This window comes from Serratia sp. H1w (genome assembly GCF_000633355.1).
In the GTDB taxonomy this organism is placed as follows: Bacteria; Pseudomonadota; Gammaproteobacteria; order Enterobacterales; family Enterobacteriaceae; genus Chania.
This window is the reverse complement of sequence record NZ_AYMQ01000063.1, coordinates 57,672-100,286: the sequence shown is the minus strand read 5'-3', so window position 1 is coordinate 100,286 and position 42,615 is coordinate 57,672. Positions and strand designations below refer to the sequence as shown.

The 42,615-nt window shown below is 52.2% G+C and carries 37 protein-coding genes (1 of these 37 cut by a window edge); 17 read left to right on the top strand and 20 right to left on the bottom strand.

The annotated features are described in order from the left end of the window. The 4 genes from U869_RS0116080 to U869_RS0116065 all read right to left on the bottom strand — a co-directional run. On the bottom strand, window positions 1–945 hold a 945-nt coding region (locus U869_RS0116080; protein WP_025119557.1), incomplete at its 3' end, for an AAA family ATPase. Further along, window positions 942–1,415, bottom strand: coding sequence for a three component ABC system middle component (locus U869_RS0116075; RefSeq protein ID WP_025119556.1), 474 nt, complete (start codon window positions 1,413–1,415; stop codon window positions 942–944). The genes U869_RS0116075 and U869_RS0116080, both read right to left, overlap by 4 nt. Further along, window positions 1,415–2,548 (bottom strand): hypothetical protein, encoded by a 1,134-nt coding sequence (locus U869_RS0116070; RefSeq protein WP_025119555.1) that lies wholly within the window; start codon window positions 2,546–2,548, stop codon window positions 1,415–1,417. Before U869_RS0116070 ends, U869_RS0116075 begins: the two co-directional genes overlap by 1 nt. Window positions 2,549–2,962: 414 nt before the next feature. Next, window positions 2,963–3,262, bottom strand: coding sequence for a helix-turn-helix transcriptional regulator (locus U869_RS0116065; protein ID WP_025119554.1), 300 nt, complete (start codon window positions 3,260–3,262; stop codon window positions 2,963–2,965). Window positions 3,263–4,081: 819 nt separating this feature from the next. Between U869_RS0116065 and U869_RS0116055 the strand changes: the two genes are divergently transcribed. After that, window positions 4,082–4,756, top strand: a complete 675-nt coding sequence (locus U869_RS0116055; protein ID WP_025119552.1) for a hypothetical protein — start codon at window positions 4,082–4,084, stop codon at window positions 4,754–4,756. Window positions 4,757–5,249: 493 nt separating this feature from the next. On the opposite strand, the gene U869_RS0116050 is transcribed toward U869_RS0116055, so the two are convergent. Both U869_RS0116050 and U869_RS0116045 read right to left on the bottom strand, forming a co-directional pair. After that, window positions 5,250–5,891, bottom strand: a complete 642-nt coding sequence (locus U869_RS0116050; protein WP_025119551.1) for a recombinase family protein — start codon at window positions 5,889–5,891, stop codon at window positions 5,250–5,252. 62 nt (window positions 5,892–5,953) lie between these two features. Next, on the bottom strand, window positions 5,954–7,468 hold the full coding sequence (locus U869_RS0116045) for a recombinase family protein (RefSeq protein ID WP_025119550.1): 1,515 nt from the start codon (window positions 7,466–7,468) through the stop codon (window positions 5,954–5,956). A gap of 38 nt (window positions 7,469–7,506) precedes the next feature. Here U869_RS0116045 and U869_RS0116040 point away from each other — a divergent pair, with 38 nt between their 5' ends. Further along, window positions 7,507–9,099, top strand: a complete 1,593-nt coding sequence (locus tag U869_RS0116040; RefSeq protein ID WP_071998246.1) for an ABC-F family ATPase — start codon at window positions 7,507–7,509, stop codon at window positions 9,097–9,099. Window positions 9,100–9,216: 117 nt separating this feature from the next. On the opposite strand, the gene moeB is transcribed toward U869_RS0116040, so the two are convergent. Both moeB and moeA read right to left on the bottom strand, forming a co-directional pair. Further along, entirely contained in the window at window positions 9,217–10,017 is an 801-nt protein-coding gene (gene moeB, locus U869_RS0116035) for a molybdopterin-synthase adenylyltransferase MoeB (protein WP_025119548.1), read from the bottom strand. 2 nt (window positions 10,018–10,019) lie between these two features. After that, the gene (gene moeA / locus U869_RS0116030; RefSeq protein WP_025119547.1) at window positions 10,020–11,258 is read right to left on the bottom strand and encodes a molybdopterin molybdotransferase MoeA; all 1,239 of its coding nucleotides are present in this window, start codon (window positions 11,256–11,258) and stop codon (window positions 10,020–10,022) included. 107 nt (window positions 11,259–11,365) lie between these two features. On the opposite strand from moeA, the gene U869_RS0116025 reads away from it, so the two are divergent. The 6 genes from U869_RS0116025 (at window position 11,366) to gsiD (ending at window position 18,666) form a co-directional block, all read left to right on the top strand. After that, window positions 11,366–11,902: a DUF924 family protein gene (locus tag U869_RS0116025; protein ID WP_025119546.1), complete on the top strand. Its 537-nt coding sequence runs from the start codon at window positions 11,366–11,368 to the stop codon at window positions 11,900–11,902. Window positions 11,903–12,230: 328 nt separating this feature from the next. Further along, window positions 12,231–13,190 (top strand): isoaspartyl peptidase/L-asparaginase family protein, encoded by a 960-nt coding sequence (locus U869_RS0116020; RefSeq protein ID WP_025119545.1) that lies wholly within the window; start codon window positions 12,231–12,233, stop codon window positions 13,188–13,190. 19 nt (window positions 13,191–13,209) lie between these two features. Beyond that, entirely contained in the window at window positions 13,210–15,087 is a 1,878-nt protein-coding gene (locus U869_RS0116015) for a dipeptide ABC transporter ATP-binding protein (RefSeq protein WP_025119544.1), read from the top strand. 25 nt (window positions 15,088–15,112) lie between these two features. After that, the gene (gsiB, locus tag U869_RS0116010) at window positions 15,113–16,648 is read left to right on the top strand and encodes a glutathione ABC transporter substrate-binding protein GsiB (RefSeq protein ID WP_025119543.1); all 1,536 of its coding nucleotides are present in this window, start codon (window positions 15,113–15,115) and stop codon (window positions 16,646–16,648) included. A gap of 179 nt (window positions 16,649–16,827) precedes the next feature. Further along, window positions 16,828–17,748 (top strand): glutathione ABC transporter permease GsiC, encoded by a 921-nt coding sequence (gsiC, locus tag U869_RS0116005; protein WP_025119542.1) that lies wholly within the window; start codon window positions 16,828–16,830, stop codon window positions 17,746–17,748. Between the two features lie 12 nt (window positions 17,749–17,760). Then, a complete protein-coding gene (gene gsiD / locus U869_RS0116000; protein WP_025119541.1) occupies window positions 17,761–18,666 on the top strand; it encodes a glutathione ABC transporter permease GsiD in 906 nt (301 codons plus the stop codon). A 109-nt stretch (window positions 18,667–18,775) separates the two neighbouring features. On the opposite strand, the gene fghA is transcribed toward gsiD, so the two are convergent. The 3 genes from fghA to U869_RS0115985 form a co-directional block, all read right to left on the bottom strand. Further along, entirely contained in the window at window positions 18,776–19,618 is an 843-nt protein-coding gene (gene fghA, locus U869_RS0115995; RefSeq protein WP_025119540.1) for an S-formylglutathione hydrolase, read from the bottom strand. A 15-nt stretch (window positions 19,619–19,633) separates the two neighbouring features. After that, on the bottom strand, window positions 19,634–20,758 hold the full coding sequence (locus tag U869_RS0115990; RefSeq protein WP_025119539.1) for an S-(hydroxymethyl)glutathione dehydrogenase/class III alcohol dehydrogenase: 1,125 nt from the start codon (window positions 20,756–20,758) through the stop codon (window positions 19,634–19,636). Between the two features lie 61 nt (window positions 20,759–20,819). After that, window positions 20,820–21,719 (bottom strand): LysR family transcriptional regulator, encoded by a 900-nt coding sequence (locus U869_RS0115985; protein WP_025119538.1) that lies wholly within the window; start codon window positions 21,717–21,719, stop codon window positions 20,820–20,822. A gap of 105 nt (window positions 21,720–21,824) precedes the next feature. On the opposite strand from U869_RS0115985, the gene U869_RS0115980 reads away from it, so the two are divergent. From U869_RS0115980 to mglC, 7 genes are all read left to right on the top strand, one after another. Continuing rightward, window positions 21,825–22,982, top strand: coding sequence for a YbfB/YjiJ family MFS transporter (locus U869_RS0115980; RefSeq protein WP_025119537.1), 1,158 nt, complete (start codon window positions 21,825–21,827; stop codon window positions 22,980–22,982). A gap of 289 nt (window positions 22,983–23,271) precedes the next feature. Next, entirely contained in the window at window positions 23,272–23,937 is a 666-nt protein-coding gene (folE, locus tag U869_RS0115975) for a GTP cyclohydrolase I FolE (RefSeq protein WP_021180574.1), read from the top strand. A gap of 202 nt (window positions 23,938–24,139) precedes the next feature. Continuing rightward, window positions 24,140–25,321 carry a DUF418 domain-containing protein YeiB gene (yeiB, locus tag U869_RS0115970; protein ID WP_025119536.1) on the top strand — a complete coding sequence of 394 codons (1,182 nt, stop codon included), beginning with the start codon at window positions 24,140–24,142 and terminating at the stop codon, window positions 25,319–25,321. Between the two features lie 129 nt (window positions 25,322–25,450). Then, window positions 25,451–26,488 carry an HTH-type transcriptional regulator GalS gene (gene galS, locus U869_RS0115965; RefSeq protein WP_025119535.1) on the top strand — a complete coding sequence of 346 codons (1,038 nt, stop codon included), beginning with the start codon at window positions 25,451–25,453 and terminating at the stop codon, window positions 26,486–26,488. A gap of 256 nt (window positions 26,489–26,744) precedes the next feature. Continuing rightward, window positions 26,745–27,737, top strand: a complete 993-nt coding sequence (gene mglB / locus U869_RS0115960) for a galactose/glucose ABC transporter substrate-binding protein MglB (RefSeq protein WP_025119534.1) — start codon at window positions 26,745–26,747, stop codon at window positions 27,735–27,737. 124 nt (window positions 27,738–27,861) lie between these two features. Next, entirely contained in the window at window positions 27,862–29,370 is a 1,509-nt protein-coding gene (gene mglA / locus U869_RS0115955; protein ID WP_025119533.1) for a galactose/methyl galactoside ABC transporter ATP-binding protein MglA, read from the top strand. Window positions 29,371–29,381: 11 nt separating this feature from the next. After that, window positions 29,382–30,392 carry a galactose/methyl galactoside ABC transporter permease MglC gene (mglC, locus tag U869_RS0115950; RefSeq protein ID WP_021180579.1) on the top strand — a complete coding sequence of 337 codons (1,011 nt, stop codon included), beginning with the start codon at window positions 29,382–29,384 and terminating at the stop codon, window positions 30,390–30,392. A gap of 243 nt (window positions 30,393–30,635) precedes the next feature. Here mglC and sanA read toward each other — a convergent pair whose 3' ends face one another. The 7 genes from sanA to U869_RS0115910 all read right to left on the bottom strand — a co-directional run bounded on the left by sanA (window position 30,636) and on the right by U869_RS0115910 (window position 38,203). Further along, the gene (gene sanA, locus U869_RS0115945) at window positions 30,636–31,385 is read right to left on the bottom strand and encodes an outer membrane permeability protein SanA (RefSeq protein ID WP_025119532.1); all 750 of its coding nucleotides are present in this window, start codon (window positions 31,383–31,385) and stop codon (window positions 30,636–30,638) included. A gap of 273 nt (window positions 31,386–31,658) precedes the next feature. After that, complete coding sequence (locus U869_RS0115935) at window positions 31,659–33,356, bottom strand: NAD-dependent malic enzyme (RefSeq protein ID WP_025119531.1); 1,698 nt, start codon at window positions 33,354–33,356, stop codon at window positions 31,659–31,661. 156 nt (window positions 33,357–33,512) lie between these two features. Further along, window positions 33,513–34,397 (bottom strand): cytidine deaminase, encoded by an 885-nt coding sequence (gene cdd, locus U869_RS0115930; protein ID WP_025119530.1) that lies wholly within the window; start codon window positions 34,395–34,397, stop codon window positions 33,513–33,515. A 136-nt stretch (window positions 34,398–34,533) separates the two neighbouring features. Beyond that, window positions 34,534–35,229 carry a CidB/LrgB family autolysis modulator gene (locus U869_RS0115925; RefSeq protein ID WP_025119529.1) on the bottom strand — a complete coding sequence of 232 codons (696 nt, stop codon included), beginning with the start codon at window positions 35,227–35,229 and terminating at the stop codon, window positions 34,534–34,536. Then, on the bottom strand, window positions 35,226–35,633 hold the full coding sequence (locus U869_RS0115920) for a CidA/LrgA family protein (protein ID WP_025119528.1): 408 nt from the start codon (window positions 35,631–35,633) through the stop codon (window positions 35,226–35,228). The genes U869_RS0115925 and U869_RS0115920 overlap by 4 nt, the downstream gene beginning before the upstream one ends. 139 nt (window positions 35,634–35,772) lie before the next feature. Continuing rightward, a complete protein-coding gene (locus tag U869_RS0115915; protein ID WP_025119527.1) occupies window positions 35,773–36,993 on the bottom strand; it encodes an MFS transporter in 1,221 nt (406 codons plus the stop codon). A 136-nt stretch (window positions 36,994–37,129) separates the two neighbouring features. Then, complete coding sequence (locus U869_RS0115910) at window positions 37,130–38,203, bottom strand: sugar ABC transporter substrate-binding protein (protein ID WP_025119526.1); 1,074 nt, start codon at window positions 38,201–38,203, stop codon at window positions 37,130–37,132. Window positions 38,204–38,442: 239 nt separating this feature from the next. On the opposite strand from U869_RS0115910, the gene U869_RS0115905 reads away from it, so the two are divergent. Next, window positions 38,443–38,808: an endonuclease domain-containing protein gene (locus U869_RS0115905; RefSeq protein ID WP_025119525.1), complete on the top strand. Its 366-nt coding sequence runs from the start codon at window positions 38,443–38,445 to the stop codon at window positions 38,806–38,808. A 188-nt stretch (window positions 38,809–38,996) separates the two neighbouring features. Here U869_RS0115905 and metG read toward each other — a convergent pair whose 3' ends face one another. Beyond that, complete coding sequence (metG, locus tag U869_RS0115900; protein ID WP_025119524.1) at window positions 38,997–41,027, bottom strand: methionine--tRNA ligase; 2,031 nt, start codon at window positions 41,025–41,027, stop codon at window positions 38,997–38,999. 160 nt (window positions 41,028–41,187) lie between these two features. On the opposite strand from metG, the gene apbC reads away from it, so the two are divergent. After that, window positions 41,188–42,300: an iron-sulfur cluster carrier protein ApbC gene (apbC, locus tag U869_RS0115895; protein ID WP_025119523.1), complete on the top strand. Its 1,113-nt coding sequence runs from the start codon at window positions 41,188–41,190 to the stop codon at window positions 42,298–42,300. 162 nt (window positions 42,301–42,462) lie between these two features. On the opposite strand, the gene U869_RS0115890 is transcribed toward apbC, so the two are convergent. Then, a protein-coding gene (locus tag U869_RS0115890; RefSeq protein WP_025119522.1) for a phosphatase PAP2 family protein crosses the window boundary here: on the bottom strand, window positions 42,463–42,615 show its 3' end. The gene runs 480 nt beyond the window's last position; 153 of the gene's 633 nt are visible here — the last part of the coding sequence; its start codon lies beyond the right edge, outside the window; it ends in the stop codon at window positions 42,463–42,465.

Sequence of the window (42,615 nt, the reverse complement as noted above, 5' to 3'; positions counted from 1 at the left end):
TACACATTGAATACATGACCGTCTTTCTAATTCCCTTTTGTTTAATAAAGCGCTAGATAACTCAGTTTCAAAATTTTTTAATTGAATGTAATGTTCGTTGGAAGCCGTGTTTGTTTCAACTTTCACTTCTCGGATCTTATCTAACCATAGCGCAGGTGCAGAAACAATTTGCTCTGCTGTAGCTTCACATAAATTATTACCTGAAGCATTGCGATATAGACCGAGTAAAATATTTATCTCGGCAATCTTCCTTTCTTTCTCTTGTTTTTTTCTGGGTATTGAGTAATTAAGTTTTTTTATTTTACTTGTTATGCTTTCTTTTTCTTGTAAAAGAACAAAATAGTTTTGATTAACAATACCAAGAAAAATAGGCAAGTGCTCTATTGCCTGTTCTCGCTTAGACTTCTCATCGAATCTATAGAATAGTGCATGTTTATTAGCAACTAAATTCTGATGTTGAAGCATGTAGGACATGAAACTACGTATTGACGGAGTTGGCTTTCTATATGAAAACGAGTTATCGATAGACTCATTTACGGATGTCATCGTTATACCAAAATATCGACCCAGTTCCTTGTTGAACACAGATAATTGTAGTAGGAATTTATGTTCAAAAAAGGAAATATCAATTTCTGGTATTCCATCGTTATCTGATATTGATTTAATTTCCCTAAGAAAAACGTAGTTAGAGTTGTTCTTTCTACCAATAACAACGTCACAAGCTCCAAAATCGAGTACGACAAAATAATAATCTGCAACGTTTGTAATTACACCTACAGGGATAGTATCCTCTGAGGAGCCAAAACAATAATCTACGATCTCTATCAGTGCACTCTTACCTGTAGATGACTTACCAGTGATGATGTTCAATCCACGATTTAATTTTATAGAGTGTAATCTGTTATCAACGTCAATAACGCCGATATATTTAATGAAGCAGCTCATATTTCTCTTATCCCTAGCATTCGGTATGTACTGACCACATCAAACTCGGTTAATATCTCAGCCATGTTCAAGATGGCCTTTTTTCTGTTACTGTCTAAATCGATATTGAAGTCTTTAACTCTTAAAGACATATTATCATAGATAATAGCACTATCAGAATCGACTATTATCTGTATGCAAGTATTTGTTAGGGCTTTAAACTCTATAATCTTCTCGGCTAGCCCGGACGTATTTTCTTTCTTAGCATTAAAAGTTATTAATGAGCTAGTCAACCCCCCCGTTGACTTACTTCTCCGTGCGTTCTTAAAGAATGAAAATGTCTTTTCATTACAATAGAAAGGGAGTATAAGATATGAAAGAAGAATATTGTTTTTTGTGCTCTCAATATCTTTATAGAATAAACCAATAACGTCTTTTAATATTATAGGGCTATAGTGGAGTGTTGATAGATTTTTAATAATTGAACTCATTAAAATTTCCAGCTTAAGTCTTTATCCTCGTCATCCAAATGCATATGGATAACGCCATTTTTAAAGTCTTTTGGAACTTCTGAAAACCCATCAATGCCTATAGATGGTTCATAATGTATTTCATCGTAAAAATCTTGACAGTGTCCAATTTCACAATTATTTGCTAACGTTCTTTTTTTTCGGCGATATGCATTTTGGAAATTCTCTAGAATAGATATATCATAATCTATAAATCGTTGATAATACACACCTTGACTTAACTCATCGGTAATTGTCTTTTTAGCTGATATATAGCATCTTTTAGCTGACTCTATAACCTCGGTGTAGGAAATATCCTCTATTTTTATTACGTAATTACTTTTATTATCAATGTTAGTATAATCCTCCTCTCTAGACTTTCTTAGATGAAATTTAGGGAATATTACCGAACCTTTACAATATTCAGATGTTAAAGCAACTCTTTGTTTTTCTAACTCTTCGTATGTAATGCACCATCCAGAGGTTCCGTTAGTAATGTTAGGAGAAATTATAAAACCGAGTAAATTTTGTATATACAGTTCTTTTTTTTCCTTGATAATCCCATGAGCACAAGTTTCCAATAGTTCACTATATTGTTTATCTAACATTGGCTCACTATCTAATATAGAGAATATTCCTAATATAGTATCTAGCTTACCCTTGTGTTTTTTTGCTAAAACCTTTTCCATTAATATTAAAGAGTGACTTTTATTTTCTTTACCTGAAGAAATAAAATTATGATTAGAGTGAGAGTGGATTGTTTCTAGTAATTTGTACTTTTCATCTTTACTTAAAATATTCCACCCTTTCAGAAGGCTATTTACACCATAACTCTGAGTTGTCAGCAATATAAGAACGTTATAATGATTTACATCAAATTTATCGTCTAACCAGTTGTTAAGAGTTTTCCAGAGATTTTCATGAGAGTCTGTAAGGGCATCGCTATATTTCTTTATTTCAATTTGGGCTGAATGCGATATGGTAATATCACCAAATTTCTCGATGTATATTCTTTGCCCCTCACGTAGTGATGAGCAAAATTTTACAACATGATAGAATTGATAAATAGATCCTTTTAGTGATTCACTAGAATCGTTTGTTTGTCTCTGTTCCATGACATACCCCTGTAGTCAGCCATTTTCTCCTTAACTTCACTATACCTAATTTTTTCTTAATAATGCAACAGACTAAAATCGATACAGTGACTAATAAAGCCTGTTCATTAATCCACTGTTTTTATTTCCAGGCCCACTGAATATCCATACCTGTTTATTTGAACAGGGATATAGTGCATTTTTGAAATTTTAAATCATAACTTATTGTATTTATTTTGAAAAATTTAAAAGCAAGACCTGTACAGACAAAGATGCCCTCTTACAGGTATTAGGTAGCTGTTTTCTCTGATGCTTGATTAATGGCTTTATGATGATGCATCTGTTGAGTATTGAGGTATTAATCTGTGAACCTTCTTCTACTGTTACCCATTTCTCTCATGGGTCTCACTGCCAGTTAGTTGAGCCCATCAGATTTTATTTGTTTACAGTATTATTGGCTATGTTAATTATTTCAGTTTTATGTTGTTGGTCTAGGTGATGAAAAATGAGTATCATTTGAGCCATCAAATCATCTTTTGTGTAAAAGTAACTCTCTGGAATTTCAAGCACTTTTGCCAGATTACACGCCATTTCAAAATCAGGGGTATGCTTCCCTTTCTCATACTGATTCATCCTGGCGCTGGCTGAGGCTTCGTCGATCCCAGCAAGTATACCAAGTTTCTCCTGCGAGAGTCCTGCTTTAAGGCGAGCCTCTTTTAATCGTTTTGTCAGCATACAAACCTCAACCAAAAGCTTTGGCTAAGATTTTCTTAGTTATTCAACTTTTTTTTACTAAGTACTACTTAGTAAGATAATGATTTTAACAATTAACGAAAAGAACACAAGCTGTTAACTCTCAGAAATTAGTTCTGACGCGCTGGCCTTCGATGTTCGATTTCATCGGCTATGTTGATCTGAACAACTCATTTTACTCTGAAAGGTTTGCGCAAGTATGCCCAGGATCGGGAGGAACAGAGAGTTGTTTACGTCACCTGTTTTTCTGAATGCCTGACTCTGGGCGCAAAATTCTGTTTAACAATCGGTTAACTACCATGTAAGTTTCTTTTTATTGTACATTTAGCTAAGTATTACTTAGTATTTGTGTGTGCGTTACCATAGAAACGAGAGTGGAAGTACAAGTACAAGAAAGGCTGTCTACCGAGCAGCACCAGTTACTCGGTAGACAAAATGTTAATTTTTAGTAAAAAAAGGATAAAAAATGAACAAGAGTGATAAAGATGAATCTCAGAAGCAATCTGAACTCTGGGAAGGTAACATCTGGAAAGGCAACAAAGAAACAATTCGGTCGTCGAAAACGCCGTTCAAGGATTTCTTTTCTATCGTTGGATTTCTCTTCGTATCAATTATTATTTTATATTTATTGTTAGGTAATGTTGAAATCGGCAAATTGAGTTTTGGCTACAACGATTTCTTTGGCTATTTTATTCGATATAACATATAGGTTGATGTTGAATAAATTATGGTCAGAACTATACCACAATTTCTTAAATGTATATGGTGAACGATATATTTTGCACCGAGGTAATATTAAAAATGGAAAAAATACCGATGATAAAGAAATTTTTTTACTTTTCTATTCTATCAGTATCACTAAACGTAAGTGCTGCCGGATTTGATTGCTTAAAAGCTTCTACCGCTGTAGAGCATATGATCTGTGATAACAAAGCGTTAAGTGCTCTTAACTCTGCAATGACTAATCTATATAAAAGTAAGAAAGATAACAACCTGAAAGAAATTCAGCGAGGATGGATTAAAACAAAAAGAGACAGTGCTAAATCTGTTGATGAACTGAATATGCTCTATGCAGAGCATATTCAATTTCTGTCTGAATATACAAAAGTAGCTAACCAGATTAATGAAAATAACAACTCTGTGAAACAACCGAAACCAACTGTTACTAAAGGTAAACTACAACTATCCGACTTTAGTAACGATTTTATTTCCGTTGATGGTAATGAGTATTCAACTCAGTATCAAGATATGAATAGATCAAACTATGTCTTACGATGTGCTGATGCGATGATGATTGATGTTATGAATATTTGGAGAAAAGATTCAGCTAAGAAGAATGAGACACGTGAGTTCAGTAGGTTAAGAAATAATGTCTATAATGGATTATGGAATATGACCGTGGATAATATCGATAGTAAGGTAAATACTCAAGAAATGAGAACGATTTGCGATCTATTGGTAGCTGGTAATAGATAATGGCACATGGCCTTTTATTAGGCCATGTAAATAATTAAAGATGATTTGTTTATGCGTCTACGACGCTGTGGCAAGCCACATTATTTTTAATCTTTTTACCTGGCAAGTAATATTAGTTGTAACGGTAAGAACCTAGATTCATTATAACATCAGGTATTGTAAAGCGAAAAGAAATACAAAATATATAGTTATGCGTCTACGACGCAGTGGCGAGCCACGTATTTTCTAATCTTTTTACTTGGCAGGTAGTATTAGTTGTAATGGTAAGAACCTAGATTCATTATAACATTAGATATTTTAAAGCGAATAAGCTCATGAAAAATATTTTATAAAGTGTTATATAATGTCGGCGGTTGTAATAGGTGGAAAGGCATTATAAAGATGATAGCACACTTTTTTGATTCTCTAAAAATTCTATACAATCTGCAAAAAAAACATAATCCATTGATAATATTGTATTTTATCTGTTTTTCTTTGTGTCGTCTAAACCGCCTTAGCGGTTTAAGGCTTTGCGTAATGTTGTACGAGAGACAGGATGCCCCACTTTTGTCAGATGAGCGAGCATTTGAGCCTCAGTGGCTCCCTGAGCGATTTTATTCTTAAGATGATTAACTATTGTAGTGTATCGTTCCAAGGTCGCCTGACGCCTTTCAGATGATTTTAGGGCTATTGCTTGCCGAACCGCCTCGATCTTATACCCATAGCTTTTACCATTGTTACGGCCATTACTGAATCCGTCTTTGATGCGCTCTGCGATGCGTTTACGCTCAAATGTAGCTACAGAGGCCATGATGGTTAGAATCATCTCACCAATCGGCGTTGATACATCAAGCGCGATATCTAAAATTTTCAGCGTCACTCTCTTCTGTTGGAGCCATTTAACGGTATTGAGGCAATCAGCAGTATCACGAAAGCCACGATCCAACTTGGCAATAACGATAGTATCGCCGGGTTTTAATTCATTGACTAACTTTTGTGCTTCTGGACGTTTCTGGAAAGGTATCGAACCTGAGATGTTAACATCAGAGTAAACGGTATCGATCTTTAACTGCGATTCAATAAGCGTGATTTGGTTATCGGTAGTGCCGGTTTCGTTATCGGCCTTGGATACTCTCGTATAAGCAAAAATTGTCATGTTTTCCTCCTTTCTGTAAATTATATCTTGCAGATAGAAGGAAATACATATTGTTAGTTAATTTACTTTGCTGTTTCTTCCTCTTCACGGAATCCAGCCAATAGCTTCTGTAGTGCAATGGTATCACTCATAAACTTGATTTCACCATCAACCATTAAGAAATTCTGCTTATGGCCTGAAAGGTGAAGAATCTTTACGACCCATCCGTTTCCTGAACGAGTGACAGTAATGTTTTTCAGTACCCTTTTTAGCAAAAGGTTTAGCTCTAAGCCATCAGTAATGCTAGAGAGTTTCTCATTTTGAACTGCGTCAATGCCACGCTGTTCTCGCGCATCTTTTGTAATCTGCTCGGTAATTTCCTTTACTCTATTTTCCATTGTACCGATGCTTTTGATTACAGATAGAGGAATGTTGTCCAGAGTTTGTAGTTTACTATTCAGATCGCTAATGCGCTTTTCAAGTAGTTGCCTTTCCTGATGGATTGACTGGTCGAGTGAAGGCTTTTTCTTGAACTCTAACCGACCAAGAATAGTCGTTAACGCACCATCTAACCCTTTGATTGAAATGTTTTGCGAGCACCGACCATCTTTAGCATTCAAGCATCCGTGATAAACGTACAGTTTCCCTTTTACGGTGTGTTTTCTTTTTATTAATGCGCCACCGCATTCACAGCGTAATAGTCCGCTATAAGGGTTATCAGCACTACGGCGTCCCCGTTTGGATTTGCTTTGGTCCGATTGCAGTAACAGCCAGTCCTCTTTACTGATTAGGGAAGGGTAGTATCCTTCAACTAAATCAAGTTTGACCAGTTCCCTTTCTTTAGTCGTTTCACCCGTTTGATATGCACCATATAAAGCAGGGTTTTTTAACATTTTGGTTATTGATGCATGATTCCACTGAGAAGCACGGATGCCAGCAGTGCCTTGCTTATTAAGCGTTTTGGCAATCATGTTACTACCTTTGCCTTCCTGCTTGAGACGGACGATTTGCCTGGCAATCTCGGCTTTGTCGCCAAGTTCATACCCATCGGTAGTGCGTTGCAACCAAAAGGGCAAAACTTTATTGATGGGTTTACCAGCCAGTGCGGCTTGCCGTTGTTGGCCTTTGGTTTCTCTTAGACGTACAGCTTTTCGTTCCGATTCTTTATGGGCGAGATCGGCAGCTACGGCGATACGGATAACGCTTTGTAGATCGTTAAGGCTGCTTTTGGTTAGTAGCAGACCATCAGACAGACTGACGACCTGAACTTCTTTGCGAAGAATTTCTTTGACCGTTTCTAGAGTGGCATCAATACCTCGTCGTGAAAGGCGGTCTAGTGCTTCTATAATGATTGTTGAACCTGCGCTGATCTGGCCTTCTTCAATGGCTGCAAGCATGTCTACAAGAGAGGCACGTTTACCTTCACGAAAGGCACTGATACCAAGATCCTGAAAGTTTTTGCTGGAGAGTTTCAGGCCATTTTTGGTGGCGTAATCTTCAGCCATTTCCGTCTGTCTGCGCAGGCTGTCACCCAATTCTTGCCGCTTGCTTGAAAAGCGAACATAACTGTAGGCGATCCCGTTGTTCTGTTGTGGCATAATGTGTCCAAAATCACGTTTCTATAAGAGTATATCCTTTGCTATTAAGTAACAATATCACTATGCAGTTCGGCAGTAAGCCGTTGTTTGAAAACATCTCTGTCAAGTTTGGCGGCGGTAACCGCTATGGTCTGATCGGGGCCAACGGCTGCGGCAAATCGACGTTCATGAAAATCCTCGGCGGCGATCTGGTGCCGAGCGGCGGTAACGTGTTCCTGGATCCGAATGAGCGTCTGGGTAAACTGCGCCAGGACCAGTTCGCTTTTGAAGAGTTCAGCGTGCTGGACACCGTGATCATGGGTCACACCGAACTGTGGGCAGTGAAGGAAGAGCGTGACCGCATCTACGCCATGGCGGAGATGAGCGAAGAAGACGGCTACAAAGTGGCCGATCTGGAAGTGGCCTATGGCGAGATGGACGGCTACACCGCAGAAGCACGTGCCGGTGAGTTGCTGCTCGGCGTGGGTATTCCGGTAGAACAGCATTATGGCCCGATGAGCGAGATCGCTCCCGGCTTTAAACTGCGTGTGCTGTTGGCTCAGGCGCTGTTCTCTGATCCAGAAATCCTGTTGCTCGACGAACCCACCAACAACCTGGACATCGATACCATTCGCTGGCTGGAGCAGGTGCTGAACGAACGTAACAGCACCATGATCATCATTTCGCACGACCGTCACTTCCTGAACATGGTATGTACTCACATGGCGGATCTGGACTACGGCGAACTGCGTGTCTATCCAGGCAACTACGACGAATACATGACGGCGGCTACCCAGGCCCGTGAGCGTCTGATGTCTGACAACGCCAAGAAGAAGGCGCAGATCAACGAATTGCAGTCCTTCGTTAGCCGCTTCAGCGCCAACGCCTCCAAATCCAAGCAGGCGACTTCCCGTGCCCGCCAGATCGACAAGATCCAGCTGGAAGAGGTGAAAGCCTCCAGCCGTCAGAACCCGTTCATCCGTTTTGAGCAGGACAAGAAGCTGTTCCGTAACGCGCTGGAAGTAGAAGCGTTGGCCAAAGGTTTCGACAACGGCCCGCTGTTCAGCAAACTCAACCTGATGGTTGAAGTGGGCGAGAAGGTGGCGATCCTGGGTGCTAACGGTATCGGTAAATCAACCTTGCTGAAAACGCTGGTAGGCGAGTTGCAGCCGGATAACGGCAGCGTGAAATGGTCGGAAAACGCCAAAATCGGTTATTACGCACAGGATCACGAATACGAGTTCGATGAAACCCTGAGCGTGTTCGACTGGATGAGCCAGTGGAAGCAGGAAAAAGACGATGAGCAGGCGGTACGTGGCATTCTCGGCCGCTTGCTGTTCAGCCAGGACGATATCAAGAAGCGCGTAAAAGTGCTGTCCGGTGGTGAGAAAGGCCGCATGCTGTTCGGTAAGCTGATGATGCAGCGCCCGAACATCCTGATCATGGATGAACCGACCAACCACATGGATATGGAATCCATCGAGTCACTGAACATGGCGTTGGAAATGTATGAAGGTACCCTGATCTTCGTTTCCCACGACCGTGAGTTCGTTAGCTCGCTGGCTACCCGCATTCTGGAAATGACGCCGAACAAGGTGGTCGACTTTACCGGCAACTACGAAGACTATCTGCGTAGCCAGGGTATTGCCTGATCCCTTTGAGTCTTACTGTACGCCCCTCACCCTAACCCTCTCCGCAAGGAGAGGGAACCTCTCGAGTTTGATGTTGCTGGTTGTAGCTACCGAAGCCGCAGTGGCTAATCAAGAGCGCTAATCAGCCCCCTCGCCCTTTGGGAGAGGGCTGGGGTGAGGGGGGGCATCTTGACTACACACCTCACACCGCGGATCCTTCGGCAGCTTCATCTCGCGAAACTGCATGCTCATCGCATCAAACATCAACAACTTACCTACCAAAGGCTGGCCATAGTTGGCCAACAGCTTAATGGCTTCCATCGCCTGTAACGTGCCGATCGTGCCCACTAACGGGGCCATCACGCCAGCTTCAACGCAGGTGAGCGCGTTTTCGCCAAACAGCCTGCTCAGGCAACGATAACAAGGTTGTTCCGGCTGATAGGTAAAGACGCTGAGCTGGCCTTCCATGCGGATGGCGGCCCCTGATACCAGCGGTTTGCGCTGCGCATGGCACAGGCGATTGAGCATATCGCGAGTAGCCACGTTATCGGTACAGTCCAGCACTACGTCGCTTGCGGCAATCTGCGCTGCCATTTGTTCGTCATCCAGCTGCATATCCAGTGTATCAATACGGATATGCGGATTGATGGCGTTCAGCTCGAGGCGTGCGGATACGACCTTCGCCATGCCAATACGTTCATCCCGGTGCAGGATTTGGCGCTGAAGATTGGAGAGGGAAACGGTGTCGAAATCAACCAACGTCAGATGGCCGACGCCAGCGGCCGCCAAATAGGGCGCTGCCGCGCAGCCTAGCCCGCCAAGCCCTATAATCAGCACGTGCGCGGCCTTTAGCTTTTCCTGACCGTCGAAGTCGAAACCTCGCAGTACGATCTGGCGGTTGTAGCGCAGCGTTTCCGCATCGGTTAATTCCGGCAGCATGTTCAGTTCCTCAGTAACGCATTGAAAGGTTCGATCTCTACCGTTTCTCCGGCGGCCACTGAGCCACGTTCACGTTCCAGCACGATAAAGCAGTTACCCTGGCTGAACGAACTGAACACGTGGGAACCCTGATGGCCGGTGGTGCTCACCTCCAGCTCGCCTTGGGCATTGCTGCTGAAAATACCGCGCTGGAAATCGAGGCGGCCCGGCGATTTTTTCAGTGGCGTCAGGGCGAGGGCCTTCAGGCGTGGTGGCAATTGCCATTCGGTGTGACCGGCCAGTTTGGCCAGCAGCGGTTGTACCAGCTGGTAGAAGGTCAACGCTGCGGAGACCGGGTTGCCGGGCAGGCCGCAGAACCAGGCATGTTGAAGCTTGCCAAAGGCAAAAGGCTTGCCCGGTTTAATTGCCAGCTTCCAGAAGCTGACCTTACCCAGTTCATCCAGCATCTGCTTGGTGTAATCCGCTTCGCCAACGGACACCCCGCCGCTGCTGATCACCACGTCCGCTTCGCTATCCGCCTGGATAAACGCTGCACGCAAGGCTTCCTGATTATCACGAATAATGCCCAAATCGATCACCGTGCAGCCGAGCTGTTCCAGCATCAGGCGTACGGCAAAACGGTTGGTGTCGTAGATCTGCCCGGCTTGTAGCGGCTGGCCGACCGGTTGCAATTCGTCACCGGTAGAGAACACCGCGACTTTTAACTTACGCATCACCTGGACATCGGCCACACCCAATGAGGCCAGCAGGGGCAGCTGTGCGGCCCCCAGCGTTACTCCGGCAGGCAGTACGCTCGCGCCGCGCAGGATATCTTCACCTGCCAAACGGATATTTTGCCCGGCGGTTACCGGTGCGTTGAAACGCACTCCAGCCTCCGTAACCTCGGCTTGTTCTTGCATGATCACCGCATCCGCACCGGCTGGAATTGGCGCACCGGTCATGATCCGTACGCAGGTATTGGCAGGCCAGGCATCGCTAAACGGAGCACCGGCAAAGGCTTTTCCCGCTACCGGCAATGGCGTGTTGCCGTTCAGGTCATTCAGGCGCACCGCGTAGCCGTCCATCGCCGAATTGGCGAAGGGCGGGACATCAATGGGGGAAACAACCGGGGTGGCAGTAATGCGCCCGGCAGCGCTGGTCAAGGCGATGGATTCGCTCTGTTGCAGGGGGGCGATCTGGGAGAGCATCTTCTCCAGTGCCTGCTCAAGAGAAATGAGGTCAGAAGTATGACAATGATCCATAAATAAAACTCCGTAATCAGCGTGCGCGAATTTTTCGCTATTATGGCAGATAACGCCGAAGGGAAGAAATGCTTGAGGCCTCAGGTAATCACTAACAGGAGACAACCATGCATAAGCAGGTATTGGATTTTTGGTTCGCAGAAATTGACCCGGTCATGTGGTTTAAAAAGGACGATGAGTTCGACCGTTTGCTACATACCCGCTTCGGCCAGCTGTGGCAGGCGGCGGCTCAGGGAGAGCTGGCGCATTGGCGGGCTACTATCACCGGCAGGCTGGCGGAAATCATCGTGCTCGATCAGTTCAGCCGTAACCTGTTCCGCAATACGCCACGCTCCTTTGCTTGCGACGGTATGGCTCTGGTATTAGCGCAAGAAGCGATTGCCACGGGGCTATGCGAAACCTTGTCGGTTGAGCAGCGCGGCTTCCTCTACCTGCCTTTTATGCATTCCGAATCCGCCTTGATCCACCAGCAGGCGGTGGTGCTGTTTAGCCAGTTGAATAATGGCAATCAGCTGGAATTTGAATTACGCCATAAAGCGATAATCGATCGTTTTGGCCGTTACCCTCATCGCAACGAGATATTAGGCCGGGAATCTACCTTTGAGGAGCAGGAATTTCTGCGTCAACCGGGGTCGGGTTTCTGAATATATTTCATTGAGCTGCAGGCGCTGAATTACGATGCGGTTGGTGGGGGAAAGCTTATAAAGCACGAGTAGGCCGGGTTGTTTCCTGGCGGGGTAAAAATCTCTCCGTTGTTAAATAAAAGCCAGATAACATCCTGTTTTTATACCGTTTAGCTCTTTCAATGCACAAAAGAGTCTAAGCAGGCTACGCTTAATGCTTGGCAGTCAGTTTGTGCTTTACATCGATTGCCGGGCTAAATATAGTCGAAAAAGACCAAATAATAACTCTCCCTCCCTTTTCATGCTGTAGCAGCTTGAAATGCCGCGGGTATACCAAGGTGTCAGGTCAATGAGCAAACCAGTGATTGCCATTCATGGCGGTGCGGGCGCAATTAGCCGTGCGGCATTGAGTGCTGAGAAGGAACAACACTATATTCAGGCGCTGTCCGATATTGTGGCTGCCGGACAGGCTATTTTAGCCGAGGGCGGCAGCGCGTTGGACGCGGTAACGCAAACGGTAAGACTGCTGGAAGAGTGTCCGCTGTTCAACGCGGGTAAAGGGGCCGTATTCACCCATCAGGGCACCCATGAACTGGATGCCTGCGTGATGGATGGCCGCACCTGTGACGCAGGGGCAGTCGCCGGCGTCAGCCGGATCCGCAACCCGATATTGGCCGCGCGTGCGGTGCTGGAAAACAGTTCCCATGTGCTATTTGGCGGCGAAGGGGCAGAAAGGTTTGCCGCCAATCACGGCCTGGAAATGGTCGAGCCGGATTTCTTCTTTACTCAGGAACGTTTTGACCAATTGCACCGCGCCCAGGCGGAGCAGGGCCGAGTATTGCTCGATCATGATGGTGCGGCGGCGCTGAGCGATGACCCGCTGGATCCCGATCGCAAATTTGGCACCGTGGGGGCGGTAGCGCTGGATGCCTTGGGTAATCTGGCCGCGGCCACCTCAACCGGTGGTATGACGAATAAGGCGGCAGGGCGCATTGGCGATACGCCGATTATTGGCGCGGGCTGCTATGCCAACAATGCCACGGTTGCGGTTTCCAGTACCGGTACCGGTGAAATCTTTATGCGCACCGTCGCGGCGTACGATGTTGCGGCACTGATTGAATATGCCGGTCTCACCCTGCAACAGGCCAGCGATAAGGTGGTGATGGAAAAACTGCTGGCAATGGGCGGCAGCGGCGGCCTGATCGCCATCGATCGTTTTGGCAACGTTGCACTGCCGTTTAACAGTGAAGGGATGTATCGCGGCTTCGGCTATGTCGGCGATGCGCCTTCAGTGGGGATCTACCGCTGAACGCTTGCCAGGAGGGCGCATGACCGATATTGCCATCCAGCCGCAGGCAGAGCGTGGGCTGATTTTACCGCCAGAGCGCGTACTGGCGGTGAGCGATCTGAGCGTGCAATTTCGCCAGGAGGGTGACGTCGTTGAGGCGGTTCGTCATCTGGCCTTTGAAGTGGACCGTGGCGAAACGCTGGCCATCGTTGGGGAGTCTGGCTCGGGTAAATCGGTCACCTCACTGGCGTTGATGCGTCTGGTCGAGCAGGGCGGTGGTGAACTGACCAGCGGGGCGATGCATTTTCGTCGGCGTAATGGTCAGGTACTCGACTTGGCCAAAGCGAAGCAGAGCACCTTGCGTACCTTACGCGGCGCCGATATGGCGATGATTTTTCAAGAACCGATGACCTCGCTCAATCCGGTATTTCCCGTGGGTGAGCAGATCGCCGAATCTTTACGTCTGCATCAGGGGATGGACCACCGCAGCGCCAAACGTGAAGCGCTGCGGATGCTGGATCTGGTGCGCATCCCCGAGGCCAAAAGCGTGCTTGGCCGCTATCCGCATCAACTGTCTGGCGGGATGCGTCAGCGGGTGATGATCGCCATGGCACTGTCGTGCAAACCGGCATTGCTGATTGCCGATGAACCCACCACCGCGCTGGACGTGACCATTCAGGCGCAAATTCTGCAACTGACCCGTGTATTGCAGCAGGAAATGCACATGGGGGTGATCTTCATTACCCATGATATGGGCGTAGTGGCGGAGATTGCCGATCGGGTACTGGTCATGCATCAAGGCGAGAAGGTGGAACAAGGGAACGTGCGCTCGTTGTTCGCTGCTCCACAGCAGCCTTACACTCAGGCCTTGTTGGCTGCCGTGCCACGGTTGGGCGCGATGGCGGAGAAGGAGCTGCCGGCAAAATTTCCGTTAGCTGGCGTAGAGGATAACGACCGGCCGCAAGACACCATACCCGCAGGGGCCACGCCGATCTTGCAGGTAGCAAATCTGGTCACGCGCTTCGATCTGCGCAGCGGCATTCTCAATCGTGTTACCAGCCGCGTGCATGCGGTGGAAAACATCAGTTTCGATCTCTATCCCGGCGAAACGTTGGGGTTGGTGGGAGAGTCCGGCTGTGGCAAATCCACCACCGGCCGTTCACTGCTGAAACTGGTGGATAGCCAACGCGGCACCATTACCTTCAACGGCAAACAGATCAACCGTTTGAAAGGTGCTGCACTGCAACATTTACGCCGTGATATTCAATTCATCTTTCAGGATCCGTACGCTTCCCTCGACCCACGCCTCACCGTTGGCTTCTCAATCATGGAGCCGCTGCTGGTGCACAATGTCGCCCGTGGGGCGGAAGCTGAAAAGCGGGTGGCCTGGTTATTGGAGCGGGTAGGGCTGAAGCCGGAGCATGCGCGGCGTTATCCGCATGAGTTCTCCGGTGGCCAACGTCAACGTATCTGCATTGCCCGCGCGCTGGCACTCAATCCGAAAGTGGTGATTGCCGATGAGGCGGTTTCCGCGCTGGACGTGTCGATTCAGGCGCAAATCGTCAACCTGCTGCTCGATTTACAGCGTGAATTGGGCATCGCGTTTCTGTTTATTTCCCACGATATGGCGGTGGTGGAACGTATCAGCCACCGTGTGGCGGTGATGTACCTTGGTCAGATCGTCGAGATTGGCCCACGCCGTGCGGTGTTTGAAAACCCGCAGCACGCCTATACCCGCAAGTTGATGGCCGCCGTGCCGGTGGCCGATCCCAACCATGCGCATAAACGCCGGCCGCTGCTGGTGGATGAAATACCCAGCCCGATCCTTGGGCTGGATGATGAACCCGTTACCGCACCTTTAGTGCAGGTAGGGCCAGGGCACTTTGTGGCCCGCCACCCTATTGCCGGTGCCTTTTAGCCTTGCCTCAGGAGAGTTAAGCACTATGACTAAGCACACATTCAAGCGTAATGTTTTGGCCGCCGTACTGCTGGCTGCCGCTGCTGGCCCGGCCTGGGCCGCCAAGGATGCGGTGATCGCCGTAGCGTCCAATTTCACCACGCTCGACCCCTATGACGCCAACGACACCTTGTCGCAGGCAGTCGCCAAATCCTTTTATCAGGGGCTGTTTGGCTTTGATAAGGACATGAAGCTGGTGAACGTGCTGGCGGACAGCTACGAGGTCAGCAGCGATGGCCTGACCTACACCATCAAACTTCATCCAGACGTGAAATTCCATGACGGCAGCGCGTTCGATGCCGAAGCGGTCAAGGTTAACCTGGATCGCGCCAGTAATCCGGATAACCGCCTGAAGCGCTACAACCTGTTCAAGATGATCGATAAGACCGAAGTGGTCGATCCCTCCACGGTCAAGGTGGTGCTGAAAGCGCCATTCTCCGCGTTTATCAACAACCTGGCACACCCGGCGGCGGCGATGATTTCCCCGGCGGCGCTCAAGCAGTATGGCAAGGAGATCGGTTTCCACCCGGTGGGCACCGGCCCGTACCAGTTCGAGACCTGGAACCAGACCGACTATGTGAAAGTGAAGAAATTCGACGGTTACTGGAAGGCGGGCCTGCCGAAGCTGGACAGCATCACCTGGCGGCCGGTAGTGGATAACAACACCCGTGCGGCGATGCTGCAAACCGGTGAAGCGACCTTTGCCTTCCCTATCCCTTATGAGCAAGCCAAGGTGTTGGAGAACAACAGCAAGCTGGATCTGGTCGCTGCGCCGTCGATCCTGCAACGTTACATCAGCATGAACGTAACGCAGAAACCCTTCGACAACCCGAAGGTTCGCCAGGCACTGAACTATGCGATCAACAAGGACGCGCTGATTAAGGTCGCGTTCTCCGGCTTTGCCGTTCCGGCGGAAGGCCCAGTGCCTCCGGCGATTGATTTTGCCACCCGCTATAACCCGTGGCCATACGATCCGGCCAAGGCGCGCGAGTTGCTGAAGGAAGCGGGCTATCCGAACGGCTTTACCACCACGCTGTGGTCTTCCCATAACCACAGCACCGCGCAGAAAGTACTGCAATTTGCTCAGCAGCAGCTGGCGCAGGTTGGGGTTAAAGTGACCGTAACGGCGATGGATGCAGGCCAGCGTGCGGCTCAGGTAGAAAGCGTGGGCGTGAAGGATACCGGCGTACGGATGTTCTACACCGGCTGGTCAGCTTCGACCGGGGAAGCCGACTGGGCGCTGACGCCGTTATTCGCGACGCAATCGGCTCCGCCTAAGCAGTTCAACACCGCGTTCTACAGCAATCCACAGGTTGACAAGGATCTGACGGACGCTTTGGCTACGACCGATCGCGCTCAGAAGCAGGCGTTGTACAAAGATGCCCAAGATCGCATCTGGGCGGATGCACCATGGATTTTCCTGGTCACCGAGCGTCTGCTCTCTGCCAACAACAAACAGCTGAGCGGTTTCTACGTGATGCCGGATACCTCGTTTAACTTTGATAACGCGGATCTGAAATAATCCCTCACCCCAACCCTCTCCTATGGGAGAGGGTTGGGGTGTTGTGAGCAGATACGGTGTCGTGGGAAGGTACGGCGTAGGGGCGCTGCATGCTGCGCCCGTGCAAAGGTTAGACGCAGAAGTTAATTTGTGGCACGTTTAGTCCCCTCTCCCTGTGGGAGAGGGTTAGGGTGAGGGGAATGCTTAATTATTTTCTAAAACGCCTGTTGGGTCTGATCCCTACGCTGCTGATCGTGGCCGTGTTGGTGTTTTTGTTCGTCCATATGTTGCCGGGCGATCCGGCGCGGTTGGTCGCGGGGCCGGAGGCAGACGACGCCGTTGTGCAACTGGTGCGTCAGGATCTGGGGCTGGATAAGCCATTGCCACAGCAGTTCGTGCATTTCTTTGTCAATATTTTGCAGGGCGACTTCGGCACTTCGATGGTCTCCAAACGCCCGGTCAGTGAAGAGATCGCCGCGCGCTTTATGCCGACTTTCTGGCTGACGCTCGCCAGTATGGTGTGGGCGGTGATTTTTGGTATGGCGATCGGCATGATTTCCGCAGTATGGCGCAACCGCTGGCCGGATCGGCTGGGGATGACGCTGGCCGTATCGGGCATCTCTTTCCCGGCCTTTGCGTTGGGGATGCTGCTGATGCAGGTATTTTCGGTCAATCTAGGCTGGTTGCCGACGGTCGGTGCGGATACCTGGCTGCATTACATCCTGCCCTCGATCACGCTGGGCGCAGCGGTTGCGGCGGTAATGGCCCGCTTTACCCGCGCCTCGTTCGTTGAGGTGATGCAGGAAGATTACATGCGTACCGCCCGTGCCAAGGGCGTACCGGAATCGCTGGTAGTGGTCAAGCACGGGCTGCGCAATGCGATGATCCCGGTGATCACCATGATGGGGCTACAGTTTGGTTTCCTGCTCGGCGGCTCGATTGTGGTCGAGAAGGTATTCAACTGGCCGGGGTTGGGGCGCTTGCTGGTGGACTCGGTAGAAATGCGCGATTACCCGGTGATCCAGGCCGAAGTGCTGCTGTTCTCGCTGGAATTTATTCTGATTAACCTGTTGGTGGATATGCTGTATGCGGCCATCAACCCTTCGATCCGTTACCAATAGGCAGGCCGTATGATGAAGTATTGGCGGCGTAATGCCGCGCTCAAGGCAATGCCGGTGATTAATCCCAACGCGGTACGGACGCCTTGGCATGAATTCTGGCGGCGCTTTCGTCGCCAACAGGTTGCCATGGTGGCTGGCGTGTTTGTGTTGCTGCTGGTGGCCGCTGCGCTGCTGGCTCCGCATCTGGTGCCCTATGATGCGGAAAATTTCTTTGATTACGATCGGCTCAATGAGGGGCCTTCGCTGGTGCACTGGCTTGGCGTGGATTCGCTGGGGCGGGATATTTTCAGCCGCATTCTGATGGGCGCGCGGATTTCTTTGGCCGCCGGGGTGTTCTCGGTACTGGTGGGTAGCGTGATCGGTACGGTGCTCGGCTTGTTGGCGGGCTATTACGAAGGCTGGTGGGATCGCATCGTGATGCGTATCAGCGACGTGCTGTTTGCTTTCCCCGGCATCCTGTTGGCGATTGGCGTAGTGGCGATCATGGGCAGCGGCATGGCCAACGTGATTGTTGCCGTCGCCATCTTCAGCATTCCGGCGTTTGCTCGTCTGGTGCGTGGTAACACCTTGGTGCTGAAACATCTGACCTATATCGAATCGGCGCGTAGCATTGGGGCATCGGACTGGACCATCATCCTGCGGCATATTTTGCCGGGGACCATCTCGTCGATCGTGGTCTATTTCACCATGCGCATTGGCACTTCGATTATCACCGCCGCCAGCCTGTCGTTTTTGGGGTTGGGCGCACAACCGCCAACGCCGGAATGGGGCGCAATGCTCAATGAAGCGCGGGCAGATATGGTGATAGCCCCCCATGTGGCGATCTTCCCCAGCCTGGCGATCTTCTTTACCGTGCTGGCGTTTAACCTGTTGGGAGACGGGCTGCGTGATGCGTTGGATCCAAAGCTGAAGGGGTAGGGGTCAGGTATCTGCGTAGGGGCGCCGCATGCTGCGTCCGTTAATCTGTGGCTGATATGGCTCAGACGATTCCCTCTCCTTTTGGGAGAGGGGTTGGGAGAGGGGGAAATCAGCGGAACAGGTGCTCGGCATGAAAACGCAGGTGATCGTCGATAAAGGTGGCGATGGTGAAGTAGCTGTGGTCGTAACCCGGCTGAACGCGCAGGGTTAGCGGCCAATCGCGTTGGCGTGCCAACTCCGCCAGCTTGGCCGGTTGCAGTTGATCGGCCAGAAACTGGTCGCCATCCCCTTGGTCGATCAGCATCGGCAGTTTCTCTGCTCCGCTGGCCAGCAAATGGCAACTGTCGTATTGCAGCCACTGCGTTTCATCATCCCCCAGATAGGCCGCAAAGGCTTTACGCCCCCAAGGCACCTGGCAAGGGTTGACGATCGGCGCAAAGGCCGAGGCAGAACGAAAACGCTGTGGATTACGCATTGCCATCATCAACGCACCATGGCCGCCCATCGAATGGCCCGCAATAGACTGCCGATCGCTGACGCTGAAATGCTGCTTAATCAGTGCAGGTAGCTCATCGCTGATGTAGTCATACATGCGAAAATGCCGGTCCCAAGGTGCCTGAGTGGCATTGAGATAGAATCCCGCCCCCTGGCCTAGATCGTAACCTTCATCATTCGGCACCTCATCGCCACGCGGGCTGGTATCCGCCATCACCAGCACCAGCCCCAGTTCGGCGGCAACGCGCTGGGCACCGGCCTTCAACGTGAAGTTCTCATCATTGCAGGTCAGCCCCGACAGCCAATACAACACCGGTGGCGGGTTATCATCACGCGGTGGTGGCAGATAGATACTGAACGTCATGTTGCAATTCAGGCTCTGCGCCGCGTGGCGGTAACGTTGTTGCCAACCACCGAACATGCGGTGCTCTTCGAGAAGTTCTAATGACATCGTCATCCTCTGCCTCCTGGCTTATTTATCGAAATGGATCACGGAACGGATCGATTTGCCTTCATGCATCAGATCGAACGCTTCGTTGATCTGCTCCAGCCCCATGGTATGGGTGATAAAGTCGTTCAGTGCGAATTCACCGTCCAGATAACGCTGGACGATCCCCGGCAGTTGGCTACGGCCTTTCACGCCCCCAAAGGCGGAACCGCGCCAGACGCGACCAGTCACCAGTTGGAACGGACGGGTCGAGATCTCTTCCCCGGCCCCGGCAACGCCGATAATGACCGACTCACCCCAACCCTTGTGGCAGCATTCCAGCGCCGAACGCATCACGTTGACGTTGCCGATACATTCAAAGGAGAAGTCCACGCCGCCGTCGGTCAGCTCGACGATCACGTCCTGGATAGGTTTATCGTAATCTTTCGGGTTGATCAGATCGGTTGCGCCCAGCTTGCGAGCCAGCTCGAACTTGCTGGTATTGAGATCGATGCCGATGATGCGGCTGGCTCCGGCCATCTGTGCGCCGATAATCGCCGACAGCCCGATGCCGCCCAGGCCGAAAATCGCTACGGTATCGCCAGCCTTGACCTTGGCAGTGTTGATCACCGCGCCCATACCAGTAGTGACACCACAGCCAAGTAGGCAGACTTCTTCCAACGGCGCTTCTTTACTGATTTTTGCCAGCGAGATCTCTGGTACCACGGTGCGTTCAGCGAAGGTGGAGGTGCCCATATAGTGGAAGATTGGCTTGCCGTCTTTAAAGAAGCGCGTGGTGCCGTCTGGCATCAGCCCTTTGCCCTGGGTGGCGCGGATGGCCTGGCACAGGTTGGTTTTACCGGATTTACAGAATTTGCATTCGCCACATTCAGGCGTGTACAGCGGGATCACGTGGTCGCCGACGGCAACGCTGGTCACGCCTTCGCCAATGGCTTCAACGATACCGCCGCCTTCGTGGCCGAGGATCGCCGGGAAGACGCCTTCCGGATCTTTACCTGACAGGGTATAGGCATCGGTATGGCAAACGCCGGTAGTGACGATCCGCACCAGCACTTCGCCTTTCTGCGGTGGCATCAGATCGACTTCTTCAATCTTCAGCGGTTGGTTTGGGCCCCAGGCCACGGCAGCACGGGTCTTGATAAATTCCATCATGTTCTCCTCATTATGGGTTGGGGTCGAACATGTTCGACCTGAATTAATTTATTGCTATCTAGGGGGCGGAGAGGGATTCAGCATCCGCCTCCAAGTTGTCAGCCTGTTCTATAATCAGTTGTTTTAATGCGCGAACACTTGGCCCGAAGGCATCACGCCGCCATAACAGCCAGGTGGCCGTCTCGGCAATGTCGCTAGGTAGCGTATGGACCTTGACCCGCTGGTAACCAGGAAGCAGGTTGAGTACCGAATAGGGGATCATCGCCAACCCGGCTCCGCTAGCCACGCAGGCCAGCATGGAGTGATAAGACTGGATCTCCATGATGGGGCCTGGCAACGAACCGTCACGCTTGAACCAGGACTCCAGGCGCAGGCGATAGGAACAACTGGCGCGGAAGGCAAACAGGGTTTCCCCTTTGACATCCAGGGCACTGTGGATGGGCAGATGATCGAGACAGGTGATCACCACCATGCGTTCGGGGAAAGCAACACAGCCGTTCAGTTCATCATATTGCGCCGGGCCATCGACCAGGGCAGCAGCCAAGGTTCCGGCACGCACCCGTTCGATGATTTCCCCAGAGGTTCCGGTGGCCAGCGACAGTGAAACCTGTGGGAAGCGCTGATGATAAGCGGCCAGCAGTGTCGGTAGCCGGGTTGCGGCGGTGCTTTCCATCGAACCAAGCGCGAAGTTACCGGCCGGTTCCCCGGCATGGGTGATGCTCATGGCTTCTTCACTCAGCGCCAGAATGCGGTGGGCGTAGCAGAGAAAGTTATGGCCCATCGGCGAGAGGCGCAGGCGCTGCTTCTCGCGGATAAACAGATCGGTGCCCAGTTCCTGCTCGAGCTGGCGCAGGCGCGTGGTCAGATTTGACGGTACGCGATGCAGTTGCTCGGCGGCACGGGCAACGGAGCCGGTTTCGGCAACGCAGCAGAACATGCGCAGTTGGGTGAGATCCATGACCTTCTCTTTTCGTGATGAACTTGATGAGTATTATTCAGTTTTTGTGAGTGTAATACTGCGGCATGCTAGCCGCAACTTTCTTTTAACAGGTTGGATACAGCGATGGCGCTAAAAATAGCCTTAAGTGGTTTTATTGCTTTGATCGTGGCGATGGGGATTGGGCGGTTTGCCTTTACCCCGCAGGTGCCGCTGATGATTGCTGAGCACCAGTTCACCCTGACCGGTGCCGGGCTGGTGGCGGCGGTGAACTATCTGGGCTACCTGTGTGGTGCCTTTGATGCGATGCGCGCCAGCCGCCATGTGGAGCGTCGTCTATGGCTCGGCGTGTGGGGGGCGGTAGCGCTGACGCTGCTGTCTGCTTTGCTGTCGGGGGAATGGTTGCATGGTGCGTTGCGCTTTGTGATCGGTTGGGCCAGCGGCTGGTCAATGGTGCTGGTGGCGGCCTGGGCTAACGAGCGCCTTGCACACTATGGCCGCCCCGCATTGAGTGCTGCGGTATTTGCCGGGCCAGGGGCGGGGATTTTTATCAGCGGCATGCTGGCGGTGGCGATCAACAGTTGGGGTTTGAGCGCCTCACAGGCCTGGCTGGTGTATGGCGTACTGGCGTTGGTGTTAATTGGCGCGATCAGCATTAACTTGCCACGGGCAGGGGAGTTGCATCGCCCTGATGTCAGGCCCGAGCCGCTGGTGCTCACACCGGCATTGAAGCGCCTGGTGTGGAGCTACAGTCTGGCGGGTTTTGGTTATATCCTGCCTGCGACTTTCTTGTCACAGATGGCGGCAGCCCGTTTCCCAGACAGCCTGTTCGGCCAGTTTGTCTGGCCTATTTTTGGCGGTGCAGCGGTGCTGGGGATTATTCTCGGTATCCTGACCAGGCATAAACTCACCACGCAGACGCGTTTGGCGCTTACCCTGTGGGTGCAGGCATTGGGTGTGCTGTGTGCCGAAGTGGTTCCGGGCGTTACCGGACTGGCGTTAGGAGCGATGCTGACCGGCGGGGGCTTCCTCAGCGTAGTACAACTGTCGATCCAGCATGGCAGGGAGCTGGCCCCTAATCACGCACGCTACATGGCCGGGCTGCTGACGACAGGTTATGCGATCGGCCAACTGGTTGGCCCGATGCTGTCGGCGATTTCAACGGCGCTGACGCATCGCCTGGAACCCGCCTTATATGTCGCGGTGGTGGGGTTGTTGATCGCCGGTATGTTGGTCATCAATACTCCGGCACGGGAGATGACGCGCAAGCTGACTTTATCCTGATTGAAATACGTACAAAAAATGTGGAATAGCCGCAGCCAGCCTGCCACGGGCTGGATGCGGAATTTTCATACCAGGATGAAACACAATCACTGGATAAACGTCTCACTCTCATCTAGAGTGGGAGAAAATATTGATCGGGTTCACGTTATAAGCCGTGAGCCTGGCCGCTATAACCTATCGATCTCAAGTCGCAGCTTGCAAGATTATGGGTCATAAGAATGAGAAACCGCCAATCTGCTAGCTACCGGCATAGCATGCATTGGGGCCGCCTGCTGGAGAACATACCGCCATGACATCGTTAAGTAATGAAGCTGCACTGGTGCACGCGGCGCTTGAAGCGCGCGGCCTGGAAACCCCATTATGTGGGGAAGTGTTGGATCGCGAGACACGCAAACGCCGTATCAAAGAGCACATGACGGAAATCATGCAACTGCTGAACCTCGATCTGTCCGACGACAGCCTGGCGGAAACGCCGCATCGGATTGCGAAAATGTACGTCGATGAGATCTTCTCCGGCCTGGATTACGCCAACTTCCCGAAGATCACCGTCATCGAAAACAAGATGAAGGTGGACGAAATGGTGACGGTGCGTGACATTACCCTGACCAGCACCTGCGAACATCACTTTGTCACCATCGATGGTAAGGCCACCGTGGCGTATATTCCTAAAGACTCGGTGATTGGCCTGTCGAAAATCAACCGTATCGTGCAGTTCTTTGCCCGACGCCCACAGGTGCAGGAGCGGCTGACTCAGCAGATCCTGGTCGCGCTACAAACCCTGTTAGGGACTAACAACGTGGCGGTATCGATCGATGCGGTGCATTATTGCGTCAAGGCGCGCGGTATCCGTGACGCCACCAGCGCGACCACCACCACCTCGCTGGGGGGGCTGTTCAAGTCTAGCCAGAATACTCGCCAGGAGTTCCTGCGTGCGGTGCGTCACCATCACGGCTGAGTGCCTGCCATGATGTAGCCCCCGCAACTCTTCGGCTATCGCTATTCCCCCTCACCCCAACCCTCTCCCCAAAAAGGAGAGGGAGTCAGCTCGGTGTTGTGGTCTGGCGCGCAATCTGATTTGTGGCACGCACGGTCCCCTCTCCCTGTGGGAGAGGGTTAGGGTGAGGGGCTATTTACTGATTGAAACACAGCGGTACAAAATGAACGTTAATCCAACTCTCCCGCCACCGCGCATTGCTACCCTAGACTGCGTACGCGGTATCGCCATCCTCGGCATTCTATTGCTGAATATCAGCGCGTTTGGCTTACCGAAAGCCGCCTACCTCAATCCTGCCTATCTGGGTATTCCCGCCAATCGCGATGTCTGGACCTGGGCGCTGCTGGATCTGTTTGCTCAGGTCAAGTTTCTGGCCATGTTCGCTCTGTTATTTGGCGCTGGGCTGCAACTACTGCTACGGCGGGGCAAAGTCTGGATCCGTGCCCGGTTATCCTGGCTGGTACTGTTTGGCCTGGGGCATGCCATTTTTTTGTGGGATGGGGACATTCTGCTGGCCTATGGGCTGATCGGCCTGGTGTGCTGGCGCATGGTCCGTGATGCGCAGAATACCTACACCCTGTTGAAAACCGGTGCGGTGCTGTATCTGATCGGCGTTGCGGTGTTGTTGCTGCTGGGGTTTATCTCTCACGGTGAGCCGGGCAGTTTCTGGCAGCCGGGTGTGGCCGAATTACAGTATGAGAAGTTCTGGAAGCTGCAAGGCGGGCCGGAAGCCTGGCGCAGTCGCCTGGATCTGCTTTCTTCCAGCCTGATCGCCATTGGCGCGCAGTATGGTTGGCAACTGGCCGGGCTGATGCTGTTCGGCGCAGGCATGATGCGCAGCGGTTGGCTGCGTAACGGCTATTCACCGGCTTACTACCGCCGGCAGGCCGCCTGGCTGATACCGCTTTCATTGCTGATCCAGTTGCCCGGTGTGTTGCTGCAATGGCAGTTGAATTGGGACTATCGCTGGAGCGGTTTTCTGCTCCAGGTACCGCGAGAGTTGGGCTCACCCTTGCAGGCCATTGGCTATCTGGCACTGGTCTACGGCTTTTGGCCAACGCTTTCGCGCCTGCGCATTAGCCATTGGCTCACCCAGGTCGGGCGGATGGCACTCAGCAATTACCTGCTGCAAACCCTGATCTGCACCACGCTGTTCTACCGTTTTGGCCTCTATCAACAGCTCGACCGCTTGCAGCTCTTGGCGGTCATTCCGTTGGTGTGGCTGGCCAACCTGCTGTTTTCCGTGCTGTGGCTGCGTTACTTCACGCAAGGCCCGATGGAATGGCTGTGGCGCAAACTGACCTCACTGGCTGCAGGGGAAAGCCACCGTCAGCCGACAAAATGAGATCTGGCGCAGGTAGGTTAAAAAAATGTATGTAAACGTTTTCTTTCCTGTGACGGATTTCACGCTGAGGAGGATGACAATCGGAGTAGGATAGCGCCACTGTCAACTCTGTCGACCTCAGGACGTTTCATGAATTCTGTTCATTCAACCACCATTCGTGACGTGGCGAAGCGCGCGGGGGTTTCCGTCGCTACCGTCTCGCGAGTGCTGAACAACAGTGCCCTGACCAGCAAAGAGACACGCGAACTGGTGCTGAAAGCGGTGGCGGAACTGGGCTATCGGCCAAACGCCAACGCTCAGGCGCTGGCCACGCAGAGTAGTGACACGCTTGGCGTAGTGGTGATGGATGTTTCCGATCCTTTCTTCGGCGCGTTAGTGAAAGCGGTAGACACGGTGGCGCAGCAAAACCACAAATACCTGCTGATCGGCAATAGTTACCATCAGGCGGATAAAGAACGTCATGCCATCGAAGTCCTGATCCGCCAACGCTGTAACGCCCTGATTGTACATGCAAAAGCTCTGGATGATGCGGAACTGATCGCCTTTATGGATCAGGTGCCGGGCATGGTGTTAATTAACAGAATTGTAACAGGCTATGAGCACCGCTGCGTTGGCCTGAATAACGTGTTTGGCGCCGAAGTCGCCATGCGTTTGCTGCTCTCGCAAGGCCATCAGCGGATCGGCTATCTTGGCTCCGATCATCCCATTGAGGACGGCCCGCTGCGCCAGCAAGGCTACAGCCAGGCAATGGCTGCGGCAGGCTTTTCTCCCCCAGATAGCTGGCGGGCCTACGGCTCACCGGACCTGCAAGGCGGCGAAGCAGCGATGGTTGAACTGCTGGGCCGCAACCTGCATCTGAGCGCGGTATTTGCCTATAACGACGCCATGGCGGCAGGGGCGATGGCGGTGCTGAAAGAAAACGGTATCACAGTGCCGCAGCACTTCTCGCTGGTGGGGTTCGATGATATCCCGATTGCCCGCTATACCAGTCCCAAGCTGACCACCATTCGTTATCCGATTGTCTCCATGGCTACCCTGGCTACAGAGTTGGCGCTGAAGGGGGCCGCCGGGCAATTGGAATCCCAGGCTTCGCACCTGTTCATGCCGACGCTGGTACGCCGCCATTCTGTGGCTCCGTGGCAAAGTGAGGCTTCGGTCACTCTCTGAACATTTATTATTGTGTAACCGTTTTCAATCTGTGAGAAAATTCACAGATTATTAACATAGTGCCGTCTATGCTCTAGTCGTTTTCCAGCGCAAAGGCTCTTGCCAGCCAAACTTTCAATCTGGCGCTGACACAGCATCACAGGAATAACAAGCAACACGGATGACAGGAATTCATTTGAAACTGCCAGGCCCAGCTGTGTGCATTGTGGCTAAAGGCTAAATACCGAGTACGACCTCTACAAACCGGAGACAGACAATGAATAAGAAGGTTTTCACCCTGGCCGCGCTGGCCGCAAGCATGATGTTTGGCGCTGCTGCGCATGCTGATACCCGCATTGGCGTCACGATTTACAAATATGACGACAACTTTATGTCGGTGGTGCGTAAGGCGATCGAGAAAGATGCCAAGGCTTCTCCGGATGTCACGCTGCTGATGAATGACTCACAGAATGACCAGTCCAAGCAAAACGACCAGATCGACGTGCTGATTGCCAAAGGTGTGAAAGCGCTGGCGATCAACCTGGTGGATCCGGCCGCCGCTCCGGTGGTGATTGACAAGGCACGTGCCAACGATATCCCTGTGGTGTTCTACAACAAAGAGCCTTCTCGTCAGGCTCTGGATAGCTATGACAAAGCCTATTACGTCGGTACCGACTCCAAAGAGTCTGGCGTGATCCAGGGCGAACTGATTGCCAAACACTGGAAAGCCAACCCAGCCTGGGATCTGAACAAAGACGGCCAGATCCAATATGTGTTGCTGAAAGGTGAACCGGGTCATCCGGATGCAGAAGCGCGTACCACCTACGTGATTAAAACGCTGAACGAGAAAGGCGACAAGACTCAGCAACTGCAGATGGATACCGCGATGTGGGACACCGCTCAGGCTAAAGACAAGATGGATGCCTGGCTGTCCGGCCCGAACGCCAACAAAATCGAAGTGGTGATTGCCAACAACGACGCGATGGCTATGGGTGCAGTTGAAGCGCTGAAAGCCCACAACAAGAGTAGCATTCCGGTATTTGGTGTCGATGCTCTGCCAGAAGCGCTGGCGTTGGTGAAATCTGGCGCGATGGCCGGTACTGTGCTGAACGATGCTGACAATCAGGCCAAAGCCACCTTCGACCTGGCGAAAAACCTGGCTGCTGGCAAACCTGCTGCTGACGGTACCCAATGGAAGATCGTTAATAAAATCGTGCGTATTCCGTACGTAGGCGTAGATAAAGATAACCTGTCTCAGTTCGTTAAATAAACCGAGATAGCAATGCCCCCGCCAATTTACCGGCGGGGGAACTTATTAGAAGAACCCGTTAATTTCCCAGCGCCATTTATCAGGCTCGGGGGAGTGCTGGTTCCAGAATTAGCCAGGACTATTTATGGCCGAAAACTCTCGTGAGTGGCTACTGGAAATGACGGACATCAGTAAGTCATTTCCCGGCGTAAAGGCATTAGACAAGGTGAATTTACGCGTACGCCCAAACTCCATTCATGCCTTAATGGGGGAGAACGGCGCCGGAAAATCCACCTTATTAAAATGTCTGTTTGGCATTTATAAAAAAGACTCCGGTAGTATTCTGTTTCAGGGTCAGGAAGTCGATTACAAGAGTTCCAAGGAAGCGCTGGAGCAGGGCGTGTCGATGGTCCACCAGGAGCTGAACCTGGTGTTGCAACGCACCGTGATGGACAACATGTGGCTGGGGCGCTACCCGACCAAAGGGCTGTTTGTCGATCAGGACAAGATGTACAAAGACACCAAGGAAATTTTCGACGAACTGGATATTGATATCGATCCTCGCGCCAAAGTTGGCACGCTGTCGGTATCGCAAATGCAGATGATCGAAATTGCCAAGGCGTTCTCCTACAACGCTAAAATTGTGATTATGGATGAACCCACGTCTTCTCTGACCGAGAAAGAGGTGAATCATCTGTTCACCATTATCCGTAAGCTGAAAGACCGTGGCTGCGGCATCGTGTATATCTCGCACAAGATGGAAGAGATCTTCCAGCTGTGTGATGAAATCACCATTTTGCGCGATGGCCAATGGATCGCCACCCAGCCGCTGGAAGGGCTGGATATGGACAAGATTATCTCGATGATGGTTGGGCGTTCGCTAAGCCAGCGTTTCCCCGATCGTCAGAATACGCCGGGTGAGGTGATCCTGGAGGTGCAAGGTCTGACCTCGTTACGCCAGCCTTCCATCCGTGATATCTCTTTCGATCTGCACCAAGGGGAGATCCTGGGCATTGCCGGGCTGGTGGGCGCCAAGCGTACCGACATTGTGGAAACCTTGTTCGGCATCCGCGAGAAGGTGGCCGGTACCATCAAGCTGCACGGAAAAAAAATCAACAATAACAGTGCTAACGAAGCGATTAACCACGGTTTTGCCCTAGTGACGGAAGAGCGTCGTTCCACCGGTATTTATGCTTACCTGAATATTGGCTTTAACTCGCTGATTGCCAATATTCGTCAATACAAAAACAAGATGGGCCTGCTGGATAATAACCGGATGAAAAGCGATACCCAATGGGTGATCGATGCCATGCGGGTAAAAACGCCGGGTCATCATACCAATATCGGTTCGCTTTCCGGCGGCAATCAGCAAAAGGTGATCATTGGCCGCTGGTTACTGACACAGCCGGAAATCTTGATGATGGATGAGCCAACACGGGGGATCGACGTGGGGGCCAAGTTTGAAATTTACCAGTTAATGACCGAGTTGGCGAAGAAGGGCAAGGGGATCATTATAATCTCTTCCGAAATGCCGGAGCTTTTGGGAATTACCGACAGAATATTGGTGATGAGTAATGGTCAGGTTGCGGGCATTGTCAATACCAAACAGACCTCGCAAAATGAAATATTGCGGCTAGCCTCCTTGCATCTTTAAGGAACGTAATTATGAGCGCACTAAATAAAAAAACCTTGTTCACCTATTTCAAAGAGGGTGGCATTTATCTGGTCCTGTTGGTGTTACTGGCGATTATTATTATCCAGGATCCGACGTTTTTAAGCCTGATGAACCTGAGTAATATCCTGACCCAATCCTCGGTGCGTATTATTATTGCACTGGGCGTGGCCGGGTTGATCGTCACGCAGGGGACGGACCTGTCCGCCGGGCGTCAGGTGGGGCTGGCCGCGGTGATTGCCGCTACCCTGCTGCAATCGATGGATAACGTCAACAAAGTGTTCCCGCATATGGAGACCTGGTCGATCCCGCTGGTGATCCTGCTGGTTTGCGCCGTGGGTGCGGTGATTGGTTTGGTCAACGGTTTGATTATCGCTTACCTCAACGTGACGCCGTTTATTACCACATTGGGTACCATGATCATCGTTTATGGCATTAACTCGCTGTATTACGATTACGTAGGGGCTTCACCGGTTGCCGGTTTCGATCCGAAATTCTCCAGCTTTGCCCAAGGGTTCTTGCGATTCGGTGACTTCAAGCTGTCGTATATCACCTTCTACGCCATTATCGCGATCGCCTTTGTCTGGGTGCTGTGGAATAAAACCCGCTTTGGCAAAAATATCTTCGCCATCGGCGGTAACCCGGAGGCGGCGAAAGTCTCTGGCGTCAACGTACCGTTGAACCTGATCATGATCTATGCGCTGTCCGGGGTGTTCTATGCCTTTGGCGGTTTGCTGGAAGCGGGCCGTATCGGCAGTGCCACCAACAACCTCGGCTTTATGTATGAGTTGGATGCCATCGCGGCCTGCGTGGTCGGCGGGGTGTCGTTCGCTGGTGGGGTAGGTACGGTGCTGGGTGTGGTGACCGGGGTGATCATCTTTACCGTCATCAACTACGGCCTGACCTACATCGGCGTTAACCCTTACTGGCAGTACATTATCAAGGGCAGCATCATTATCTTCGCGGTTGCGCTGGATTCCCTGAAGTACGCCAAGAAAAAATAAGTTCGCTATTCGCTTCACGTAACGGCCAGCATTTGCTGGCCGTTTGCTTTTGTTGTTATTCCGGTGCTCGCTGTTCCCCCTCACCCCAGCCCTCTCCCCAAAAAGGAGAGGGGGCCGTTCAGCGTCGTTGGTTGGTAATGTGGTACTGCGTAGGCGGCGCTAAGGCCAGATGCGGGAGTAAAATGGTAGCACGGACAGTCCCCTCTCCCTGTGGGAGAGGGTTAGGGTGAGGGGGTATTCACTTCAGCTTTTTTTCTGCTGCGCTTTAACTTTCTCAGCCGCCAGCTTGTGTTCCAATTCCACCACCTGCTCTGGTGACACGGCCGGATAACCCGGAGCGTCTTCAGGAACCTCGTGCATCGAGGATATCGGGATCATTGGGCCAAGGAAGCGGGGCTCACGCTTGAGGAGGTACAAATCGGTCAAGGCGCCAAGGCGGGCAAAAATCTCGCGTACGCGCACCGTCATCATGTTTTTTGGCGAAGGTACCGCATAGCATTGTGCCTGGATACCCATATGCAGGGCGATAAACAGGGCGCGCTCACAGTGGAACCGCTGGGTGATGATGATGAAGTCGTTGGTATCGAACACCTTACGCGTACGGACGATAGAATCGAGGGTACGGAAACCGGCGTAGTCGAGCACAATATCGCTGGGCGCAACGCCTGCGGCCAGCAGATCGCGGCGCATGGTCATCGGTTCGTTGTAGCTTTGCTGGGCATTATCGCCACTTAATAACAGGTATTTGACCTTGCCGCTGTTATAGGCGTTGATCGCTCCCTGAATGCGGTAGCGGTAAAATTGGTTGATAACGCCAGTGCGATAATATTTGGAGGTACCAAGCACCACTCCCACCTGACGGTGTGGCAGCGTTTGCAGTTCTTCGTAGATGAAGGGGGCGGTTTTCCAGCTTATCCAGCGATCGAGCGCGATAGCCGACAGCATCAACACCGCAATGATGATGAACAGGCTGATTATCAGGCGTTTCCACATGTTGATGCCTTGCGCGGACGATGGCTTAAGTAAGCTCCAAGGCTACTTTACCTGCCCGGCAGACGCAAGCGGCATGCCCTTGGTCGTGGGTATTACGCTGAATTTTTCAGCATATTCTTCGCTAGCGAACGAGAATGGACCAGATTTATACCCTATGGATTTCAAGTTGTAGCTAGGCGACAAACTTACTCATCCCCAGGAGCTTACTTTTGGGTAAGTGACTGGGGTGAGTAAGTGCAGGTAACAACGCTACAGCTTGAAAGACGACGGGTATTAGAACGACGTACGTTTGTAGATGCGATATTGCGGACGCCAGAAGTTATGCTCAATGGCTTTCGACAACGCCTCTTCCGAAGTCACTACCGCCACTCCTTGCAGCTGAGCGGCTTTGCCGACTTCCATCGCGATGCACTTGGATACGCCCTGAATATCATCGATATTCGGCAGCAGTGCGCCGTGGCCGTCAGTAGCCAGTGGCGAACAATCGGCCAGTGCACGGCTGGCGGCCATCAACATGGCATCGGTGACCCGTTTTGCCCCTGCGGCCAGCACGCCAAGGCCAATTCCCGGGAAGATATAGGAGTTGTTGCACTGGGCAATCGGGAACAACTGGTCTTTATAGGTGACCGGTGAGAACGGACTGCCGGTGGCGACCAGGGCGGCACCGTCGGTCCAGTTGATGATATCTTCTGGTCGGGCCTCTACGCGCGAGGTTGGGTTGGACAGCGGCATCACGATCGGACGCGGGCAATGCTTGTGCATCTCGCGGATCAGTTCTTCGGTAAACAGCCCCGGCTGGCCTGACACACCGATCAGCACGGTTGGCTTGGCATTGCGCACCACTTCCAGCAGGGAGATGGCATCGCTCTCCACCTGCCATTGTTGCAGATTGGCACTTTTCTGCACCAGCTTGCTCTGGAAATCGAGCAGGTTGGGGAGTTTGTCCGTCAGCAGGCCAAAACGGTCGACCATAAACACGCGGGCGCGGGCTTCGTCTTCGCTTAACCCTTCGGACTTCATTTGGGCGATGATCTGCTCGGCAATACCACAGCCTGCGGAACCGGCCCCCAGGAAGGTGACGGTTTGATCGCGCAGTTGGCTGCCTGCGGCACGGCTGGCGGCAATCAGGCTGCCCAGCGTTACGGCGGCGGTGCCTTGGATATCGTCGTTAAAGCAGCACAGCTCGTCACGGTAGCGATTAAGCAGCGGCGTGGCGTTGTTCTGGGCAAAGTCTTCAAACTGCAACAACACGTTCGGCCAACGGCGCTTGACCGCCTGGATGAACTCTTCCACAAAGGCGTGATATTCGTCGCCCGAAATACGCGGATGACGCCACCCCATATACAGCGGATCGTTCAGGCGCTGTGGGTTGTTGGTCCCCACGTCCAGCACCACCGGTAAGGTGTAGGCCGGGCTGATGCCGCCACAGGCGGTATACAGCGAGAGTTTACCGATTGGAATACCCATACCACCGATGCCCTGATCGCCAAGGCCAAGGATGCGTTCGCCGTCGGTGACGACGATCACTTTGACGTTCTGCTTGGTGGCGTTTTGCAGCATATCGTCGATGCGATCGCGGTTCGGGTAGGAGATAAACAGCCCACGCGCACGGCGATAGATATCGGAGAAATGCTCACAGGCCTCACCGACGGTCGGCGTGTAGATGATGGGCATCATCTCGCTCAGGTGTGAATCCAGCAGACGATAGAACAGCGTTTCGTTGGTGTCCTGGATATTGCGCAGGTAGATATGCTTGTCGTTATCGTTCTTGAAATCCTGAAACTGACGGTAAGCGCGTTCCACCTGTTCCTCGATGGTTTCTATCGCTTCCGGCAGCAGGCCGTGCAGGTTGAAGTTACTGCGTTCTTCCTCGGAAAAGGCGCTGCCTTTGTTCAGCAACGGAAATTCCAACAGGATTGGGCCGGCGTAGGGGATATAGAGAGGGCGTTTGCTTTCGTATTCCAGTTCCATCAGTTTTACTCTTTTCCTAGGGTAAGCGTTATTACTGCCGATCCTAAGAGAACGGAAAAATATGTACAGCATTTGTTAGTAAATAATGAGGAATTGTCGCTTGTTGCTGGTTTTATAGCCGAATTGCGGCGGAGCACGCTGGCTCCGCCGAAGGGATCAGAAGGTAACGCGTTGCACGTCTTGGCAGCCCAGTGCCGCCAGGGTAGCGCGGGTGGCATCCCACTGGGTCAGGATCGCGCCTTCAGCTTCTGCCAATACGGCACGGCGGATTTTCTGGCAATCGCCGCCGGAGACGTTCATCAGGATCAGGGCGGCCTGCAATGGCGGCAGGCTAGGGTTGAACGCGGCGTTCTCGGCATAGCGGCCAGCGTAAACCTTGCCGTCTTCGGCTTCCAACGCTACGCCGCTATGGGCGGTGCTGTACGGGGCATGGCTACGGTTGGCGGCGTCCAGCGCGGCTTTCGCCAGTTCATCGTCCAGCGTCAGTTGGAAACCGTGATCGACCGGATCCATCAGCAATTCGCTGACTGCCAGATCTTTTGGCCCAAAGGAGTAAGGCAGGTAATCGCCTAGTGTGGCGGTTGCCCGTGCAGGCAAGTGGATCTCCAACTCGGTGCCGCTGTTAAGCTCGTTCATAAATTGACGGCAGTGGCCGCAAGGCGAGTAGTTGACGGTTACCGCAACCAGCTTGGCTTCGCCGCGCAGCCAGGCATGCGTGACTGCGCACTGTTCGGCGTGCACGGTTTGCTGCATTGGGGCACCACGGAATTCCATATTGCCACCGAAATACCAGTTGCCGCTGACGCCACGCGCCACGGCTCCCACATGGAAATGCGAAATCGGCGTTAACGAGCAGGCGGCAGCCAATGGCAGCAGAGCAAACGCCAGTGCATCATCATCCAACCCGCACTGTTGCTCGATCGCCGTGATCTGCTCGGCCTTGAACATGGCAGGGAAATCAGGCGCATCTAAATAAGGCAGCAGGGCGGATTGCAAGGCAGTTGGCAATTCGCCGTAGGCAGTTTGAAAGCGCGAGTGCATAGGTGATCTCTCTACAAGTTAACGGACAAACATTCTAGGCAACTGGCCCACAATAAGTTGTGATTAAAGTCTCTTTTTTAATGAAACGAGTGCAATGAAAATAATAAATGCGAGACTTATCGCAAGTTTTTGACCGCTAACCGAACAGCCGCATCAGTATCGGGAACACGAACGGCGCAGTCAGCGAGGTGATAATCCCGCAGATAACCAGTGCGAGCGAACTGAACGCGCCCTGCTGGTAATCCATTTCTACGCAGCGCGCGGTACCCAACGCATGTGAAGCAGTCCCCATTGCCAGACCGCGCGATGAATTGGTCGTGATCCGCAACAGGCCAAGTAGCGCATGGCCGAACACCGCCCCCAGAATACCGACAAAAATCACGCACACCGCGCTGATGGCCGGGATGCCGCCAAGTGACTCGGCTACCGCCATGGCTATCGGTGTCGTTACCGATTTAGGCAAAATCGAGGCGGCAATCTCGGGCTTGGCCCCCATCAGCAGGGCAATAGCACCGCCGCTGATCATTGCCGTCATGCTGCCAATAAAGCAGACGGTAATGATGGATTTCCAACGCGCGCGGATCTGATGGATCTGCTCGTACAGCGGAAAGGCGAGGGCAACCACCGCCGGTTGCAGCAAATCGTTGAGGATTTTGCTGCCTTGAAAATAGCGTTCATAAGGAATGCCGGTTAGCAGCAGCAGCGGGATGATCACCGCCATCGACACCAATAATGGGTTGAGCAGCGGCATATTGAGCTTCTGCGCCAGCTTGCGTGCCGCGTAAAACACCAGCAGGGTCAACGGCAAGGACCACCAGATATTTTGCATCATTGCTTGTCCCCTGCATCTTTGGCTTTTCCGAGGACAGGGCGCTCGCGGTGGAAGTAATGTGAAGTATAGCCAACCACCACAAACACCAGCAGCGTACTGATCAGGCAAGACACCACCAGCGGGGCCAAATCGTCAACAATCTGGTCGTAATACTTCATGACGCCGACGCCGATCGGCACAAACAGCAGCACCATATAGCGGATAAACAGATGGCAGCCAGGCTTGACCCACTTGGCCGGCAGGATCTGTGTAGAGAGCAGGGCAAACAGGATCAGCATGCCGATAATGCTGCCGGGGATAGCAATTGGCAGCAGCGCCGCAATGGCGTTACCGGCGAACAGGCTGAGGTAGATCAGCACGATCGCCCTGGCATATTTCCAACACAGGTTAAATAGGTTGCCCATAGTGTTTTCTCGTTGACGTTGACGCATTCATCATACAATTAAACTGTGAGCTACGCCACAAAACGCAGCATGAATTCTCGTTATGCCCAGCATGCCATTTCGGCAAGTTTGCGGCCCGCTTTAAGTGTAGTGGGTCAGGCTATTGTGCGCCGCTGATGCTGGCAATCGGTTTTTGCTGCTCAGCCAACCGATGACCGAGGAAGAAGAACAGCAGGCTGAACAAGGCGGCGGTGATCAGCACCAGGAACATCACCGGCGGTGGCGCATAGCTCAGCAGGAAGCCACACATTACCGGGTTGATAGCTCCCCCCAGATTGCTCAGGCTTTGCACGCCGTAATAGCTGCCTTTCAGGTGCGGCGGGGCGATAAAGTCGATAAACATGTATTCGACCGGGATGACGATGATTTCCCCCAGGGTGAAAATCGCCATTGCCAATACCCACAGCCATATCGATTGCCCCGCCAGCATAAAGCCGACCAGCCCCAGGACGAAAAACAGCGTACCCAGCATCAGCCAGCGCAGCATGTTGTCCTGACGCATACCGCGACTCAATACATATTGCAGGGCGATCACGATGCAGGCGTTGACGATCATCACTACGCCAATCACCCGATAGGCGAACTCGGCATTACTGACCGTGATCAGATACTGCGACAGATAACCGGTAAATTGGCCAAAGACCACCGCGCCAAGCGTACTGCCCAGGGTGAAGTAGATCAGCCGCCGATCACCGCGCAACACATTGACCGTCTGGCGGAAGTTGAGTACCGCTGGCGAAATGTCAGTTTCTGTTGCCGGTGGTGCAGGATAGTTGCGCAGACGAAAGCTGAGGGTGACTACCGTCAGTAACGCCAAGCCACCGGAAAGGTAGAACGGCAACAGTGGGCTGTAACCGGCCACCATCACGCCCAACGATGAACCGACAGCCCAGCCAACGTTGATCAACGTATAGTTGATCGAGAAGGCCTTGATGCGTTGGTTGACCGGCAGCCAACTGGCAAAGCAGGCCTTGATGGCGATATTGAGCACCGCATAGGCGGTATGCAGGATCGCCAGCACCAGGATGACACCTGCGGGCTGTGATACCGACGGGATAGCAAAAAAGCTCAGCGAAAATAACAGGATGGCAAGCAGGATCAGCGGGTTTTTATTAAAGCGATCGACCAGATAGCCGCCATAAAAGCTGCTGATGATGCCGATGGTCAGGCTGATGCCAAGAATAATGCCCACGCTTTTGGGCAGCAGGTGGAAGTGCTCGGTCAGGTAAATGGTGATAAAGGGCAGCGTGACGCCACGGCCTATGGTCAGCACCAGCGAACTCGCCAGTAATATCTTAATCAGTGGGGGGAATCCCTTCATAACCAAACCTGTTGATGCATACAGTTATTACGCCAATGCAACTACAGTAGCGTATTTTGTGATGCAGAGAAGGGGGGGGACGGAAAAATTGTTTAAAAAAAAGAGGCTACGTCTGTAGCCCCACGATAAAACAGCATTATTTGCCGGATTTGGCCTGCAGGGTGGCAAACCAGGGCTGAATGAAATCTTCGCTGTTGCCCCAGCCTGGAATAATCTTGCCCAACGAGGCCACGTTGATAGGACCGGTCTGGCTGACCAGCAAGGCCTGCGGGATCGCAGCAGCTTTAAACTGGTAAGTGGCAGGCGTTGTTTCGCCCGCCAACTTGTTAGCGATCAGACGCAGATTGACGGCACCAATCAGCTTGGTATCCACCGCAACGCTGACCTTCCACGGGCTACCGGCTTCGCGCATCAGTTGCAGATCCTGATTAGAGATATCGATGCTGTAGAGTTTGATCTCGGTGCGGCCATTTTCTTGCAGCGCCTTGTAGGCACCCTGGCTGAACGCATCCCAAGTGCCCCAGATGGCGTCGATTTTACCTTTCGGGTACTTGGCCAGAACGGCACCCACTTTATTGGCGGTATCACCCTGCACGTCGGAGGAAACCGCCCCGATCGATTCCAACTCATGAATCCCTGGGTTTTGTTTCAGTAATTCCTGGTAAGCGGCTTGGCGGCGCTCCATCGGTGGGAAGCCCGCGACCCACAGCTTGATAATGTTGGCCTTGCCGTCGAAGTCTTTAATCAACTGGCCGAAGGATTCATTGGCCAGAGAGGCATCATCCTGTTGGGAGACGGTCACGCCGGGGATCTCACCGCTGACGTCGGTATCAAAGGCCGATACTGCAATACCTGCCGCTGTGATGCGCTTGACCAAGTCGGTGGAATAGGGCGCACGTCCTTGGGAAAGGATAATACCGTCATACTTCTGGCTGATGGTCTGGTTAACGAAATCCTGGAAACGCGCATCGTCACCGTTGCTCAGGAAGGTATCCACTTTGAAGCCAAGCTTGCGGCCCTCTTGGATGGCACCGGCTAAAAACTGGGTGGTGTTGTCATCGGAACCCAGGTTACGGATCACCGCGACGCGGATCTGCCCTTGGTGCTGGGCAATAGCGGCAGGCACGGGGGCAAGTGTGGCTTCTGCGGCGAGCAGAGGCAGGCTGGTCAACAGGCTGAGGGCGAGCAGTGAGGTCTTTATCGTTTTCATTATCGGCTCCGAAGCAGGTGGTGATATTCCTGGTAAAATTGGATGTTTAGCTATCTTTCTATCTAGACGTCTATTTTGTGCGATGCAGCATCATAACCAGATGCCTGGCAATTGGGAATCCACCGGCTTATGAATTTTTTTCAGTTGATATAACGATTTGTTTGGATGAGGTACGCAACTTTGGCCGGAGCCTATGGCTGACCAACTGTAGCAAAGATAGCGTTGTTGTGGAGGTCGCTATGACAAAATCCACAACTTTAACCAAAGCCCGTCGATTGCGGGCTTGCATGACAGATGCCGAAAAATATTTGTGGTTGCAGCTGCGTGATCGCCGTTTGGCGGGGTTCAAATTCCGTCGGCAAGTGCCTGTTGGCGCTTATTTCGTTGATTTTATTTGTTGGCAGGCGAAGCTGATTGTTGAGGTGGATGGTGGTCAGCATACGGAGCGAGTGTTTTATGACCAGCAACGGAGCCGCTTTTTAGAACGCCAGGGATTTACCGTGATTCGCTTTTGGAATGATGAAGTACTGCGTAATTGGGATGGAGTCAGGCAGGTTGTTCTATGGAATTTATATCGCAAAATGTCCACCCATTCCGGCCGTTGAGATCGCCCCTCACCCCAACCCTCTCCCGAAGGGCGAGGGAGCCGATTCGGTGTTGTGGTCAGGTACGGAGGTTAAATTTTACCCCTCAGAGTTGAAGTTGGATGCGGGAGCTAATAGGTGGCACATACGGTCCCCTCTCCCTGGGGAGAGGGTTAGGGTGAGGGGACTTTACTCGATATTACAGAAAGTTACTTAACCTGCATGCCAGGCTGTGCGCCGCTGTCCGGGCTGAGCAAGAAGATCTCTTTGCCGCCAGGGCCTGCTGCCATCACCATACCTTCGGAAACGCCAAAGCGCATTTTACGCGGTGCCAGGTTGGCCACCATAATCGTCAAACGCCCTTCCAGCAGTGAAGGATCAGGGTAGGCCGAGCGGATACCGGAGAAAATCTGACGTGATTCACCACCCAGATCCAACTGCAATTTCAGCAGCTTGTCGGAACCTTCAACAAACTCGGCGCTCTTGATCAGCGCGATGCGCATATCGACCTTGGCGAAATCGTCAAAGCTGATGGTGTCCTGGATTGGGTCGTCCGCCAACGGGCCGCTGACCACCTTCTGGCTGGCTGCCAGATCTTCTTTGGATGCGTTCACCATTTCATTCACTTTGTCGAGATCGATACGGTTGAATAGTGCCTTGAAGGTATTCACCTGATGGCCCAGCAGCGGTTGCTCAATGCCATCCCAGCTCAGTTCGCAGTTGAGGAACGCTTCGGCACGTTCGGTCAGTGCAGGCAGTACCGGCTTGAGGTAGGTCATCAGCACGCGGAACAGGTTGATGCCCATTGAACAGATGGCTTGCAGATCGGCATCACGGCCTTCTGCTTTCGCCACCACCCAAGGAGCCTGCTCATCGACATAGCGGTTGGCCAGATCGGCCAGCGCCATGATTTCGCGGATCGCCCGGCTGGTTTCACGGCTGGCATAGGCCTGCGCAATGCTGCTGGCAGCATCAACAAAGGTCTGATACAGCTCAGGATCGGCCAGATGATCGGCCAACTGCCCGGCAAAGCGCTTGTTGATAAAGCCAGCGTTGCGGGAAGCTAGGTTCACCACCTTGTTGACGATATCTGCATTCACGCGTTGCACGAAGTCTTCCAGGTTCAGGTCGATATCGTCGATGCGTGAAGAGAGCTTGGCGGCGTAGTAATAACGCAGGCAATCGGCATCCAGATGCTTGAGGTAGGTGCCAGCTTTAATGAAGGTACCGCGAGACTTGGACATCTTCGCACCGTTCACCGTCACATAACCGTGCACAAACAGGCTGGTTGGCTTGCGGAAATCGCTGCCTTCAAGCATTGCCGGCCAGAACAGGCTGTGGAAGTAGACGATATCCTTACCGATAAAGTGATACAGCTCGGTTGTGGAGTCTTTGTTCCAGAACTCGTCGAAATCCAGATCGCCGCGCTTGTCACACAGGTTCTTGAACGAGCCCATGTAACCGATTGGCGCATCCAGCCAGACGTAGAAATATTTGCCGGGAGCATCGGGAATTTCGAAGCCGAAATACGGCGCATCGCGGGAGATATCCCACTGTTGCAGGCCAGACTCGAACCATTCCTGCATCTTGTTCGCCACCTGCTCTTGCAGCGCACCGGAGCGCGTCCAGGCTTGCAGCATGTCGCTGAAAGCGGGCAGATCGAAGAAATAGTGCTCGGAATCACGCATTTCCGGGGTAGCGCCGGAAACCACGGATTTAGGGTCGATCAGCTCGGTCGGGCTATAGGTTGCGCCACAGACTTCGCAGTTATCGCCGTATTGATCCGGAGCTTTACATTTCGGGCAGGTACCCTTCACAAAACGATCCGGCAGGAACATGCCTTTCTCTGGATCGTAAAGCTGAGAAATGGTGCGGCGCTTGATGTGACCGTTCTCTTTCAAGCGGCCATAGATCACACCGGACAGTGCGCGGTTTTCTTCGCTATGGGTCGAATGATAATTTTCATAGCTGATGCCAAAACCGGCGAAATCCTGTTGGTGCTCGCGGCTCATTTCCGCGATCATTTCTTCTGGCGCGATACCCATCTGCTGTGCTTTGAGCATGATCGGTGTGCCGTGCGCGTCGTCCGCACAGATGAAATGAACTTCGTTGCCGCGCATTCGTTGGTAACGAACCCAGATATCTGCCTGGATGTGCTCGAGCATGTGGCCGAGATGGATGGAACCATTTGCGTACGGTAGCGCGCACGTCACCAATAATTTTTTCGCGACTTGAGCCATAATGAAAAGTTGCTTTCTTTAGTGAGTGAAAAGGACCTTTGATGTTACCCGATCGCGTCCTCTGCTGCTAGGGCGGTTTCTTTCGGGTTATACGAGCGAGTTGCCCTGCAGTTCTGATATGCTTGTCAGGTTGCTATCCATTCAAAATCAAGGAGCCGGGATGAACGCCAAATCCCCTGAGCAGACCAACCCTGAAGTTCTGCGCGCCCTGGTGACCGGAGTATTGGCCGCCTTCGAACACCCGACGTTAAAAAACAACCTGACTGCGCTGAAAGCCATTCATCACTGTGCGCTGATGGACAATGTCCTGCATATCGAACTGGTCATGCCGTTTGCCTGGCAAAGCGGGTTTGAGGCGCTGAAAGAGTCAGTCAGTGCAGAACTGCTGCGCGTCACCGGCGTACAAGCTATCGACTGGAAGCTGAAACACGACATCACTACCTTGAAACGTGCCAACGATCAGGCCGGTGTGAAAGGCGTACGTAACATCATTGCCGTCAGCTCTGGCAAAGGCGGGGTGGGGAAATCCAGTACTGCAGTCAACCTGGCGCTGGCGCTGATCGCCGAAGGTGCCAAAGTGGGCATTCTGGATGCGGACATTTATGGCCCGTCGATCCCCAATATGCTGGGCACCGAGCACGAACGTCCAACCTCGCCGGACGGCCAGCATATGGCCCCGATCGTGGCGCACGGCTTAGCGACCAACTCCATCGGCTATCTGGTGACCGATGACAACGCGATGGTGTGGCGTGGCCCGATGGCCAGCAAGGCACTGCTGCAACTGTTGCAAGATACGATCTGGCCAGACCTGGATTATCTGGTGCTGGATATGCCGCCGGGCACTGGGGATATCCAGTTGACGCTGTCGCAGAATATCCCGGTCACCGGTGCGCTGGTGGTGACGACGCCACAAGACATCGCCTTGCTGGATGCCGCCAAAGGTATCGTGATGTTCGAGAAAGTGCATGTACCGGTATTGGGCATCGTTGAGAACATGAGTATGCATGTTTGCAGCAACTGTGGTCATCACGAGCCAATCTTTGGCACCGGTGGCGCAGAGAAGCTGGTGCAGAAATACCATAGCCGCCTGTTGGGGCAGATGCCGTTGCATATCTCACTGCGTGAAGATCTGGATCGTGGTCAACCGACCGTGGTCAGCCGCCCGGATAGCGAGTTTGCCGAGATGTACCGCCAGTTGGCTGGGCGCGTTGCGGCTCAGATGTACTGGCAGGGGGAAGCCATTCCTACCGAGATCTCCTTCCGCGCGCTTTGATTTTCCGAATTACGTGCTCGTTTTTTTCCCCTCACCCCAACCCTCTCCCCAAAAAGGAGAGGGAGCTGGTACGGGGCAGGGGTCAGGTGTCTGCGTAGGGGCGCCGCATGTTGCGCCCGTTAATCTGTGGCTCGATCGGTCCCCTTTCCTTGTGGTAGCGGGTTAGGGTGAGGGGGACATTGGCTTCTTATGCAAATCGGCCCGCACAAACGGTTTTTCCACCGGAGCAATGGTCACGGCAATCCTTTCCAGCAACCCCTGGGTCGGTGCCGCAGTGCCTGAGTTGATCAGAACAATGGGCAGCGCCAGCGTAAC

Coding starts and splice junctions, on each gene's coding strand:
- U869_RS0116075 (WP_025119556.1), bottom strand. CDS start 1,415: ATGAGTTCAATTATTAAAAATCTATCAACACTCCACTATAGCCCTATA.
- U869_RS0116070 (WP_025119555.1), bottom strand. CDS start 2,548: ATGGAACAGAGACAAACAAACGATTCTAGTGAATCACTAAAAGGATCT.
- U869_RS0116065 (WP_025119554.1), bottom strand. CDS start 3,262: ATGCTGACAAAACGATTAAAAGAGGCTCGCCTTAAAGCAGGACTCTCG.
- U869_RS0116055 (WP_025119552.1), top strand. CDS start 4,082: ATGGAAAAAATACCGATGATAAAGAAATTTTTTTACTTTTCTATTCTA.
- U869_RS0116050 (WP_025119551.1), bottom strand. CDS start 5,891: ATGACAATTTTTGCTTATACGAGAGTATCCAAGGCCGATAACGAAACC.
- U869_RS0116045 (WP_025119550.1), bottom strand. CDS start 7,468: ATGCCACAACAGAACAACGGGATCGCCTACAGTTATGTTCGCTTTTCA.
- moeB (WP_025119548.1), bottom strand. CDS start 10,017: ATGCTGCCGGAATTAACCGATGCGGAAACGCTGCGCTACAACCGCCAG.
- moeA (WP_025119547.1), bottom strand. CDS start 11,258: ATGGATCATTGTCATACTTCTGACCTCATTTCTCTTGAGCAGGCACTG.
- U869_RS0116025 (WP_025119546.1), top strand. CDS start 11,366: ATGCATAAGCAGGTATTGGATTTTTGGTTCGCAGAAATTGACCCGGTC.
- U869_RS0116020 (WP_025119545.1), top strand. CDS start 12,231: ATGAGCAAACCAGTGATTGCCATTCATGGCGGTGCGGGCGCAATTAGC.
- U869_RS0116015 (WP_025119544.1), top strand. CDS start 13,210: ATGACCGATATTGCCATCCAGCCGCAGGCAGAGCGTGGGCTGATTTTA.
- gsiB (WP_025119543.1), top strand. CDS start 15,113: ATGACTAAGCACACATTCAAGCGTAATGTTTTGGCCGCCGTACTGCTG.
- gsiC (WP_025119542.1), top strand. CDS start 16,828: ATGCTTAATTATTTTCTAAAACGCCTGTTGGGTCTGATCCCTACGCTG.
- gsiD (WP_025119541.1), top strand. CDS start 17,761: ATGAAGTATTGGCGGCGTAATGCCGCGCTCAAGGCAATGCCGGTGATT.
- fghA (WP_025119540.1), bottom strand. CDS start 19,618: ATGACGATGTCATTAGAACTTCTCGAAGAGCACCGCATGTTCGGTGGT.
- U869_RS0115990 (WP_025119539.1), bottom strand. CDS start 20,758: ATGGAATTTATCAAGACCCGTGCTGCCGTGGCCTGGGGCCCAAACCAA.
- U869_RS0115985 (WP_025119538.1), bottom strand. CDS start 21,719: ATGGATCTCACCCAACTGCGCATGTTCTGCTGCGTTGCCGAAACCGGC.
- U869_RS0115980 (WP_025119537.1), top strand. CDS start 21,825: ATGGCGCTAAAAATAGCCTTAAGTGGTTTTATTGCTTTGATCGTGGCG.
- folE (WP_021180574.1), top strand. CDS start 23,272: ATGACATCGTTAAGTAATGAAGCTGCACTGGTGCACGCGGCGCTTGAA.
- yeiB (WP_025119536.1), top strand. CDS start 24,140: ATGAACGTTAATCCAACTCTCCCGCCACCGCGCATTGCTACCCTAGAC.
- galS (WP_025119535.1), top strand. CDS start 25,451: ATGAATTCTGTTCATTCAACCACCATTCGTGACGTGGCGAAGCGCGCG.
- mglB (WP_025119534.1), top strand. CDS start 26,745: ATGAATAAGAAGGTTTTCACCCTGGCCGCGCTGGCCGCAAGCATGATG.
- mglA (WP_025119533.1), top strand. CDS start 27,862: ATGGCCGAAAACTCTCGTGAGTGGCTACTGGAAATGACGGACATCAGT.
- mglC (WP_021180579.1), top strand. CDS start 29,382: ATGAGCGCACTAAATAAAAAAACCTTGTTCACCTATTTCAAAGAGGGT.
- sanA (WP_025119532.1), bottom strand. CDS start 31,385: ATGTGGAAACGCCTGATAATCAGCCTGTTCATCATCATTGCGGTGTTG.
- U869_RS0115935 (WP_025119531.1), bottom strand. CDS start 33,356: ATGGAACTGGAATACGAAAGCAAACGCCCTCTCTATATCCCCTACGCC.
- cdd (WP_025119530.1), bottom strand. CDS start 34,397: ATGCACTCGCGCTTTCAAACTGCCTACGGCGAATTGCCAACTGCCTTG.
- U869_RS0115925 (WP_025119529.1), bottom strand. CDS start 35,229: ATGATGCAAAATATCTGGTGGTCCTTGCCGTTGACCCTGCTGGTGTTT.
- U869_RS0115920 (WP_025119528.1), bottom strand. CDS start 35,633: ATGGGCAACCTATTTAACCTGTGTTGGAAATATGCCAGGGCGATCGTG.
- U869_RS0115915 (WP_025119527.1), bottom strand. CDS start 36,993: ATGAAGGGATTCCCCCCACTGATTAAGATATTACTGGCGAGTTCGCTG.
- U869_RS0115910 (WP_025119526.1), bottom strand. CDS start 38,203: ATGAAAACGATAAAGACCTCACTGCTCGCCCTCAGCCTGTTGACCAGC.
- U869_RS0115905 (WP_025119525.1), top strand. CDS start 38,443: ATGACAAAATCCACAACTTTAACCAAAGCCCGTCGATTGCGGGCTTGC.
- metG (WP_025119524.1), bottom strand. CDS start 41,027: ATGGCTCAAGTCGCGAAAAAATTATTGGTGACGTGCGCGCTACCGTAC.
- apbC (WP_025119523.1), top strand. CDS start 41,188: ATGAACGCCAAATCCCCTGAGCAGACCAACCCTGAAGTTCTGCGCGCC.